We start from the raw sequence: 57671 nt of genomic DNA, 5'->3' as shown, positions 1-57671 counted from the left end.
TTTTTCGAGTGAAATACAACAGCAAGGGAAGCCAAACAAAACTCCAAGTTTCTGCGTAGGCAAAACGAGTGTATAAATCAATTGCCCAGTGATATGGCAAAGCCATATAAAGAATTGCTGCTATGAAAGCTGGAGTTTTATTAGTAATATCTTTTAACCAAATATAGGCAGTGATTCCAGAGGCTATGAGAGCTAAAGCAGCAGATAAACTTAGCTGATGCCAACCATATTGATCGTTAGGGAAAAAAGGATGAAATAAACTACTAAAATAATAAGAAATAGGCCCATAAAAGAAAAAAGTTGGACTTCCTAAACCTGCGTTCATATTTTGTAGCCATCTAGGGTAAAGTTCCCCGGCCCAAAACTGTTCGGTAAAATTTTTCGCCCATTTTAAATGAAAGGCAATTAAGTCATGTGCTTCGTAAACTTGCCCGAAAATTGCTGGAACAGCAAGAATAAATCCAATGATGACTATTCCTAAAATATGAATTCCTATAATCTGTCTTTTTTGACTCAATAACATGGCGATTATCCCCTGTAATTCAATGAAAAATAATTAATTTTTTGTTTGAACTTTCTTTTGTTCAGAGTAGTATTTATGAGCCCCTGTAGCTATACCTAAAAATCCCCACAAAACAACACCAAATAATCCAGCAGTCACCCCATTTAAACCTATTTGAGCGAATACACCAATACTAATTGCACGAGCAGCACTCATAAAAGAATCAAAACGCACTTCAGAATATTGTAATAAGCTAAAAATTAGTAAAATAAGTCCGCCTAAGTAAGGGATAGCACCCACCCAACCAAATGAGTAAAATGTGTCCAAAATTCCACTATCAATATTAGGGCCTAAAGCTGCATTTCCTCCTAATCCATTACCGATAATTTGTGATAGAGCAAGTCCTAAATAAGTCTCGTAACGATCGGCCCTTTCGTTGTAACTTATATCATCGTCAGCATTAGTTAAAGATTGGATTCTTGGTGCAATTACTGAAGCAAAAGGCTCGACATTAGCTAAGGGAAATACGAGAATTAGTATTACTAAAAGCGTAATAACTAAACGCATTTGCAACTTAGCTTTGAGTGATGAAGTTAAGATAAAAACTGCCACTAACCAGCCTAACCAAACAGCCCTTGCTGATGATAAAAGTAGGGAAAGATATCCCACTCCGGCAGATGCAAAACGTAAACTTCCTTTGCCATCAAATAATAGTAATAAACCTGCCATCATCACGACTGCAAAGGGTTGAGGAGAATTCATGGTACTAAATACCCGAATTCCTAAAGGTTCAGGTGTACCAAATGCAACGGCTCCGGTATTGACAATCCAAAATTTATCCCATTCAGGTGCTACTAAATATTGCCATATTCCGTAGCTTCCAGTTACTAATACTCCCCATAAAAAAGTGCGTTGAATATTTTGCTGGATTTGGGGATAATTGCGCCAATTTATAAATAAATGAAACCCGAAAACGATCGGAGTTAACCAGTTAAGACAGGCAAGTATAGCAGATGTAAGCGGGGCTTGAATTAAGCCGATGAAAAAAGCGTAACTAACCCCAAAAAAAGATAAGATAAAAGGCAATCCTCCTTGGGAATAACTTTGGGGAAGATAGCGTAAAAAAGAAGCAAATGTAATGATTGTAACTAAAGGCGGTGCTAACAAAATTGGGCTAGGATCTACCCAGCCACTTTGGATATCTACTAAGCGACGAATCCAAGGTGTGATGAACCACATCCACCAAGTAAAACCTATGTAAAGAAGCGGATATTTTCGATATAAAAATACTCCTACTATAAAAGATACTGCGGGAAATATTAAGCGTAAAATCGCTCCTGCGTGCGCCAGTATACAAAGTGTTGTGAACAGTGCTAAGCCTAAGATTGCTGTCCAAGCTTGGGCAGGTTGTAAACTAATATGAAAGCTTTTTTTTGGCAGGTAATTAGTCATTAGCGATCGCTCTTTCCTTGAAAAGCTTGTTCATACAATGAAAGATTTTTCTGAGCAATTTTTGCCCAACTATAAGATTGTGCAGTTGCATAAGCATTGCGCCGCAATTGTGCTAACAAAGAACGATTTGTAATCAATAGTTCTAATGCTTCTTCAATAACGTGACTGTTTCTTGGCGGAATGACGATCGCATCATAGCCATCCCGGACAATTTCTAATGGCCCAGGAGTGGCTGTAGTTATTGGTGCTAAACCGCAAGCCATTGCCTCAATTAATGCTACGCCAAACCCTTCAGAAATTGTGGAAAAAAGTTTAATTTGATGACCTTTTAAAAGTTCTGGCAGAGTTTCGTTGGTGTAATAGGGAATTACTTTAACGCGATCGCGCAACCCTGGCTCAAAATCTGCATAAACTTGCGCTGGATCGGGACATTCAAAACATTTTGTTCCGAAAAAACTTACCTCAACTTGTGGATAACGAGCCAAAATTTTATTTAATGCCGGAACACTGTAATGAATCCCTTTGCGAGGAATGTAAGTACCAATTTGAGCGATGCGAATTACAGAATTATCTGTTGGTATCGACTCAAACGGCAAGTTTAAAAATCTATCTGCAATTCCATTAGGAACAACAGCTACTCGTTCAGGTTTCACCTTCAAATTTTCCGTTACATACTTAGCATCGCAGCTATTAAGCAACAAAACTAAGTCAGAATAACGCATAGAATTGGTCACTTCCCAAAGTCGTACACTACCCCGATAAAGACCATATTTCCAACTGAATTTTAAATTTCCTTTTTCTGCTTCTTGTAAATATTCTTGATGTTCAATATGTTCTAAACCATGACAACGCGAAACTAAAAGTGGGCGTTTTTTTCTATTGTTTTGTAATAATCCCCATAGCCAACCGTCACCAGTGGAAGCATCTACTATCTCGATTCCTTGCTGTTTACAAAGACTTTCGATTTTGTAAGTGACAAACTCAGGAAAAGTAGCAAATTTCGCTAAACGATGTAACTTTTTTGGCAGGTCATCTAGGGAATAGTAATAAACTTGATGCCCTAGTTTTTCATATTCTTGACCTAGCCGCCAAGTGACTCCAGCAGCACCAGCATTGGTATCAAAATTGTAATGACAAGTGAGCAGAATTTTCATGGGTTTGTTTGCCAATAGATATCTCTCGAAAAATTGATTCTAGGGTTTGAAAATTAGTCTGGGCGTTAAATTTTTGTTCGACAATTTGACGACCTTTTACACCCATTTTTTTGCCTAAATTGCGATTTTCTATCAGTTGTTGAATTCTGTTAGCTAAGTCAGTGCGATCGCCTGGTTGAATTAAAAAGCCTGTTTCTTCATGACTCACAATTTCAGGAATTGCATTAACGCGAGTGGTGATAATCGGTAATCCCGCCGCCATTGCTTCGATAAAAACCCAGCCAAAAGGTTCAGAATAAGTTGGCAAGACAAACACATCGGCTTGATGATAAAGTTCTAACCATTTTGGAGTGTAGGCTTTAATATCTTGGTAAATATAAACATGAGGATGTTCGCATTTAATCGGTGTTTGGGTGACTAAATGTAACTCTGCGCGATCGCCAAATCTTGCGAGAAATACTTCTAATAAATCTTGTCCTCCCTTGCGTTCAAAGTGACCGCCAATAAATAAAATTTTGTAAGGTTTTTGCTCAATTTGTTTGACTTTAGTTGGTAAAGGAATTTTATTGAGATCTACTCCAGGGTAGATAACTTTTACCTTATTTTCGTCAATTTTGTAGTCTTCAATGACAGATTTACGAGTTGCTTCCGAAAAAGTTATTAGTTTTGCCGCCGCCTGAAAAACTTTTTTTTCTAACAAAAAGTTAGGAGTGTAAGTCCAGCGGAAATTCGGGTCAGTTTTTTCGGTAGCTGCTTGAATAGCGGTAAAGTCAATGGTAATCGCCGTAGGTAACTTTTTTAGCAAATCTAATGCTAAAAAAGCCAAAGGTTGAGTATGAAAATGGAGGACTGAGTACTTTCTTTGGCTAAGTTTTCGATCGGTTAACCGCCGACTCATGTAGGCAAATCCCAATTGTACGCGCAAGCGAGTAAAGTCGAGATTTTGTTTCTGAATCCAACGATTAGGAAAGTTGTAACTCAGCAATCTGTTAATTATTCTTGTCGTTAACTCTTTCTCATCGTTGTACCAAAAAAAATCTACTTTGCGATCGCCTCCGGCGCTGCGCGGAGCGCAATCGCCATTTCCGCCAAAATACTCCCGCATCAATTCTCCATAGGTGCGATGTCCTAGATAGCTTTCGATAATGGAAAGAACTTGACCATAGTTATTCATAAAACTCTCATTCTTCCAAAACATTCAAAAGTACTTTTTCTACCCCATCAATCATGCTCTTTAAACTAAATTTGTTTAAAGTATATTCACGAAGTTTTGTACCCAATTGGGGATTTATATCTCGCCAATCAATCATTTTATTTAGAGTATTTGCCAAATCCTCTTTATTACCTGGCTCAAATAATCCAGCTTGAAATTCACCAGTTAAAATTTCTGGAATTCCTCCGATTCGACTACCTACAACAGGCGTTCCACAAGCCATTGATTCAATCACTACTCTGCCAAAAGGTTCTGACCATAAACTAGGTACAACTGTTAGATCGCTAACCTGATAAACTGAGGTAGGGTTACTTAAATGACCGAGGAATTCTACATAATTTTCAACGCCTAGATCGATCGCAATTTGTTTTAAAGATTGCTTATACTCTTCGCCAGCTAAAGGACATTCTTTTCCATCGGCTGAGAAGTGAAGTAGAGGCTTCCCAGCAATAAAAAGTTTGGCTTTCTTGCCATTTTTCAGAAATAAAGCAAAAGCTTCTATTAAAAGTTCTAAACCCTTATCTTTATCTAATCTCCCAACATAAGAAATGACTCTAGTATCTTCGGGAATGTTCCATGAATTTCTTAATTGAGGAAGATTTTCGGCGGGTTTGAATTTCTCGAAGTTAGTCCCGTTATATACCACATCAATTTTTTCCTCTGTTACGCCTAACTCCTGCAACCATTCATTTTTTGTTTGCTGAGAAACAGCGATAAACTGGTTGACTCCCTTGATGCCAATTCGCCTCTGAAGATTTAATTCTTCGCGGTTAACAGGTGGTGGAATTTGTAGATAACAAACGAAGGGTATTTGCTTGAATAAAGCTAACAAATAACCGTAAAAAGCATCTGGGTATTGATTAATAAAGACTACACTATTCTCCTTTGCTGTGACTTTCCAAATATCTGTGAAACTTGGTAAAAAATTAATGATGTCATTAATTTTTCGGCGATCGAAGCCATAACTATTTACCTTAACTACCTGTTCACAAAATTCTTGATACCTCTCAACTAAATCTCCATGCTTAACATAAACCAAGCTGATCTTATGTCCCTTTTCTGACAGAGTGCGGCAAATTTCAAATAGGTTTAATTCTTGTCCACCACGAGCCGAAGATGGTTGCTGCTCTACAACAATAACGTGCATTAGTTGGCAACTATTGGTTATTTCGCTTAACAGTTTCGGTGACTTTAATTTAGTTTCCGTCATTTTCATTAACCCTCTTGAATTGATTTGATTACAGTAAATTTGAAATTAATTCTTTTGCTTGTTTTCCAATTACTTCCCAATTAAAACGGTTTTGATATTCGTTAAATGATGATCGCGCTAAATTTTGGTATTCACCATAGTTATCCATCAAATTATTTATGTAATCGCAATATTCAGAAATACTAGCTGTTATAGCAAAAGTTTTACCATTTAAACCATCACTAATCATGCTAGGAATTCCACCAACATTGGTTGTTAAACAAGGTAAACCGAAGGAGTTTGCTTCACTTAAAACCATAGGAGAACAATCTGCTTTTGAAGGCATAATGAAAAAATGAGATTCACAAAATAATTTATTTACTTGCTCTTTGCCTTCATCTATGGATTTATTAATAAATCCTAAAACTTTTACAAAACTAGGCAAAGGTTCATCGGTTATAGGTTCACATCCGAGTACGAATAATTCTGTTTTTAGTCCTCTTTGATTTAATTCTTTAGCCACTTCCAGAGCAATATCTCCACCTTTCCTGAACCAATCAACGCCAATAAATAGCAATTTGCAGGGAGTTCTCTCTTTTGATTCGACTATGCTATTAATAGTTTCGGTGTTGCGATCGCATTCTATATTGGCTCCCCAAGGAATTACTTTCACTTTTGCCGGATCGATTCCATAAGTTTTAATAGCAGATTCAGCCGCCCAATCAGATAAAAATATCACTAATTTACAGCGATCGAAAGCAGCTTTTTCCATTTCATAAATATGCCTTTTAGTTTCACTGCATAGATTACTAAAAGCTGGATACCAATCAATTAAAGCTGTTTGCGGTGCATCTGTCCAAAGTACAATTGGCTGTTTACATTCAAGATAAGCAACTGGTTGAGCATTTTCAGGACATACTATTATTTCTGCCTGAGAATTAGACAATTTTTGCGAAACTTGTAAGGCATAATCTTTAGTAATAGATGGCACCGCCCAACAATGATAAAACTTGTTGAAAACCTTTCTATATAATTTTCTTTTGGCTCTATTTACTAAGTTATGGTTTTGTTTTAAAGGGCTAATATAATCAATAGGTATTGATTGATTTTCCAGGTATTTGGCTAAGAAAGCTCCTGCTCCTCGAATGCCGAATAAATCTTTTTGCCAACCCGAATTATCGAAAACTTCATAACTAGTCACATAACCCAAACGCATCATTTTAATTCCTCCTTTTCAGTAATTAAAACTTATCCAACCTGACCTAATTCATGCTGCATTTGATGGTATTTCCAAAGTTTGCCACGTTGCTCTAGTAAATCGTTATATCTTCCCTGTTCGACAATTTTTCCTGCTTCTAAAACCACAACTTTGTCGGCTCTAACAATTGTAGAAAGTCGGTGAGCGATCGCAATTACTGTTCTTCCTTGAGACAATTTTTCTAAAGACTGTTGAATCAACCTTTCGGAAACAGAATCTAAAGCACTTGTTGCTTCATCTAAAATCAAAATTTCTGGGTCACGGAGTAACGCACGAGCGATCGCAATTCGTTGACGTTGACCACCAGACAACCTCACACCTCTGTCTCCTAATTGAGTATCAAAACCTTCCGGTAATTCCTGAATAAATTCCAACGCATTAGCTAATTTAGCCGCTGCTAAAATTGCTTTTTCATCAGCATTTTCTGTACCATAAGCAATATTATTTCGCACCGAAGTATTGAAAATAAATGTATCCTGACTCACCACCGCCAACTTGCGACGCAAGGAATTGATCTCAAACTCTCGCAAATCAATCCCATCAATTAAAATTTGTCCTGCTGTCGGATCGTAAAATCTGGGAATCAAATCTGCCAAAGTAGATTTTCCTGCACCCGAAGCTCCTACTAATGCCGTTGTTGTTCCCTTTTTGATTGTCAAGGTAACATTGTGCAGTACCAGATTATTTGCGTCATAACCGAAATCTACTGACACAAACTCAATGCCTCGTTCCAAACCCGAAAATTGTAATTTACCATCGATTAAATATGGTTTATCATCAGTCCTCAGCAATTCCTTAATACTGCTTAAAGGCCCCTGAAAACTGCTTATTTGCGCCCGCGATCCATTCATCTGCCGGATAATTGGCATTAAACGGAATAAAACAAATAAAAATGTTAGTAATCCAGCAGGTTGAAGCTGTCCTTGAGGAATTAAAGTAGCGAAAGCCAGCAACAAAATTCCTACTAAAATTGCCGTTGCTCCCCCTTCCGCTAAAGGTTCAACAGATGCACTTGCAGCTAATCCTTTAATTGCAGCTTTTTTCAACTGGGAACTAGCACCATAAAATCTTTCCCGTTCAAAATCTTGAGTAGCAAAAGCCTGAACAGTGCGAATACCATTAATAAATTCCAGTGCTACTGAAGCATACCACCCACTTGCTTTTGACCAATCAAAACTAGCTTCTCTTACTCTACCTAACAGCATAGTTATTGCTGCTGATAATAGAGCAAACAACATTACTGAAATTACTGTTAGCTGCCAAGAGAGTAAAAGCATTGATATCAGATAAGCTATTAAGGTAGAACTCCTAGTAATTAAAAAAGAAGTAATGCCAAAAGCATAACAAATCTGGTGTACTTCCGAAGTTAAGTTATTAACTAACTCCCCGGAGCGAGTTTTGGCAAAGTACCTTAAGCTTAGGGATTGTAATTGTTCAAAAAGCCTTCTTCGTAAGCGATCGGCTAAATTGTGATTAGCTATTTCGCTGTAAATTTGACCCAAGTAAGTAAAGCCAGTTCGTAACAAAGTTACTAATAAAATTAGTGCGGAAACTCGATAAAGTCGCTCAATACTTGAAGCATTTATTCCCAAAAACCAAACATCAACCCAGTGAATTCCTGTTTGAATTGGCTTAGCTTGAGGATCGGTTAAACTTTGTAAAAAAGCCAAGAGAAACCCTACACCGAATCCCTCAAAAGCTGCTGCTGTAAAAGTAAAAAACAGAGCTATTAATGCGATTTTCCGAAGGTATTTAAACTCTCGCAAAATCACGTAATTTTCTTGCCAAAATTTTGTTGCTTTGAGTAGATTACGAATTGGTCTTAGCTGTTGAAGAGTCATGCAATTTTACCAGGTCAGTTGTGAACTAATAAGCGCCAAAACCAGAAATGACTTTAAGCATTGTTAGTGGTAATATTTTTAAGTCTCGCCACAAAGACCAGCTACGCAAGTATTCTAAATCGCAATGATTTACAGCCTCTAAATCCAACAAGTTCGATCGCGCTGTGACCTGCCAATCTCCAGTTATTCCAGGTAGCGCATTTAATCTTTTTTGTCCTTTTTTATTAATCCTGATAGCATCGTATAAAGCCCAAGGACGAGGCCCTACTAAGCTCATTTCACCCCGCAATACATTAACTAATTGTGGCAATTCATCCACGCTATATTTACGCATCCAACGTCCTAAAGGCGTAACTCGAAAATCATCTTTGCATTTGTGCAAACCTTGCTGATTCGCCATTACTTGATGATGAAACTTTTCTGCATCTACTATCATTGTTCTGAATTTTAAGATGCGGAATAATTTACCTCTTTCTCCCACACGCCATTGGGTGTAGAAAATTGGCCCTGGGGAGTAAGTGCGGATTAGTATTGCCAGTGCGAACATCAGTGGAGTCAGTGCTGTTAGCAGTAAAGCCGCAACGCTCCAGTCAAATAAACGTTTCAAGCCCCAACTGATAGGATTCCGCATTCTCGGTAGTCCGTGAGCAGAAGGCAACCGTAAAAATACTGGTTTATTAGCTTGCTCGCTGGCATCTGCCCAAAGTCTTAGTTGAGCCTCGTTGATATCTGGATCGAGTAAAACAAGGCGTACAGGCGAGTTTTGTAAGCATTTGACGAGTAGTTCTCGGTTCTCCAAGGCTGGTAATTGGGGTTGATTTGTACCTTGGCGGGAACTTACTACTAACTTACCCAGTCTCCACTTAAGTACATACTTAGGTACAGAGTAATCAAGGTTTTGGCGATCGCCTGGTATTAATTCTTTTAAGGTAGAAACTTTCAAACTTGTCATGTTCCATTTCCCTTTTGCAAAATCAGTTTTTAGGCAATTTGTAGCTAATGTTGCCATTAATAAACAGTCCAGTTCTCAAGCTAGATGCACTCGTTTGAATTGTTTAGTATTGAATGACCATCGCTTTCATAGTCTAGTTATGAAGTTTTGTTAAAACGTCTATCTAAAGGATGAAGGATATTTAAGATTAGTTAACTTAAAATGTATCACTCAATAAAGTTTACTGACGTGCTTTTTGGTAGCCGATTTGCGGAATCTACCTAATATTTAATTTGAGGTAATTACATATATGTTTTTACATAACGAGACAGAAGAAACGTAGAGGTTGTTAACTCGATTGGTATTTTAGTTTACCAATTAAATTGCTTTAACTACCGCATTGAAGAGTAGAATAAAGTTATTTATATTTACGGCAGAAGTTAATTTTATATCTATCTAAAAGTAGATATAAAACTGACAAGTCATTGTTAGCTTTATTCTAGCTTGACATTTACATTGAGAGAAGTTTTATATAAATCATGAAAGTTGCTTTAGTACATGATTATTTAACCCAAAGAGGCGGAGCAGAGCGAGTTTTTGAACTCCTTTGTAAACGTTACCCCGATGCAGATATTTTTACATCTTTGTACGACCCTGAAAGAACAATTGATTTAGGCGATCGCACAGTCCACACCAGTTTCTTACAAAAAATTCCCCAAGCATCAAAGTACTTCCGGCTCTTAGCTCCCCTTTATTTCCCAGCATTTCGAGCATTAGATTTACAAGACTACGATTTAATTATTAGTAGTTGTAGTAGCTTTGCCAAAGCAGTAAAAAAATCTCCCCAAGCTAAACATATATGCTTCTGTCACAATGTCACTAGGTTTCTTTGGGATACTCAAACCTATCTCCGAGAGTATGCAGATTATAAATTGTTTGCTCCGGTAATTGAACCAATATTTGACCTTTTGCGACAGGTAGATTTAAACTACGCCCAAGAACCTGATATCTACATTGCTAATTCACACATTGTAGCCAAACGAATTCAAAAACATTATGGTAAACCAGCGATCGTAATTAACTATCCTATTAATACTAATCAGTTCCTATTTTCGGAAGAAAAAGAAAATTTCTATCTCGCTTCAGCGCGTCTACTTAGTTACAAAAGGATTGATGTTATAGTCGAAGCTTTTAATTGGCTAGGATGGCCTATCTATATATTAGGTGATGGCCCAGAACGAGAAAATTTAGAATCCCTAGCTTTAGAAAACGTCAAATTTTTAGGTCATGTTAGTGATGCAGAACGCAGTCAATTAATGGCGAGAGCTTGCTCCGTAATTGTTGCTGCCCTAGAAGATTATGGATTAGTTCCTGTAGAAGCAAATGCCAGTGGAACACCTGTAATTGCTTACGGTGCAGGTGGCGTATTAGACACTCAAGTTCCCGGAAAAACCGGAGTTTTTTTTCATAAACAAACACCAGACGCACTGCAAGCAGCATTACTCGAAGCTCAGAAAATTACTTGGGATTATCACACAATTCGGAATCACGCAGTAAGTCAGTTTTCCGAAACAGCCTTCTTTAGTAAAGTAGATCAAGCGATCGCGCAATTTGTTTAATTATTTTGAGGTTAAATATGGTAAACGTAAACGCAAATAACTTTAATCCTGCTGCTGAAACCGAGCCGGGTTACGGACAACTGCTAGCAATTTTAATGCGTCGTCGTTACTGGTTATTAAGTGTTTTTTCCGTAATTTTAGCCCTTACCACTATCATCACTTTAATCACTAAACCAACTTATAAAAGTTCTATGCAGTTATTGGTAGAACCAAATTATCAAGGAAAACAAGAAAATTCTAAAAATCCCGAAAATGACTTTGCTGATGCCAATGTGGAAATAGATTATGCCACCCAACTTAACTTAATGAGAAGTTCGCAATTAATCCAAAAAGCAGTAGATTTACTCCGTCCTCAGTACCCAAAACTTAAAGTTAAAGACATTAAAGAATCATTGGTAGTTAATCAATTAAAAGAAGATAAAGTTAACACCAAAATATTTGAAGTTACTTATACTGACAACGATCCAATAAAAACTCAAACCGTCCTGCAAACTATTAAGCGTGTTTATCAAGATTATAACCGCGAGCAACAACAACTTCGTTTAACTAAAGGTCTATCTTTTATTGATGCTCAATTACCATCACTACGTCAAAGTACAGCCCAAACAGAAGCCGCTTTAGACAAATTTCGGAAAAGTCAAAACTTGATTCAACCAGAATTGCAAGCAAAAGCATTAATTGAATCATTAAAAGATGTTCAATACGAACTTCGCACAGCCCGCGCTCAATACCAAGAAGCTCTAGCTCGATTTCAAACATTACAACAACAAGTTAAGCGATCGCCACAAGATGCCGTAGTTTCCTCCCGCCTCAGTGAATCTCCACGCTATCAAACATTACTCAATGAAATTCAAAAAATAGAACTAGACTTAGCCAAAGAACGTCAACGTTTCACTGATGATAATCCAGTCATTCAAAACCTACTAGAACAACGTCAAAGACAATTAGCTTTACTCCAAAAAGAACAACAAATAGTTCAAGGCAGTAACAATCAAGTTACCCAAAATTATGCCAATAGTAATTTGCTCGAAAAAGGACAACTAGGCAAACTTGACGTTGACCTTTCTAGTAGACTTTTACAAGAACAAAGCAATACACTTGGATGGCAAGCAAGAGTACAATCATTAACCCAAAAAGCCCAGCAACTCCAAGCAGAATTGCAGCGATTTCCCGGAATGTTATCAGAATACAATCGCCTAGAACCAGAAGTAAAACTGAATCGAGAAACCCTGGAACAACTACTAAAAGCACGACAGGACTTAAGCTTAGAAATTGCCAGAGGTGGCTTCGATTGGCAAATGGTAGAAGAACCACAATTAGGCTTACAAACTGGCCCTAGCATGAAGCGTAACTTGCTGTTAGGTGCAGTAGTTGGATTAATGTTAGGCGGTATTGTTGCCTTTATCCGAGAAATGATTGATGATGCAGTTCACACTTCTGATGAATTGAAGAAGCAAGTTGATTTACCATTACTAGGAATCATCCCGCAATTAACTCCTCAGATTAGAACTGAACCAATTATTCACTTACCTTTCCGTCAACAACCAATATTAACCTCCTCAACTATTGAATTAATCAGTTGGCAACCGTTTCGAGAGTCTTTAGATTTAATTTATCAAAACATTCAACTAGTAAATTCTGCTGGTTCTTTAAAATCTCTAGTTATTACATCCGCCTTAGCTGGAGAAGGTAAATCTGCTATAGCTTTAGGTTTAGCAATTAGCGCCGCTCGTTTGCATCAAAGAGTATTATTAATTGATGCAGATTTACGCCGTCCTAGTTTACATAAAGAACTGAATCTTCCCAACGATCGAGGACTTTCCACATTATTAACCAGTGATGTTTCCCTGCGAGATGAAACTAGTATTCAAGTATCTCGACAACATAATAATATTTCCATTTTAACTGCTGGGCCAACTCCACTCGATCCAGCACAACTTTTAAGTTCGCAAAAAATGCGAGAATTAATGGCAAATTTTGAGCAATCTTACGATTTAGTATTGTTAGATGCGCCTCCAGTTTTAGGAATAGTAGACGCAATTTTAGCCGCATCTTTTTGCAGTGGTGTGGTATTAGTAGGACGCATTGGCAGAGTTACTCGGACTGAACTAACTCAAGCTACAAATATGTTGCATAAGTTAAATGTAATTGGTGTTGTCGCCAATGGTGCTGATGGATTTAGTAACGCTTACTCATCTTACCCGCAGCAAAACCAGGAATTATTACAGGCAAAAGCTGGAGGGTAATCAATAATTATCATCAAATTCATCAAGAAATTCTATACTTTCAATAAATTCATAAAGCTGGTCTTTTAATTCCTCAGCTTCATCCTCAATTTCTCCTGGTTCTTCCTCATGAAGAAAATTGCGCTGACAACTGACTACATACAAATAATCATCCATATCAAAAATGACTATTCCCCGATAAGCATTTAACCTCATGGGAGGCTGATTATTTTGGGAAATAGTCATAAGCTTCCTCTGAACTCAGAGTTTCTGTCAATATATCTGAGTTGAAAATATCATCATATTTGCCCATAAGTTTAACTCTCAATCTTTACAGTTGTGCTATTTATAGCAAATTCTCAATTGAAATCAAGAGTAGAGCATTACATCAAGGCAAATACTTTATCTATTTAACGCAAGTTGCTAGTTATTAAATAGAGATTGGTAGTAGGTAGTAGGTAATGGGTAATGGGATTCCTACTACCTACTACCCACTACCCACTACCTATCACCACGTTAGTAAGTAGCAACTTGAGATATTTATTGATTAAAAGTTAGTTTCTAACAGTAAAATTTAATCTATTTTGTTTCCTCACTGATTTAGTAACAAAAACTACCAAAAAAGTTTTGCTTATACTTTACAAAAACTTTAGCTAGTGATTGATTTTTTTTATCTATTTCTTCATTCAAAAACTAGTTTTTGCCGCTATATTAGTAAAAAAGATGAGTAAAACAAGTAAGCAAAAGAAAAACTTATGAATAGCATATTGATTAGCGATCGCACCACCGTTGCACAACCACAGAACACCAAGAATAAGCAATTCCGCCAACGTCAATTTGACCTACTTCAACCCCTGCGCCAATGGCTAGACCAAATCGAGATTTCCAACCCCAAGTTAGCCAAATTCCTCTACAAAGCCATACCTGCTCAATGTCCCTTTGAGCGTGACATTGTATTGTTCGATCGCAAAATCGCCCACATTCCCCCAATGTGCAAACTCAATCCCCTTTACGATCAACTAGTAGGCTTGCGTTTTCGCGCCCTTTGTTATTTAGTTGATCAGTGTGGAATGGACATCAGCTAAACAAATGCAAAGCACAACAGAAATTAAAGTCATTCATCAACCGAGTCAAGAACAACTCAACCAATTAGGCATATCTAAATGGCCTATTTGGGAAAAAGAAATCTCCGAATTTCCCTGGACTTACGACGAATCAGAAATTTGTTACTTATTAGAAGGCCATGTAATTGTAACACCCGTAAATGGTCAACCAGTGCAAGTAAAGAAAGGCGATTTAGTCACATTTCCCGCCGGAATGTCTTGCACTTGGAACATCAAAAGCGATGTCAAAAAGCATTACAAATTTGGTTGAACTATACTAACTCATCATAATAAAAATAACTGTGCCTCATAAATTGTTTCTCGTTCCCAGGTTCAACCTGGGAACGAGTCAAGGAGGTTCTACCTCCCCTGTTGCAATATCTCAAACCTAAACCTACATCTTTCATTGTTGTTTAACTTTGCCCAGAACACCAACACCAACAGCACCCAACGCCAAAAGGCTCATAGTTAAACTTGGTTCAGGAACAGAAGAATTTTGGGAAACAGGTATTAATAAAAAAGCGTGAGTTTGACCATTAATTATGCCATTCCCTACAATTTGACCTGTTTTATTAATGCCAGTAGCATCGGATAAAAACCAACCGGAATTACTAGGAATTAAACTATTCAAGCTAGTCATAACATCATTTTCCCAAATAACAGCACCACCATTAATCCAATCAGAACCAACTTTCACATTATTTGGGGCAACTACATTATAAACGGAATTACGCCAGTCACTTCCTAAAATACCCAAATCATTAGAAAATTATGATATTTACCATTAGCTGTTGCAGAATTACCAATTACAAGACCTGCGTCATTGATGCCGCTAACTTGGCTCCAGTCGCCGCCAAGAGTGCCTAAGTCAGTAATCGAATAAAAAGATGTTGCCGTTGCAGGTAAAACAGGAACCAAACTAAGTACTGCCGCAGTGGTAAAAGCTGGGATAAATTGACTAATTTTTTTCATTTTTGTTACCTACTTTCCTAAGTAAAAGTTGAGAGTTTAAAGATATTGAAGCATTCTCTTAAGAAGGTTAATGTCACAATTAGATAATAAAATTATTGAATAAATAAGCTGATTTCGTTAATTTGATAATCTTTGGTAAGAGAGCCTTGATAAGAGTAATATGTTAATTCAAATTTGTCATAAGCTTTATGTGAATGCCTAGAGTTAACCATATAATTTTAATGAGTCTACATATTTATTTATTAAATTGCAAAGCTTCGCCAACTACCCTCTGCTTCCTTCAATAAAATTAAACTCATCCCTTGACTTTCCCGTAAGGTTGATAGTCTAAGTTAACAGACTATTTGATTTTGATGTTTTATCTCACATAAGCTTTATCAAATGCGAGCAAAGCTTAGATTAACTTTTTTAGAGAATAAACAATTTTTGCAACGGAATTCCTAAGATTTGAAATTTTGGTAAGTAATGTCAGGTATACTAACTGTTAGGAGAATTTCGTCACTTATATTTAGACTTGAGCAATTGACCGCCTTCAGCTTTGATGATTATAGTTTTCTTCTGTTCAGCTGCAAGTTGTTTTTGATAGCGTAGCTTTTCTGCCTGACTGATTAACTCCATAGTTGCTCGTAGCGTAGTACCACTAATCTTCATGTTTTTGTAGGGTGTTGCTCTACATATTCGCTCAATTGGCCGATCTCTTTTCTGAATAAAATTCTATTTTCCGCCGAAGCGATCGCACTCTCCTTTATATTTTGGAGGAGTTTAACTATGAAACGCTTACTTTTAGGAAGTTTGTCTTTCTTATTTTTATCTCAAGGAATTACATCTGTAGCCCAAGCCCAAATTCAAGCTACACGATCGACAATCCCAAACTATACTTCAAACCTGCTTCAAGAGCTAACTCCTTTTGAGTTAGTAACTATGGCTTACCAAGGGTATTTTCAAGAACAAGGTATCCCCAGTTATGCTCTGTTAGTTTCTGCTCATCAAGTAGGAAGATTGCGTGCAGAAACATTAGTTGAAGCTGCAATTAGAACACAGAAATTATCACCACAAGTATTAAAAGACCAAGGCTACTTAAATGCAGTGGAAGTGCAACTTAGGGAACTCATCGTTCGTTAATGTAGCAGAAGACTTTTATGCAGAGCGCAAGCTTTGTCGGGGCGGGTTTTGACTTCAATCTGATTGCTGGGCATTCAAAGGTTTTGGCTAAACCCGCCCCTACAGATTTGTATCATTCATTTGCGATTTAAAATCCCTTGACTCTCCCCTAAGCTGGATAGTTTACTCTAAGCTTAGAGGTTGAGAAATGCGGGGAACAAAGATGTTATTCCAAGAAAAGGCGAAGCAAATTGGTTTAGTCGCCAAGCAAAGCGGCGTATCAATTAAAACTATTCGCTATTACGAAGAATTGGGTTTACTTAAAGCATCAGGTAGAACAGAGGGCGGATATAGATTATTTGATGCAGATATTTTATCTCGCCTCAGCTTTATCAAACGTGCTCAAAGCTTAGGATTGACTCTCGCAGAGATTAAAGAATTTTTGCATATTCATGACCAAGGAGATTTACCCTGTGAACACGCCAAAGTTAAGCTGCAAGAACAGATTACAGATATTGATGAACAGATTCAGCAATTACTTGTTCTCAAACAAGAGTTACAAAGATTACTTTTAACTCAAGAATCTACTGTCGAAAATATTGAACAAGTAATTTGTCCTTTAATTGAACAAAATTAAATATTTAACATTTTTATCTAGGAAGTATACGACTAAAGTCGTTACAACAGACATAATAATAATGTTCGTTGTAAGGACTTTAGTCCTTTTTTTGTGCAAATTTAACCTCTATAAATCAACGAAAAAGTTTTTCATTTTTACTATTGACTCTCCAGTGTAGGTGAGAATTTAAGCTGATTTTAGTTGAGGAATTGCCTAAAAAGTTTACTCAACAACTAGCAAATACATTGGTGGAGTTGAATTATGAAACGTTTAATTTTGGGAAGTTTGTCTTTCGTATTCTTGTCTCAAGTAATTACGTCTGTAGCTCAAGCTCAAATCCAAGCAACACGATCGACAATAGACTATACCTCAAACTTGGTTCAACAGCTGACTCCTTTTGAATTAGTAAATATGGCTTACCAAGGATATTTTCAAGAACAAGGTATCCCCAGTTATACACTGTTTGTTTCTGCTCATCACACAGGAAGATTGCGTGCAGAAACATTAGTTGAAGCTGCAATTAGAACACAGAAATTATCACCACAAGTATTAAAAGACCAAGGGTACTTAAACGCAGTGGAAGCGCAAATTAGAAGACTCATTGTTCGTTAATAAATTTGCCAATTGAACAATGCCTAATTTTGATTACAAACCCTTGTAGAGACTTTGTATACAACGTCTCTACTTTTTTGGAGATGTCTATTGCTTAACCCTTAAAAGCTTACAATCCTGGGGGCTTGATGATAGCTAGGTTAACCACCATCCAGCCTCCAGGATTGTGAGAAAAAATGTAATATTTCCTGACAAACCCGAAAATTAATGCAAAGCTGCTCTCATTTATTCAGCAGTTGCCAATTCTGTTTCGGTTTCGGTGCTTCCACGAGTGCGTTTGCGGGTTAAGCTGTTGAACAGCATCATACCGATCGCTTTAATCAAATTACCTTCTAATTCGTTGAACATATTCATGTTCATGCCAAAAGCAGCATTAGCTTCGTCTACAATGCGATCGGCAGTTGCTTCATCGATCGGCAATTCATTCAAAGCTTGGCGATAGTTATTTTTAAAAGCCTTCTCATCAGGGATATCCTTGAATTCGTAGAAAGCAGTACCACCATCGGTTAAATTCATTGCACGAACAGCAATACCTTTGAGAATTTGACCACCGGAAAGGTCGCCCAAATAGCGGGTGTAAGATTGAGCAATTAACAATTCTGGCTCATTTTCTGACACTTCGCGAATGCGTTCCACGTAGGCTTGAGCAGCAGGAGAAGGAGCCACTTGTTCGCGCCAGTTTGCGCCAAAGTAATAGCTGAGGTCTTGTTCTAAGCTTTTTTTGCGATTCAGTTCTTTAAAATAGATTTTAGAAAGGATGGGGTGATCTTTGTGCTTTTCCATCTCTTCTTCGATTTGTGAATAGACGAAGTAGAGGTTAGCTACCAATTTCCGATAGGATTGCTTTTCTACTACTCCTTTTAAAAAGCACTTGACAAAACCAACATTTTCTGCCATTGAGTGAGATTTTTTGGTGCCTTCACGCAATTTGGTTGCTAAGTTACTGCTCATACTAAATTATTGTCCCTTAAGTCTTTTGAGGAGCGTTTCATTTTGCCAAGGTTTAAAAAACCCGCCTAAAAGTTAACCTTAGACTGATTTGATGAGAATTTTCATTAAGTTTTTTTACGAAAGTGTGGGGACTGGAGAATTTTAGATTTTAGATTTTCAATTTAATTAGAACTTATGCAAGTGTCGCACTTAGAAAAAGTATTGATACTAAATCACCACCTTTTACTCAAGGGAGATCGGGAGCAAAATAAACTGCTACGCATTTAAATTGAATATTTAGGCTGATGGGGAGATGGGGGGATGGGGAGAGGGATTGACGGTTTTTGCCTAACACCAAAAATATACAATTTAGATGCGATGCAAGCTTACCAATTCTTTAGGTTTTCTTGTAGGCTAATTCTCCCATGACGTAGGTTGCGTGAACTGCCCGATCGTCTCCCACGATCGTCAAGGTAAAAGCAGCATCCGCTAATTCTTCGATCGTACTGAGTTTAGGGGAAGGATTACGGAATGCCATCAAGGGTGTTGCCCGCAGATCCAAAACCACAAAGTCTGCTTCTTTCCCAATCGCAAAATTCCCAATATAATCCTGTAATTCTAAGGCTTTCGCTCCCCCTAACGTAGCTAAGTAAAGTGATTGGAAAGCTGTGACTTTCTGCCCTCTCAGTTGAGCAACCTTATAGGCTTCATTGGCAGTTTGGAGAATCGAAAAACTAGTTCCTCCACCTACATCCGTTCCTAATCCTACTTTCACTGGATATTCAGTAGATTTCGCCTGTTTGAGCTTGAAGAGTCCACTGCCCAAAAATAGGTTAGAAGTGGGGCAGAAAGCGATCGCAGATTTTGCCTGCGATAATCGTTGAAATTCCTCGTCAGTTAAGTGAACACAGTGCGCGAAGATCGATCGTTCTCCCACCAATCCCGCTCGATCGTAGGTGTCTAAATAACCGCTACATTCCGGGAAAAGTTCTTTCACCCAAGCCACTTCATCCACATTTTCCGAGAGATGGGTGTGCAGATAAACGTCAGGGTACTCTTTTAACAGCCTTCCTGCCATCTTCAACTGCGCGTTTGTCGAAGTAATTGAAAACCGAGGAGTTACAGCATAGCGCAATCGCCCTTTCTTGTGCCATCTTTCGATCAATTCTTTGGTTTGGGTGTAGGAAGATTCGGCAGTATCCAGGATAAAATCGGGAGCGTTGCGATCCATCATTACCTTACCCGCGATCGTACACAGATTTCGGCGGTAGGCTTCTTCAAAAAACGCATCAACAGATTCCGGGTAAACAGCGGCAAAAACAAGGGCAGTCGTAGTTCCGTTACGAAGCAATTCATCGAGGAAAAAAGAAGCGACCTTTTTGGCGTATTCTTTATCTTTAAATTTGCCTTCTGTGGGAAATGTGTACTTGTTCAACCACTGCAACAATTGTTCCCCAAAAGCAGCGATCGTTTCCGTTTGCGGGTAATGAATATGGGTGTCGATAAACCCTGGCACGATCAGCATCCCCGGATAGGAGGTAATCGGGATATTTTGATAGCGATCGATCAGTTGTTCGTAAGGTCCGATTTCCTTGACGCGACCATTATCTAACACCAAAAGCCCATCGGCAAAAAACCGGACGCAATCCAATTCTGGCGCGTAGAAAGGATCGTCTACAAAATCCAATAGCGCAGCACGGTAAGCTTTTATACCTGTTTCGGGAAAAGTAGTATCTTCAGTCATCTTTAATGCAGGATTTTAGAGTAGGACTTACGCACCCAGATCCCCCAACCCCCTTCCCAAGGGGGCTTAGAAGGTTCCCCCCTTTTTTAGGGGGGTTAGGGGGGATCAGGGTTTTAGGTTTCGGTGCGTAAGTCCTATAGAGGTTGTTTTTGTTGGGGGACTCCATTCCTCTGGACGAAGGCGCTCATCAATAAAAAATGCTGTTTCCCTTGTCTGTTCCACCTCTCCATGAGCTTTCAGCAAGGCAGCCAGTTTCTTCCGCATAATCAAACCTGGCTTATCAGTGAATATATGTTGTTCGCGATTGGGACTGAGGGGAACGTCAAAATCAGTCGATTCCAGAATCCGTTTATCTTCCAGGGTGACGGCGCGATCGAAGGCGATCGCATCTGCCGTTGGTGTGTCTGCTTCGGTATCGTTGCGGACGCAAAACTGCACCATCTGGGAGGTGGAATCATCGATCGGAGTCATGGTATTAACGATAATATGCACCCGACCGTTGGGATAGGCAATTCGCAGTTTAACGGTAAACGGCATAAACCAAGTCATATCTAATGTTCGCACCGTATCCACCGAGTCCATTTTTAAATTCTGTTGTTGCAGTTCGGGATTGACGACTCCCAAAACTCCACGAACGTGCAATCCCCATTCTGTCTCAGTAAACTCCATGCGATCGGGAGTTGTGTGTTCTTCCGTGCCGAAGGTTCCCTGATGGACAAATGCAGGGTGCGCCAGATCGAATTCATTCTCCATCACCCGCAATCCTGCACATTTCCAAGTCTCGTAAAATTCGGGAATGCTGCGATAGTTCGGATCGCGAGTCTCTTCAATATCAGGAATCCCCACTAATGCCTCATCTGCCAAACACACCCAGGCGTACCCGTAGCGTTCGGTACAGGAATAGCTGTCTATTTTGTAATTTGGCGAGACTGTGCAACCTTTTTGGGGAACCTCTACGCAAGTCCCCTGTGCGTTAAATTGCCATCCATGATAGGCACAGGCGATATTTCCCCTCACGACTTTTCCCAGGGAGAGTTTCGCGGAACGATGGCAACAGCGATCGACAGCCGCGCAGGGGTTTCCCTGTTCGTCCAACCATAACACCAGTGGATGACCAAGGAGTTGAAACGCTTTTGGCCCATTTGCTAATTCCTGTATAGGAATCACGGGATACCAGAAGCGACGCAATACAGGTTGTTTGGTAACTAGCATAGGATTGTCGCAAATAAATAAAGTTACTGTCTATTAACGAAAAGAACCAGCGAGGATAGTTCGAGTTAGAGCATTGATAACATTACTTTTGGGTTCTTGCTGTAAAGACTTGTACCACTGGCGCGTGATTGCGGGATCTTTGCGATCGTAAATGACATCAGCTCGCTTTCGCGCTTTCCACACTGCCAGTTGTATAGAGTATGCAAAAAGAGTATCCAAATAGTTTGTAAATTTAACTACTTTTTACTGAATAAATTTATTTTTCACCTCAAATGAACACAGATGAATTTAGTTATCCCAAATTGGTTGTAAGTTCAACACAAATCCCGGTAACACATCCTCACCCGATAAACTCACAACTCCCTCTAACCTTTCCACTTCTCGATTCGCCCGAAAAACTTCTACCGTCCGACTTTTCGGATTAATCAACCAACCCAAAAGTAACCTATTTTCTAAATATTCCTGCATCTTCAGACGCACATCTGCCAAATCATCCGTCTCCGACACCAATTCCACCACAAAATCAGGACAGATTGGCAAAAATTTCTTTCTTTGATCTGTTGTCAGAGCTTCCCATCGCTCAATTCTAATCCATGCCACATCAGGAGAACGAGTCGCGCCATTTGGTAAGCGAAAACCTGTGGAAGAATCAAAAGCTTTTCCTAATCGAGTTTGGCGATTCCAAATACCCAAATCAATGTAAATCTCAAAATTGCGATTTCCCGTTTCTCCCCCCGTTGGCGGCATAATAATTAATTCTCCTTTAGCTGTCAATTCCAATCGTAAATTGTCATTTGCTGCCGCTAATTCAGCAAACTTTTCATCAGTCAGTTTCACGACATGAGATAAATTTAAAGTGACACTGTTCATTTTGGTTTACTGTGTCGGTTTGTTAACGTAGCAGAATCAAGGTTACTATGTTGTAAACCTTTCCCTGGAATTAACTTTTGATCCCCCATTATCCCCCTTAAAAAGGGGGACTTTGAATCAATCCGGTTGCCCCCGTGATGTTAATAGCGTAGCTTCCTTTGGTTCCCCCCTTAATAAGGGGGGCTCCAGGGGGGATCTAAATATCCAAATCAGTCAGATTCAATTTGGGCCCGTAGGTTTCAATGAATTCGCGTCTGGGTGCAACTCGATCGCCCATTAGAATGGTAAAAATGCGATCGGCTTCCGCTGCATCTTCAATTTCTACCTGTTTCAATGTCCGAGTTTCTGGGTTCATGGTAGTATTCCAAAGTTGTGTAGGCATCATTTCACCTAAACCTTTGAACCGCTGAATTGTGTATTTGGCGTTAGCGGGAAAGGCGCGAATTAATTCTTGCAATTCGCGATCGCTATAACAGTAATCGTGATTCTTGCCGCGCTCAACTTTATACAATGGAGGACAAGCAATATAGATGAAACCTTGTTCAATTAATGCCCGTTGATAGCGGTAGAAAAATGTGAGCAATAGCGTGCGAATGTGCGCCCCATCTACGTCAGCATCAGTCATTATCACTATGCGGTGATAACGCAATTGAGAAGAGTCGAATTCCTCACCTTTAACGCCTAAACCTAAAGCAGTAATTAATGCTTGAATTTCCGTATTTTTGTAGATTTTGGCATCGTCGGTTTTCTCAATGTTGAGGATTTTTCCGCGCAAAGGTAGGATTGCTTGAAAACGTCTATCCCTTCCTTGCTTTGCACTCCCGCCTGCCGAGTCACCTTCCACAATATAAATCTCAGATTCGGCGGCATCTCTTGAGCTACAATCTGCTAATTTACCTGGTAAAGGTGATGATTCTAAAACTGATTTTCGGCGGACTAAATCGCGGGCGCGTCTGGCAGCTTCGGCGGCTTTAAAGGCTTGAATTGCTTTTTCTAAAATTGCATCAGCTACGGGGGGACGAAATTCTAAATACTCGCTTAATGCTTCGCCCACTAAACCTTCAACAATTCCCCGGACTTCTGGGTTGCCTAATTTGGTTTTGGTTTGTCCTTCAAATTCGGGGTCTGGTACTTTTACTGATATTACTGCGGTCAAACCTTCGCGAATGTTTTCTCCGGCGAGGTTAGCATCAGCTTCTTTTAGTTTATTGCGTTTTCTGGCGATCGCATTTAGCGTCCGCGTCAACACCGCTTTCAACCCTTCTAAATGTGTGCCACCGTCAATGGTGCGGATGTTATTCGCAAAGCCTAAAAGATTATCTGAGTAAGCATCAGTACACCATTGCAATGCTACTTCTAATTGCACATTATTCCGCTCTCCTTGCACAAAAATAATCTCTTCATGCAGGGCTTGTTTTTCGCGGTTCATGTAAGTAACATACTCGCGAATTCCACCTTTGTATTCGTAGCTTTCTACTTTAGGAACACCGCTTTTCAGTAATTCTAAACGGTTATCAGTAAAGGTAATTTTTACTCCAGCATTTAGATAAGCTAATTCGCGTATACGGGCGGTTAAAGTTGTATAATCAAACTCTACGCCAGAGGTGAAAATTTGCTCGTCGGGACTGAATGTTACTGAAGTTCCAGTGCGATTTTCTTTGATTGGTTCAGCCTGCAATTCGGTAACTGGAACACCACGTTCAAAGCGTTGTTTATGTACTTTATTTTCCCGCCATACTGTAACTTCTAAATACTCGGATAAAGCGTTAACTACGGAAACACCAACGCCGTGTAGTCCCCCAGAAACTTTGTAACCGCCTCCACCAAACTTGCCTCCGGCGTGGAGAACTGTTAAAACCGTTTCTAACGCTGATTTACCTGTGCGAGGATGGATGTCTGTGGGAATACCCCGCCCGTCGTCTGTCACTGTCACCGAACCATCGGCGTTCAGGTCAATTTCAATATGAGTGCAATAGCCAGCCAGCGCCTCATCGATCGAGTTGTCTACTACCTCGTAAACTAAATGATGGAGTCCCCTTGGCCCCGTTGACCCAATGTACATACCCGGTCTTTTGCGTACCGGTTCCAGACCTTCCAGAACTTGAATCTGCTCGGCGCTGTAACTGCTTGTCATAATCAGGATTTCTCCAATAAAGGCTTTGAGCCGTCTAGTGACCCAAAAGGAAAAAACACTCCAAAATTCTAGCACAAAAGGCTTACTGGCGACTGTAGCCCAAACAGATGAAAAATTTATTTAGGGGATTGACTCCTTTCTAAGGAACTGCTTGGCAGAGGAAATTAAATCTAAAATCTAAAATCTAATGATTGATTACCAACCAGCATTAATTACTATTTGTGGCGCAACGGCGACGGGAAAATCGGGGCTAGCTTTGGCTGTGGCGCAACGGCTGAATTCAGCAATTATAAGTGCAGACTCTCGTCAAGTGTACCGCGATTTTGATATTGGTACGGCGAAACCTTCTTTGTTTGAGCAGAAATTGGTACGACATTATTTAATAGATTTTTGTCACCCTTGGGTGACATTAACGGTGGCGGATTATCAAGAACAAGCTCAAGCATTAATTAGTCAATTGCAAGAAGAAGGAAGTGTGCCATTGTTAGTTGGTGGTACGGGTTTATATATTCGTTCTGTGGTGCAGGGTTTGAAAATTCCGCGTGTTGCGCCGCAGTTGGATTTGCGATCGCAATTAGAAAACCTCGGACAAATTCAACTTTACGCTTTTCTGCAACAAGTCGATCGTGCGGCTGCCGAAAAAATTCACGCTAACGATTTAGTGAGAACTTTAAGAGCATTAGAAGTATTTTATGTCACTGGCAAACCAATTTCCGAACAACAAGGAGAAAACCCACCAAGTTATCCAATTTTGCAGATAGGTTTAGATTGCAATGTTGAAAATTTGCAAAAACGGATTGCGCGACGTACCGAAAAAATGCTCGCTGATGGTTTGGTAGCAGAAGTCAAAAGCCTCTGTGAAAAATATGGTGCAGATTTGCCTTTGTTGAATACTTTAGGATATGCCGAAATTAAGCAATATTTAGCTGGGGAAATTAGCTTGGAACAAGCGAAAGAATTAATCGTTTTGCATACGAGACAATTCGCTAAACGTCAACGCACTTGGTTTAAAGCTTATCCTGAAATTGAATGGTTTAATGCGGATAATTCTGATTTATTAGAAAAGGTTTGGCAGCGAATACAGGAGTTTATTAAAATTAAATAACTGTGAAGTTAAGCATTTTGATCCCCCTAAATCCCCCTTGGTAAGGGGGACTTTGAATTTGGTTTTTCTCTGGTTAATCAGAGTTAGTTTGAATTTTGTTCCCCCCTTATTAAGGGGGGTTAGGGGGGATCTAACTGACAAAGTTTGGCTTTCCTCCTTCCTCTTCCTCTGTGTTCTCTGCACCTGGAGTGGTTCAAAAAATTTCCTCTGTTACTCATCCGAAATATTGGGCATAATAATATGTAAAATTTAAATACCTAAACCCAAGAGTAAATATCGTGGATAGCATTTATCAAGAAGCCTTAAACTTACATCAGCAACAGCAATTTACCGCAGCTGAGTCAAAGTATAGAGAATATTTAGAATTAAATAGCGACCATACTGAAGCTTGGCTAAACTTAGGGATACTTTATTATCAAACCCAAAATTACCCACAAGCACAAGAAGCGATCGCAAAATCTCTACAACTAGATCCGGCAAATTCCCAAACCTATTATGTTCTCGGTTATTGTTTAGAACAAACAAATAATATTACTGAAGCGATCGCAGTTTACCAAGATGCGATCGCGATCGATCCCACCCTAACTGACGCTTACAATAACTTAGGAAATCTCCTTTTACAAACCGGAAAAATTCCCGAAGCAGAAGCAGTTTTTCGTCAATCAATAGCTGTTAATCCTGAACATTTTGGCAGTTATATAAATTTAGGAAATTTGTTAGTCCAACAGAATCAAATTGACTCAGCTATTGAAGTATATCAAACTGCATTAAATTTTAATCCTGAAAATCCCGATATTTTATATAACTTGGAAATAGCCGTAAATTTGCAAAATAGTCCAGCTTATATTCGAGAAACTGCTAACAAGCTTTACCAAGAAGGAAAGTTTGAAGAAGCGATCGCCAAATATCAACAATTTTTAGCCACTCGAACTAGAGATGCAAGCGTTTATCTGCCTATTAGTGAATGTTATAAAAGTCTCGATCGTACTACAGAAGTTATTCATACACTCCAAGAAGGAATTCGGCTTTATCCTACAGCAGATCAACTACATTTTGCCCTAATTACATACTTGCAAACTCAAGGAAAAACTCAAGAAGCAGTTGCTTGTGCATCAGCTGCTTCTCGGCTTTTACCAGAAAATTATACTTTCAAAATTCTTAGTAAATTGATGTTACCTTTAGTCTACGATACAGAAGATGAAATTAAGTATTATCGGCAAAATTTTGTTCAAGGACTAGAAAGTTTAATTCAAGAAACCACCTTAGAAAATACAGAAGATAAACAGAATACTTTGAATAATTTTACTTGCAATACTACCTTTTATCTAGGGCATCAAGGATTAAATGTTTTAGATTTGCAGCGTCAGTGGGGAGATTTAATACATCGAATTGTAGCAGCGAATTATCCCCAGTGGGTGCAACCTTTAGTAATGCCACCACTGAAAGAAAGCAATAAAATTCGCGTTGGTTATGTTTCCAATTATCTCCACTCTTATAGTGGGACTTTATGGTTAACTGGTTGGTTGAAAAATTGTGACAAAGAAAAGTTTGAAATTTACTGTTACTATACAGGAAACGATCCTGATTATGTAACTAAGCAATTTTATGATTATAGCAATAAATTTCATCATATACCGGGTGATTTTACAGCAGTTTGTCAACAGGTAATAGCCGATCGATTACATATTTTGGTATTTCCAGAAATTGGTATGGACTCGCAAACAGTTACTATGGCTGGTTTGCGTTTAGCACCTGTGCAATGTACAGCTTGGGGACATCCTGTTACTTCGGGAATACCGACAATTGACTATTTTTTATCTAGTCAATTGATGGAACCAGAAAATGCTCAAGCTCATTATTCAGAAAATCTAATTTTGTTACCAAATATTGGCGTATCATATCCAAAACCTAGAGATATTCCAGCACTGACAAAAAGCCGGACAGATTTTGGATTATCCGAGCGTGATGTATTATATTTATGTTGTCAAGCACCTTTTAAATATTTGCCACAACACGATTATATTTTCGCAGAAATTGCTCGTCGTGTCCCGCAAGCTAAGTTTATTTTTCTCCGAGGTGAATTGCTGAAAAAACGGCTGGAACGTGCTTTTGCTCAATTAAATTTACATTATGAAGATTATTGTCTATTTCTTAATATTCCGACTCGACCGGATTATTTAATGATAAATTTACTTTCGGATGTTTTTTTAGACACTATAGGTTGGTCGGGGGGAAATACTTCTTTAGAAGCGATCGCCTGCAACTTACCAATTGTCACCCAGCCTGGTGAATTTATGCGGGGTCGTCATGCGGATAGCTTTTTAAAAATGATTGGAGTTACGGAGACGATCGCCAAAACAGATGCAGAATACATCGAAATTGCTGTCCATCTAGGTTTGAATAATCAGTGGCGACAAGAGGTAGCTGAAAAAATTAAAACTAATCACAATCTCCTTTTTGATGACAAAGTTTGTGTTCAAGCATTGGAAAATTTTTATGCTCAAGTTGTACAACAGAATACTGTTCAGATCGGCAAAAATTAGGTATATTATAAAGTTAATAAACTTTAGCAATAAAAAATAAAATTTTTCCAATGCGGAAACTAATTAGAGGTTTGCAAGAATTTCAATCTAACTACTTCACCAGCCATCGAGAATTATTCGAGAAACTCTCAGAAGAACAACGTCCAAGAGCATTATTTATTACCTGCTCTGACTCTCGCATCGATCCAAATTTGCTGACTCAAACCGAGCCAGGTGAGTTATTTATTATTAGAAATGCAGGTAACATTATTCCCCCTTATGGTGCAGCTAATGGTGGGGAAGGAGCAGCCATAGAATATGCGGTAGTAGCTTTAGGAGTTAAACAAATTATCATCTGCGGTCATTCTAATTGTGGAGCCATGAAAGGGTTACTGCAAATAGGCAAACTAACTGAAGAAATGCCATTAGTTTATGATTGGTTAAAACACGCTGAAGCTACTCGGAGGTTGATTAAAGAAAATTATCAGAACTACGAAGGTAAGGAACTTTTGGATGCTACTATTGAGGAAAATGTTTTCACTCAAATAGAAAATTTACGCACCTATCCAGTGATCCATTCCAAACTTCACAGAGGCGAACTGAACATTTACGGTTGGGTTTATAAAATTGAAACTGGAGGGGTTTTTGTTTACAGTATGGAAAGATGTAACATTCAAGCAATACATGATGATATTGAACTTCCCGTACCAGAAAATTCTGTACAAGCAGCTAATTTTAATACTCCGAGAATAAGTACCATTTCATAAAATTAGACCAACAAGCAGTAGCATTAATATTGCTCCATCTAGTTAAGTGCAACATCTGCTCGACTGTACGCAGGGAGAAATTTCTGTGGTGTTCAATTCTTGTTTAGAAAAAAATCGAAGTTAAGCGAGAATCTTGATCTAGATGTGTTTTCATAGATGAGTCTGACCTCACTACCAGCCAAAAAATTTCCTTTCAGAGAGTGGCGCTGAAGATCGTGTCGCTATGTGTCAAAATCAGGGTAAGAAAGCAGTACCAGTGCTACTAGATGACAGTAACCTAATGCTTGGAAAAACGCTGCGTGGACGCTACCAAATTATTCGTCAGTTAGGAAGCGGGGGGTTCTCAACAACATTTGTGGCCAAAGATCTCGATCTCCCTGGTCAACCTCTGTGTGTTGTTAAACAGCTAAAATCCAATGATTCCGATCCCTCGGTTTTACAGACCGTTAGGCGTTTGTTCGACACAGAAGCACAGGTACTCTACCGCTTGGGAAAACACGAGCAAATTCCCCAACTTTTTGCACATTTTGAGGAAAGCCAAGAATTTTATTTAGTTCAGGAATATATTCAAGGAGAAGATTTTGGTCAAGAATTACTTACGGGTAAAACGTTGAATGAATCTCAATTAATTGCTTTTTTACAAGATATTTTGAAAACTTTAGCTTTTGTACATGAACAAGATGTAATTCATCGGGATATTAAACCTTCAAATTTAATTAGGCGACAGAAAGATGGCAAAATAGTTTTAATTGACTTTGGAGCAGTTAAGGAAATCAGAAGCTTGGTATTGCATTCTGGGGAACAAATGACAGGCACTATCTTAATTGGTTCCTCTGGGTATATGCCAAGCGAACAATTAAAAGGGAAACCAAGGTTTAATAGCGATATTTATGCTGTAGGAGTAACGGCGATTCAATTATTAACAGGTGTATCGCCAGACGAGTTTGAAGAAAATGTAGAAACTGGGGAGATGATTTGGCGCGAACACGCATCAATAAGTAATGAATTAGCTGTAATTTTAGAAAAAATGGTGCGATCGCATTTTAGAGACCGCTATCAATCAGTTAAAGAAGTACTTTTCGATATAGATAAATTATACAATTACACAGGTTATGCCACAAAAATATTAATGTCGGCAGAAACTAAACATACTTATTTCAAAAAATACTTCTATTTGTTGATTATTTTGCTCACAGCAGGCTTAAGTTTTGGTGTTGCCAAACTCTGGAATTATCTGCAAAATCAAAATACAGCAACTCCGACACCAGAAGCAATTGCTACACCCCCATTGGTATCGCCAAATAATCAAGCCGCAAAACTCCTAGAACAAGGAAAAACTTTAATAGAGTTGCAGCGTTATGAAGAGGCAATTAATATTTTAGATCAAGCATTGCAAATTGATACTAAATATCCCGATGCTTGGGTAAAACGGGGTCAAGCATTAAGTAAATTGCAGAAGTACGAAGAAGCACAAAAATCTTATGAGGAAGCTTTAAAAATTAAATCAGAATATTCTCAAGCTTGGTATGAACGAGGCTTAGCATTAGAAAAATTAAATCGGGATGAACTGGCACAAGAATCTTTAATTAAAGCTATTGAAATTCAACCTAATTATGCCGAAGCTTGGTATAATTTAGGAGAAATCAGAATTAAAGAAAAAAAATTTCAAGAAGCTTATATATGTCTAACTAAAGCAACCGAAATCAAACCAGACTATAGCGAATTTTGGTATAAATTAGGTGTAGTATTGAATCAACTTAAACAGCCTAAAAAAGCATTGATAGCATTAAATAAAGCCTTAGAAATTGAAAGTAACTATGTAGAAGCTTGGATAGAACATGGGTCAACACTGGCTGAATTAAAGCAAAATGAAGAAGCACTTGTTTCTTTCAATAAAGCTTTAGAAATTAATTCCGAATCAGCAGAAGCTTGGCAAAAAAGAGGCTACATTTTAGGAGAGTTGAAAAGATATGATGAAGCGATCGCATCTTTAGATAAAGCCATCCAAATTAAATCAGATTATGCTGAAGCTTGGTATCAGCGAGGAGTAATTTTGGCAAAGTTGAATAATGATGATGAAGCGATCGCATCTTTAGATAAAGCCACACAAATTAAACCGGATTATGCCGAAGCTTGGTATCATCGGGGACTGATTTTAGAGAAAAAACAGAAACTCCCGGAAGCGATCGAAGCTTATAATAAAACTATCCAAATTTGGCCTGCCAATCAAGAAGCGATCGCCAAACGCAAACGCCTGCAAAAAAAATCGGGAAGTTAAATTTCGGTCATACTTCCCTTTTTCCCATAAATTTTGCACAATATTCTTGAGACTATTTAAAGCTTAATCCATCCACCACTACTTTATCCAGATGATTACCCAAGAAAAACCCCAAATAAATTGGCAACCAATTATCAAACAATTTGCCGCCATTGTCGGTGAAAAAAACGTAGTACAACGTCGAGAAGAACTACTAACTTATGAATGTGATGGACTCACCAGCTATCGCCAAAGACCAGCAGTAGTAGTCTTACCACGCACCACCGAACAAGTAGCAGCATTAGTCAAAATATGCGATCTAAATCAAATTACTTGGGTAGCAAGAGGTGCGGGAACTGGACTTTCAGGCGGCGCATTACCAATAGAAAATTGCGTCTTAATTGTTACCGCCTTAATGAATAAAATATTACAAATAGATTTAGAAAATCAGCGAGTTGTCGTGCAACCAGGAGTAATTAATAACTGGGTAACTCAAGCAGTCAGCGGCGCAGGATTTTATTACGCACCCGACCCTTCAAGTCAAATTGTTTGTTCTATTGGTGGCAATGTTGCTGAAAATTCTGGTGGAGTTCATTGCCTAAAATATGGAGTCACAACCAACCATGTTTTAGGATTAAAACTAGTCCTTCCCGACGGTTCAATAGTTGATACTGGAAGTTTCGTTCCCGAAATGCCAGGTTATGATTTAACAGGCTTATTTGTTGGTTCAGAAGGTACTCTTGGTATTGCCACAGAAATTACTTTAAGAATTCTCAAAACAGCCGAATCAATTTGTGTACTTTTAGCAGATTTTACTAATATAGAAGCCTGCGGTGCAACGGTGTCTGATATTATCAGCGCCGGAATTATTCCTGCTGGCATGGAAATTATGGATAACTTGAGCATTAATGCTGTAGAAGATGTCGTCGCTACGGGATGTTATCCTCGTGATGCAACTGCTATTTTATTAGTAGAAATAGATGGATTAGAAGTGGAAGTTGCAACTAATAAAAAACGCATTGCCGAAATTTGTCAAAAGAATGGCGCACGTAGCACGACCACAGCAAACGACCCAGAAACGAGATTAAAATTCTGGAAAGGTCGTAAAGCAGCATTCGCTGCCGCAGGGCACATGAGTCCTGATTATTACGTCCAAGATGGCGTAATTCCCCGCACTCAATTGCCTTACATTTTGCGCGAAATTGAAGCATTAAGTGATAAATATGGCTATCGAATTGCTAATGTTTTTCATGCCGGAGATGGCAATTTACATCCATTAGTTCTTTATGATAATTCAGTACCGGGAGCATTAGAAAAAGTCGAAGAATTGGGAGGAGATATTCTCAAACTTTGCGTAAAAGTTGGCGGTAGTCTTTCCGGCGAACATGGCATTGGTGCAGATAAAAAATGTTATATGCCACAAATGTTTACGGAAACAGATTTAGAAACTATGCAATGGGTACGAAAAGTTTTTAATCCCAAAGATTTAGCCAATCCTGGAAAAATTTTCCCCACACCTCGCACTTGTGGAGAAGCAGCACGCGCTCAAGCTGAGAAAAAATTTGAGAAAGTCGAGCTATTTTGAGAAAGTGAGGCAGAGCCTCTAAAACTGCGTTACCAGGCTGAGCCTGGTAACAAGAACTTACCCCTAGTGTCCTTGCCCCTTGCGTCTTGTTCCCCCTCGTTCCCAGGTTATACCTGGGAATACCTTTTTTGAGGCTCTGCCTCCCCCCTAAAAATCAATGATTTCCACTTCTAATAAACCTGGCTTACCTATGTAATTGCGGTAACTAGAATAGCGCCAATGAGCAGGATCATCCACATAACCACGACGAACCGGATTACTGTGAATATAATCCAACTTTTGTCTGAACATTTCTTCATTGAAAATAGCTTGAGGATGAAATCCCTCTTGCCAAACTTGATATTGCTGATCCGTTTTGTGTTTGAGCTTATAAAATTCGAGTTGGGCAAGAATATGTTTGGACTGGTTTATTTTAAGTAAATCAATAATAGACCGTGCTGTAAAGGATTTTAAATCTCCTATTTGTTACGTTTGATTATAGTGAGGCAGAGCCTCTAGAACTGCATTACCAGGCTGAGCCTGGTAATGAGGAAATGATAGCTAGGCAGAAAATATTAGAAAACAGTAGATACACTTATGCTATATACTGAGCGAGACTAATATATAGTTGTTTTCAGTTGCATAATGTACATCTGCAAGACTGGGTTCCCTAATTCCGAATTCGCAGCCGTAGACGAATGGTATTATTAATAGATTGGGGAGCTTGCCAAGTTAAAAGCGATCGCCTAATCTCATCAATCACTTTTTGCTCTTTCACCGTCGATGCTTTATCATCGAAAATAATTCGCCTCACCCGTCCATTTTGCAGCGACAATTCTAAGACTATTTCGCCACTAATATTCTGAGGAATATTGACATTTTGCAACTTTTGTGTAATCGATGCGATCGCATTTGCATCCAATCCATCAGCACTAATCACCTCAATCCGCGAAGTATTTTGTGTCACATCTCCATCAAGTCCGCGAACTGGCGGTGGTGGTGGTGGTGGTGGTGGGGGAGATTGTGGGAAAGTTGTCTGTCCTTGCACGCGATTGGTGGTGCTGAAATCCTGACTGAGAACGCCTCCACTAGTGCGACGACTAGGAGATGCAGCTAAAGGCAAGTTACTACCAGGAGAAACGCCTTCTTCTCGACCAAAAATTCCTTCGTAACTGACACCTTCGGGCAATTCTACGGGAACTTCTACTCGCTGACGAGTACCATCAGGATTCACCCTTACCTCTTCGCTGACGGCGACAAAAGCGGTGTATTGCGACAACAAGCGATAACTTAAAGCTGTTTCCGTCACTGCATCCACGCCAGATTTAGTTTCGCCGCCAAACATTTGATTCATCAAATCCTTAATTCTGGCGCGTCCCCAAAGTTGTGCGATCGCCAAATTTCCCGTACTATTAAAATTAACTGGCAGCATTTTTTCATAACGTTTCCCACCAGCAGCAACCCCAACAATCCGCAGATTTCCATTAATTTTATCTCGCTTTTTGCCAAACAAAACTAACGGTTGGTTAGCAAACAAATCCGGTGCAGCTAAAGGGTAAATAGTTGCAGTTTCCCCTCCTCCTTGCCAACTAACCTGAATATTTGTGAGTACCGGATTATTGATTTTACGGAAAAACTTTTCCGCCACTTCTTGAGTCGGTTCATCCTGACGAATCACTTGGGCAGTACCTCTTCCTACTTCTGCCAAGCGATTAATTAAAAACCGATTTATCGAACTGCCAACGCCAAAACCATAAAGACGATTTCCGGGTTTTAAATTTCTTTGAACTTCAGCAATTACTTCATTTTCATTGCCGATATAACCATCAGTTAAAAGTACAACACTTCGCAACCTTCCTGATGATGCAGGAGGGAAATTTAGAACAGCGCGAATCCCATTAAGTAATTCCGTACCGCCTCTGGCATCAAGGCGATCGATATAGGCCATTGCTTTACTACGATTTTCAGCAGTATTCGCTAACGGTGTAGGAGATAATTGTTGCGTAGTATTGGCAAAATCGATAATTGTGAAAGTATCGTTAGGATTTAAACCATTAATAAAACGGCGCATTAACTCCTTTGATTTTGCCAAAGGTTCCCCTGATTGAGAACCAGAAGTATCCATCAAAAAAACTACATCTTTAGGCACAATTTCATCACGGCGATATTGCAAAGCGGGAATTAAATAAACAGCAAAATGACCGCCTTTTTCATCAGATTGAGTTAAAACTGTTGCTTGAGTGTTATTTCCTGCAATGCGATAGCGTAAAATTAAGTCTTTGTTGGGAATAGTATCTTCGTTAGCTAATTGTACTTTTACGACATTGATTTGACGGGAAGTAGTGATTTTATGGGAAGTAGAATTAACTTCAGAAATTGGCACTCCCGCATCTATTTCCACCGTGACATTAATATCATGACCGGAACGAGTACCCGGACGCAAAACGGGTGGAGTAATGCGCGAAGCATCAGGAACTCTGTCAGTATCGATCCCCCCTTCGCCCCCCTTATTAAGGGGGGTGTTCCTCCCTTCGCCCCCCTTATTAAGGGGGGTGTTCCTCCCTTCGCCCCCCTTATTAAGGGGGGTTGGGGGGATCGGATTACCGGGAATATATCTTGGCCCAACTACCATTGGAAAAACAAATTCGTAGTTCCCGCCCTCAAATTTCAGACTATCGGTATAACGAATAGTGACATCAATTTTTTCGCCAGGTTTGATGTTAGCAAGAGATTGGGTAAAGATATTATCTCTTTCTTGTTCTAATAATCCGGCGGTTCTTCCTTCTCGGCGGGCGCGATCGTAAATTTCCTGTGCTTCTTCTCGTTTTTTAATGTTACCTTTGATAATGCGATCGCCAATCTTAATTTCCATATCATCCACCGCCGCCTCATCCGGTAATGGAAATACATAAATCGCTTCCAAAGGGTCTGAAAAAGGATTTTCAAAAGTCTGTGTCACCTCAACTCGTGAGACATTTCCGCTGACTTTTGCTTTCACTTCCGTATGTTTGAGAGGAAAAACTTGTTGCTTTCCGTCTTTAGATTGAACAAACAAACCGCCAGTTGGTTGTTGTTGTTGATTTTGCGGTGTGGGAGAATCACTTCTAGTCCTTTGTGCCAAAATTTGCGGAGATAGAGGCAAAGATAGAACAACCGTGCCCATCGTACCAGAGAGAAGTAAAGTTGCGGGTAAGAGAGAGATAAGTTTCATAACTGAATCATGGGATGATATTTTACAGCGATTTCCCTTTAACATGACATTTATTGCTCAAAAATTGTTGCCAAAACCCGATTTCTTAAAGTAATTACGTATAGGGATAGCTTTAATGGTGTTGACTATTGTCGAAGAATAACAAGCAGCAGAAGAAGGACGATATTTACTGACACGAGCCCAACAAGAAGTCAGCGAATCAGAGGCAAGTCGCGCCATAATAAATACGATCGCCACAATCATAGTTTACAAGTTCACCAATTTAAGTCGCCGGGAGGTGGAAGCAATGCTAGGAATGCGATTGGAAGAAAGTAGAGTTTATCGCGAAGCCAAAGAAGAAGGACAACTTGAAGGAAGACAGCAGGAAGCTGCTAGTCTAGTTCTCCGTCAGTTGTCGCGCCGTTTTAGAGAGTTATCCGACGATCTCAGCGGACGCATTTCTAACTTACCGCTATCTGTACTGGAAGATTTAAGTGAGGCATTGTTGGATTTTAACAGTGTGGATGATTTGTTAGCTTGGTTAGAGGCACATTAAACTGCTGTTGAATCAAGTATTTTAATCGGGTGAAACAATCCCGATGTAGTGATTTTTATAAAAGAAATGCAAGAAATCGCACTTTCTAAATGGCAATCTTTACTAGTACAATTTGCAGTCGATTCAACGATTAGCAAGCAAATTTTTTTTGAATTAATATTTGCTTATTCCAGTCCTTATAGATACTACCATAACCTAGTTCACATTCAGCAAGTTTTAGAAATAATTGAAAAAATGCGATCGCATTCCCAGAATTTCCCTGCACTTCAATTTGCCACTTGGTTTCACGATATCATCTACGATCCAAAAGCCAAAGATAATGAAGAAAAAAGCGCCGCCAAAGCAACCAAGGTATTGACAAATTTAGGTATTCCATCCTCAACCGTAGCTACTATTTGTCAGTTGATTTTGACCACTAAAAGCCATCAAATCTCAGCCGATAGCGATATAGATAGTCAAATTTTTTTGGATGCAGACTTATCAATATTAGGCGCTTCTCAAGCCGAATATCAAGTGTATGCCAAGTCGATCCGAAAAGAGTATGCTTGGTTATCAGAACCAGAGTATCGCACGGGTAGGTTGCAAGTATTAGACAAATTTTGCCAACGAAAAAGGATATATTATACTCAACAAATGTTTGATGCCTTGGAACTTCAGGCTAGACAGAATATGCAAGAAGAAATAAAATTTTTAACAGCAATCAACGATATAAAAATATAATAGTGATTCAGCAAACGAAAGCGATCGCTCCTCAATTAGAAAGTATAGTCGGGTCTGCCAGTATCCGTGCTTGGGAAAATATCGAAGCTGACAAGCAAAAACAGATATCTCAAGCAATTTTTTCCAGCACTTATCCTACTTGTCTTGTATATCCCAACACACAGCAAGAACTTGCCGAAATCATCGCTTGTGCTGACAAAAACCGTTGGCGTGTCTTACCTTGCGGGAACGGGAGCAAACTGAATTGGGGCGGTTTAGCTAAAGAAATTGATGTAATAATTAACACTAGTAAATTGAACTGCATCGTTGAACACGCCGTAGGCGATTTAACCCTCACCGCCGAAGCAGGAGCGAAATTTAGCGATATTCAGGACATTTTAAGCAAAAAAAACCAATTTCTCGCCCTAGACCCAGCATATCCCCAAATGGCAACCCTTGGTGGCATCGTCGCTACAGCTGATGCGGGTTCGTTGCGTCAACGCTACGGCGGCGTGCGAGATATGCTACTCGGAATTTCTTTTGTCCGTTATGATGGCAAAATTGCTAAAGCTGGTGGCAGAGTAGTAAAAAATGTTGCCGGATACGATTTAATGAAGTTATTTACGGGTTCTTTTGGCACTTTGGGAATTATTAGTCAAGTCACTTTTCGACTTTATCCAATGCCAGAAGCTTCCCAAACTGTAGTGTTAATTGGTGCCACAGATGCCATTGCTGAGGTTAACAAAATTCTGCTTGCTTCTGCTTTAACTCCCGTAGCAATTGATTTATTATCCACCCAATTAGTAAATCGTTTGGGATTGGGTAAAGGTATGGGTTTAATTATTCGTTTCCAAAGTGTTGCTGAAAGTGTTCAAGAACAATCAAACCGACTTTTAGAAGTTGGGCAAAAGTTGGGTTTGTCAGGTAGCAGTTTTTTGGCTAATGATGAAACAAATCTATGGCAACGATTACAATATTCTATGTGGGAAGTTGACACGGAATTGGCGATCGCCTGCAAAATAGGAGTATTACCCACTGCTACTGTTAACACCCTGACTCAACTGGATAATCTTGCCCCGGAAAGTATGGGATTGATTCATGCTAGTAGTGGCTTAGGATTGTTAAAATTTGATAGCTCAAAGTTGTCTTCTGACACAATTTTACAAATGAGGAATTTTTGTCAATTAAACAGTGGGTTTCTCACGGTTTTAGAAGCACCTTTGGCTTGGAAAAAACAGTTGGATGTTTGGGGTTACAGTGGCAATGCTTTGGATGTAATGCGAAAAATTAAACAGCAGTTTGATCCTGATAATATTTTTAGTCCTCATCGGTTTGTGGCAGGGATTTAGTTTATTTTGAACCGCAGAGACGCAGAGAACGCAGAGAAGGAAGAGAAGATGCAGATTTCAGAGAAACCAGCAACAAATAATGAGGATTCGCAGGGATTTGATCCGAAGAATCCGCCTAATCCAAAGTTAATTGATACTTGTGTACATTGTGGTTTTTGTCTTTCCACTTGTCCGAGTTATCGGGTGATTGGTAAGGAGATGGATTCTCCGAGAGGGCGCATTTATTTAATGGATGCGATTAATGAGGGTGAAGCGCCACTTGCTGAAGGAACGGTGCAGCATTTTGATAGTTGTTTGGGTTGTTTGGCTTGTGTTACTACTTGTCCTTCCGGGGTACAATATGACAAGTTAATTGCCGCAACTCGTCCGCAAATTGAGAGAAATTATTCGCGGAGTTTACCGGATAATCTTTATAGAAAACTGATTTTTAATTTGTTTCCTTATCCCCAAAGGTTAAGGGTTTTGTTAGCACCTTTGTTGGTGTATCAAAAGTTGGGATTTCCTAAGTTTTTCCGCGCTACTGGATTACTGAAAAAAATATCTCCCCGCTTAGGGGCGATGGAGTCTCTTTTACCCGATGTAACCGCTAAATCTTTTGTCGATACTTTACCGGAAGTTATACCAGCCAAAGGGGAAAAAAGATATCGGGTAGGGGTGATTTTGGGTTGTGTACAAAGACTTTTCTTTTCTAAGGTAAATGAAGCAACTGTGAGAGTTTTAACTGCTAATGGTTGTGAGGTGGTGATTCCTAAATCTCAAGGTTGTTGTGCTGCTTTACCAGAACACCAAGGACAAAGAGAACAAGCCCAAACTTTGGCACGACAAATGATTGATAGTTTTGCAGAAACAGGCGTTGATTATATCATTATTAACGCTGCTGGTTGTGGTCACACTTTGAAAGAATACGGTCATATTTTGGCAGACGATCCTAACTATCGGGAAAAGGCGAAAGCTTTTGCAGCTAAGGTGAAAGATGCCCAAGAATTTTTGGCAGAAGTGGGATTAACCGCGCCACTTTCACCGATAACTGATAATGAGTTGACAATGGTTTATCAAGATGCTTGTCACTTGTTGCATGGACAAAAAATTAGTATCCAACCTCGTCAATTATTAAAGCAAATTCCAGGGGTAAAACTGCGAGAACCAATTGATGCTGCTTTATGTTGTGGTAGCGCAGGTGTTTATAATATGCTGCAACCAGAAGTTGCGGAAGAATTGGGACAACAAAAAGTTACTAATTTGTTGAATACTGGGGCACAGTTAATTGCTTCTGCTAACCCTGGTTGTAGTTTACAAATTAATAAACATTTGCAAATGCAAGAAAAAGAAATTCCGATTATGCACCCGATCGAATTATTAGATTTTTCAATTCGCGGTGTGAAAATCGACGCATAAGTTTGTAAGTAACTCAGGTTGCTAGTTACAAGTCTGGCTGTTTCTTAGCCCCCCTTAATAAGGGGGGTTGGGGGGATCTAAACCTAGTAATCAAAGCCGAAGATCCCCCCTAACCCCCCTTACTCAAGGGGGGAACTCCGAAAGAATTAATAACTAGCAACTTGCGTTAAGTAATGTCCACAGATATAGTAACAAATTCATCTGTGTTCATCTGTGGACATCTGTGGTTTAAATTAAACCTAAATACTTTGATAAAAAGTCTAACTTTCCCATCTTTACAAACAAGGTACAGTCACATAAAATTTAGCTGGCCCTTCGGAAGTTACTCGCAACTTACAATTTACACCAGTTCGATCGCTACACACCCCCGCAAACTCTCCGGCTATTTGCAACTCGTTAAACCAAACTTCCGCCACGCAACCCGAAAAAGATCGATCGCTAATCCTCCAAAAGCATTCTACCGCCCCAGTCGCCTCAGCAAATCTTCTTAATACTTCATAATTCAGAGCTTTTCTATCCTTTGCTAGTAAAATTAGTTTGGGTTTTAATGTATTTAGCGATCGCCTTTTGACAACCATTTTTGTTGACATAGAGAAACTTTTACGGTATTAACATGAAAAGTAAGCGATCGCACATAGTAAAAACACTCACATTTGGACAAGTTCTTCCTTGATTATCAACAAAGAGTATAAACAAATTTATTCTTAAAAAAGAATCATCCAAGAAAATCCATAATAGACTTCAGCTATTAAACTTGATCTTGGTCAAGTTTCCAGTAATTTAAACCCATACAAAACCTGTAACTTAAGCCATTTTTCAGCAGTTTACTTCTTCTAACAATGAACAACAAAATTAACCAATCAATTTTTCTTTTCCTTTGTTTTGCCCTTTTGGGTTTAACATCCTGTAGCCCAAAAACACAACCTGATGAATTAGCCGCCACTGAACAGCAAGCTCAAGCATCTAGTTCTAAATCACAGACAAACCCAAATCAGCAAATACAAAAATCACTTTTTCTCATTAGTAAAAACGGTAAAGAAGGCTTTATCGATCGCACGGGAAAAGTTATTATTCAACCTGAATATGGTTTAGCTTTCAGTTTTTCAGAAGGTTTAGCACCAGTCAATATAAACTCGAAATGGGGTTATATTAATCAGACAGGGAAAATCGTTGTCAAGCCTCAATTTGAGGAAGCAGGCATATTTTCAGAAAATTTAGCTGCTGTTAAAACTGGTTCCAAATGGGGTTATATTAACGACACCGGAAAAATTGCCATTAAAGCTCAGTTTGTTGAAGTAGAAGGCTTTTCTGAAAGATTAGCATCTGTCAAAATAGGTAATAAATGGGGCTATATAAACCCAAAAGGTCAAGTAGTCATTAAGCCAAATTATGATGAAGTTAGTATTTTTTCGGAAGGACTAACATCTGTTAGAATTGGCAAAAAATGGGGTCATATAGATAAAACAGGCAAAGTAGTAATTAAACCAATATTTGATGAAGCTAGCATTTTTTATGAAGGGTTAGCCTCTGTTAAGATTGGCAAAAAATGGGCATTTATTGACAAAACTGGGAAAGTAGTGATTAAGCCTATATTTGATGAAGCTAGCATTTTTTATGAAGGGTTAGCACCAGTGAAAATTGGTAATAAATGGGGATTTACTAATAGAAAAGGCTTAGTAGTAATTAAACCTATATTTGATGAAATTAATGTTTTTTCCGAAGGATTGGCAACAGTTAGAATAGGTAACAAGTGGGGATTTATTAACAAAACTGGAAAAATAGTCATCAAACCTCAATTTGATGAAGTAGATAGTTTTTCTGATGGACTCGCAGCAGTAGGAAGCAAGGATGGGAAAATCGGTTATATCGATAAAACAGGTAAATTTGTTTGGAATCCAACGAAATAATTACTAATTTACACTTAGTTGTGGTATAAACATAAAGAACAAAATGGCGACAAAAACTCAGTTTACCTATGAGCAAACTTCACAAATTTATACCTTTTTTCCTTTACTTAAGTATTTTAGGTTTGGTATCTTGTCGCCCTCTAGAACAAACCCAAGCATCAACTAGCGTAAGTCAGCAAAATCAAACAATCAATAAACTCTTTCTGGTCAAACAAAATGGCAAATATGGCTATATTGACCAATCAGGTAAAATAGTTATTACTGCTCAATTTGATGAAGCTTTTGATTTCTCAGAAGGAATGGCGAAAGTAAAAGTTGGCGATAAGTTTGGTTATATTGATAGCACAGGAAAAACAGTTATTGCAGCACAATTTGATGACGCTGATGACTTTTCAGAAGGACTAGCAGGAGTAATGTCTAATGGAAAAATGGGTTTTCTCGATCGCACAGGACAGATGATTATTTCACCTCAGTTTGATGATGCGGAAGACTTCTCCGAAGGCATGGCAGAAGTAAAAATTGGTGAAAAATGGGGTTATATCAATAAAGTAGGAGAAATAGTCATTGCACCACAGTTTGAAGACTCGCAAAATTTTTTACAAGGATTAGCATCTGTCAAAGTTGGCTCGAAGTGGGGTTACATTGATAAAACCGGAAAATTTATTTGGAACCCTACAGAATGAGCAGTTACTTTTAATACTAAAAACTCACTATAAGCGGCAATTTATCCACCATTTTTTGTCAATTTAAACACCTAGATATTGAAATATTGACAATTATCTGCGATCGACTAAACTATAATCATATTAAAGTAACTTAGGTGTATTAAAATGAAGCGTAATTTAAATAAAATTTTTCTATTAACTCTTTTAGCTGCGTGCTTCAGCACAGTTAGCTATAAATTCCCATCAGCACTGGCTTCAGATACTCATAATATGACCCAAGAAGCCAAACCAGAACCATCAGTTATTCCCACTCCTCAAAACGGTAATAATCAAAATAATAGTGCTTTAGTTCCCATCCAAGAAAATGATAAATATGGTTATGCCGATCACACTGGTAAAATAATCATTTCTCCTCAATTTGACGAAGCCAGGAAATTTTCTGATGGTTTAGGCATGGTAAGAATTAAAAACAAATATGGCTATGTCGCAGAAACAGGTCAAATAGTTATTGCTTTAAAATTTGATGATGCCTTAGAATTTAACGAAGGATTAGCAGCAGTTAAAATTGGCAATAAGTGGGGTTACATCGACAAAACAGGAAATGTAGTAATTCCTCCTCAATATGATGAAGCAAAACATTTTTCTGAAGGGTTGGGATTAGTAGGATTAGATGATAAGTCTGCTAACAGTCAAAAGACTAATAGAAAATATGGTTATATTGACCCCAGTGGAAAAGTAGTTATTCCCATCAATTTAGCTCATGCTTTTACCTTTTCCGAAGGGTTGGTACAAGTAATAATTGATGAAAACCCCGATATTCCTAATAGTGGCAAATATGGCTATATGGATAGAACAGGGAAAATTGTCATTACTCCACAGTTTGCCTGTGCAGATTCATTTTCTGAAGGTTTAGCCAGAGTATCTATTAATAATAAAAATGGTTACATAGATAAAACTGGAAAATTTGTTATTCCACCACAGTTTGATGTTGCTGCCAGTTTTTCTGGAGGGTTAGCAGAAGTGAGACTCGGTGATAAAACGGGATATATTGATAAGACTGGAAATTTTGTAGAAAATATTAAAAAATAAGAATTTGGTTTCGCTGCAAAATATAATATGAGCGGGGGTGCAATGGGAGACGAAGACCATTTGGTTTTGCTGTTGAATATAGCAGTGAGGGTCCGATGGGAGACGAAGACCGCAGCGCCAAACTTAAAGGTAGTGCTAACAGCAGTGCCATTATTACTGGAGATAGTAACACTGCTACTATTACCATCACTAATTACTATTACCGTGAAAATATACCAGTAGTACCTGTTGAATCTACTGTTGCTGATGATGAAAATCTTCCCTGTCCTTATCGCGGTTTGTTTCACTTTGGGCCCGATGATGCCAAATATTTCTTTGGACGCGAGGTATTTGTAGAAGAACTTTTCGCGGCAACTCAAACCCGCAATTTTATCCTCTTATTGGGTGCGTCGGGAAGTGGGAAATCTTCAGTAGTGTTGGCGGGATTAGTGCCAAAACTGCAACAAGAACATCACTGGTTATTTACTCACTTTCGTCCAGGTTCAGAACCTTTTCATGCTTTGGCTGAGGCGCTGGTTCCACTTTACGAGCCTGATAAAAATGCTACCGAACAAATGGCTCAAGCTCGTCAGTTAGCTGAATTTTTTGTTAATGGTTCCGTTCTGCTTCAAGATGTTTTCTCCAAAATTCAACAGAAATATCCCAATCATCGGGTGTTGTTGATTGCCGACCAATTTGAAGAACTTTATACTTTGTGTGCGGAGCAGAAAACTCGCCATAGTTTTTTAGATATCTTATTAGCCAGCTTTCCAACTTTCCCTTCTCAGAGTCAATTTTCCAGGGTGCTAGTTGCAACCATGAGGGCGGATTTTTTGGGAAATGCCCTCTCCTATCCTAAATTTGGGGAAGTGTTACGCAATGCGGATATCAAAATTAGGTCAATGAACCGTGAGGAACTTTCCCAGGTGATTGTCAAACCTGCGAAAAAGTTGGGGGTAACTTTTCAAGATGGACTGGTAAAACGCATTTTGGATGATGTGGAAGACCAACCGGGAAATTTACCTTTGCTAGAGTTTGCATTAACGGAGTTGTGGAACAAGCGCACGGGTAAACAATTAACTCACGAAATCTATGAAGAAATTGGTCAAGTAGAAGGTGCATTAGCTCGCCATGCTGATGAGAAATATTGCAACTTGACAGATGAGGAGAAGGAAAAAGTCCGGCGCATTTTTATTCAGTTGGTGCGTCCAGGGGAGGGAGTAGAAGATACCAGACGCATAGCGATGAAAGCAGAATTGGGAGAGCAAAGCTGGTCTTTGGTAAAACAATTGGCTGATGCTCGGTTAGTAGTGACAAGTCGCAACGCTACCAGCCAAGAAACAGTAGAGGTAGTCCATGAAGCTCTGATTCGCAATTGGGGAGAACTGCGAGAATGGATGAATACAGACCGCGTTTTTCGAGCTTGGCAAGAACGATTACGGGCAGCAAAGGGACAATGGGAAGCAACGAATCGAGATTCGGGTTCATTGTTGCGTGGTGCAGCATTAGCAGAAGCAGAAGAACAACTGAAGCAACGCCCGGAAGACTTAATTGATGAGCAAGAATTTATTGAGCAGAGTATCGAAGAAGGAAATCGCCTCAAACAAGTCGAAGCAGCCCGCCGGAAGCGGGAAATCAGAACCGCCTGGGGAATTGCAGCGGGTTCAGTGGTAGCGGTGGTGATTAGTACAGGATTGGGTTTGATGGCGTGGAATCAGAAGAATCAATCGGAACTCAATCAAGCTGAATCTCTGGGTCGCTATTCCCAGTCCTTATTTAATGAAGGAAAAGATTTAGATGCTTTTGTGGCAGCGATCAATGCCAGAAAAATTCTGCAAAGCCAACACACAACCAACCCAGAAGTGATGAATGCCTTGCTGGAAGGTGTTGCTCAAGGAAGAGAACGCAACAGTTTGGTAGGGCATAGTAACTCTGTCAATAGCGTCAGTTTTAGCCCCGACGGCAAGACATTGGCTTCTGGTAGTTTTGACGGCACGATCAAACTCTGGAATCTAGCCACCGGAAGGGAAATCCGCACCCTCAAAGGGCATAATAGCTATGTCTATAGCGTCAGTTTTAGCCCCGACGGTAATACATTGGCTTCTGGTAGTGATGACAAGACGATCAAACTCTGGAATCTAGCCACCGGAAGGGAAATCCGCACCCTCAAGAGGCATAGTAACCCTGTCATTAGCGTCAGTTTTAGCCCCGACGGCAAGACATTGGCTTCTGGTAGTGCTGACAAGACGATCAAACTCTGGAATCTAGGCACCGGAAGGGAAATTCGCACCCTCAAAGGGCATAATAGCTATGTCTGGAGGGTCAGTTTTAGCCCCGACGGCAAGACATTGGCTTCTGGTAGTGTTGACAAGACGATCAAACTCTGGAATCTAGGCACCGGAAGGGAAATTCGCACCCTCATGGGGCATAGTAACTCTGTTTATAGCGTCAGTTTTAGCCCCGACGGCAAGACATTGGCTTCTGGTAGTGTTGACAAGACGATCAAACTCTGGAATCTAGGCACCGGAAGGGAAATTCGCACCCTCATGGGGCATAGTAACTCTGTTTATAGCGTCAGTTTTAGCCCCGACGGCAAGACATTGGCTTCTGGTAGTGTTGACAAGACGATCAAACTCTGGAATCTAGGCACCGGAAGGGAAATTCGCACCCTCATGGGGCATAGTAACCCTGTTTATAGCGTCAGTTTTAGCCCCGACGGCAAGACATTGGCTTCTGGTAGTGATGACAAGACGATCAAACTCTGGAATCTAGGCACCGGAAGGGAAATTCGCACCCTCATGGGGCATAGTAACTCTGTTATTAGCGTCAGTTTTAGCCCCGACGGCAAGACATTGGCTTCTGGTAGTTTTGACGGCACGATCAAACTCTGGAATCTAGGCACCGGAAGGGAAATCTGCACCCTCATGGGGCATAGTAACCCTGTTTATAGCGTCAGTTTTAGCCCCGACGGCAAGACATTGGCTTCTGGTAGTGATGACAAGACGATCAAACTCTGGAATCTAGGCACCGGAAGGGAAATTCGCACCCTCATGGGGCATAGTAACTCTGTTATTAGCGTCAGTTTTAGCCCCGACGGCAAGACATTGGCTTCTGGTAGTTTTGACGGCACGATCAAACTCTGGAATCTAGGCACCGGAAGGGAAATCTGCACCCTCATGGGGCATAGTAACCCTGTTTATAGCGTCAGTTTTAGCCCCGACGGCAAGACATTGGCTTCTGGTAGTGATGACAAGACGATCAAACTCTGGAATCTAGGCACCGGAAGGGAAATTCGCACCCTCATGGGGCATAGTAACTCTGTTATTAGCGTCAGTTTTAGCCCCGACGGCAAGACATTGGCTTCTGGTAGTTTTGACGGCACGATCAAACTCTGGAATCTAGGCACCGGAAGGGAAATCTGCACCCTCATGGGGCATAGTAACCCTGTTTATAGCGTCAGTTTTAGCCCCGACGGCAAGACATTGGCTTCTGGTAGTGATGACAAGACGATCAAACTCTGGAATCTAGGCACCGGAAGGGAAATTCGCACCCTCAAAGGTCATAGTAACTCTGTTATTAGCGTCAGTTTTAGCCCCGACGGCAAGACATTGGCTTCTGGTAGTGATGACAAGACGATCAAACTCTGGAATCTAGGCACCGGAAGGGAAATCCGCACCCTCAAAGGGCACAGTAACTCTGTTATTAGCGTCAGTTTTAGCCCCGACGGCAAGACATTAGCTTCTGGCAGTGATGACGGCACGATCAAACTCTGGAATCTAGGCACCGGAAGGGAAATCCGCACCCTCAAAGGGCATAGTAACTCTGTCATTAGCGTCAGTTTTAACCCCGACGGCAAGACATTGGCTTCTGGTAGTGATGACAAGACGATCAAACTCTGGAATCTAGGCACCGGAAGGGAAATCCGCACCCTCAAAGGGCATAGTAACTCTGTCAATAGCGTCAGTTTTAGCCCCGACGGCAAGACATTGGCTTCTGGTAGTGATGACAAGACGATCAAACTCTGGAATCTTCCAGAATTGGAGTTAGACCCTTTACTGAGGCGTAATTGCGATTTGGTACGCAGTTATTTAGAGAGTAATCCTCAAGTCAGCGAGAGCGACAGGCACCTCTGCGATGGTGTTCCTAAGTTTGAACCCACCCCGACGAAATAAAAGAGATCCCCCTAAATCCCCCTTAATAAGGGGGACTTTAAAGCAGATTCCCTCCTTGATAAGGGGGACTGAAAACCGAATCTTGTTCCCCCCTTATTAAAGGGGGTTAGGGGGGATAAATCAAAGAGATCCCCCTAAATCCCCCTTAATAAGGGGGACTTTAAAGCAGATTCCCTCCTTGATAAGGGGGACTGAAAACCGAATCTTGTTCCCCCCTTATTAAAGGGGGTTAGGGGGGATAAATCAAAGAGATCCCCCTAAATCCCCCTTAACAAGGGGGACTTTAAAGCAGATTCCCTCCTTGATAAGGGGGACTGAAAATCGAATCTTGTTCCCCCCTTATTAAGGGGGGTTAGGGGGGATCAAACATCTATAGCAAACATTTAAATATTCCATATAAAACCATGAAAAAAATCCTCATCCTCTCCGCCAACCCCAAAAACACAAGTAATCTACGCCTAGATGAAGAAGTACGGGAAATCAAAAATACACTGCAACTATCTGCCAATCGAAACGAATTTCAAATCATCACCGAATCTGCGGTACGAGTCGATGATTTAACCCGCTTCCTGTCTCAACATCAACCAACAATTGTTCACTTTTCGGGACATGGTTCTGGTACTGATGGATTAGTTTTGGAAGATAATTCTGGGCGGATGCAACTTGTAAGTACCCAAGCCTTAGCAAAGCTATTTGATTTGTTTCAAGAACAAGTCGAGTGTGTCTTACTCAACGCCTGCTATAGCAAAGAACAAGCCACCGCAATTCACCAATATATTGATTGCGTAGTGGGAATGAATCAGGCAATTGGGGATAAGGCAGCGATTAACTTTAGCATCGGATTTTATACAGCTTTGTGGGCTGGAAGGAATTATGAAGATTGTTTTCAAATGGGTTGTACTTCTATTGATTTGCAGGCAATTCCAGAGTATTTAACCCCAGAAATTAAATTTAGGCGGCGGCGTTATCAGACAGAACAGCCGACAAATCCAGTAAAATCTAACAACGATAATAATATGAGTAATGATAATAAAGGCGCACAAAACCGCGCAGTTTCTATTGGTTCTATTGGGCGTGATTTTGGTGGCGCAATTCAAACAGGAGACAGCAACACTGCAAACATTAATTTTCAATCCGTTAGTTTACCCGCACCTGCAAGCGTCAACATAGAAACAGAACTCAACGCCTTACGTGAGATAGTGGCGAAGTTAGAAAGCTCAGACCGTCGTAAAATTGACAATGCCTTTGAAGATGCTCAAGATGAGTTAAAGAAGCCACAGCCAGATAAAGATGAGGTGGGTAATGCCTTAGAACGAGCTTTAAAGTATGCCCAGAAAGCAGAAGGGTTTGCTTCTGTAATTGCAAAACTTCGACCACACCTGACTAATACTACTGCTTGGTTAGGCGAAAATTGGCACAAATTGTTAAGTTTGGTGAGTTTAACAATTTGAAGTTGGTAAATTGGTTGAGAAATTGTATACCTCTTGCATAAATCCAAAAAGGGCGAAGCATTCGGGGAGAAAATCTTGGGCTTTGTACAATAAATTGTCGCCCGAATGCTTCGCCCCTACCCTTAACCAAGCAAAGGGAGGAATTTAATCAAGCCTTTTTAAGGGGGTTGGGGGATCTTGCTATATTTCAGCCAATAGATAGAGATAGGGAAATATAACTAAAAAATATGCCCAAAGGTGATTTAGAGAGGCAAGGATAGACTTGTAAATTCAAGGGGCTGCTCTCATTATATTTGCGTCGCTATGGTAGATATCTATATTCTTGACCTGCTAGTTATCGGTTTATTACTACTAATTGTTACTTTAGCCTCTGGTTGGATTGCCCGATTACCCCTATCTTTCGCTTTAATATACTTAATTGTTGGCATATTGTTAGGGCCTTATGGCACAAATTTAATTCAATTGCGTCCTGATGCTAATTTTTTGGAAAAATTGACAGAATTTGTGGTAATTGTTTCCCTCTTCAGTTGTGGATTAAAAATGAATCGTCCGCTGAATCCTATTGCTTGGGGGTCAACAGTTCGGCTAATTGGTCTTTTGATGCCTATCTCTATTTTTGCGATCGCCTTTATCGGACATTTTCTCCTCAAAATGGACTGGGGGCCAGCAATTTTACTAGGCGCAATTCTAGCACCAACCGATCCAGTTTTAGCTTCAGAAGTCCAAATTGCCGACCTAGAAGATCAAGAAGAACTACGTTTTGGTTTAACATCTGAAGGCGGCTTAAACGATGCTTTAGCTTTTCCCTTCGTTTATTTTGGTATCCATTCTTTAAAAGATAGTAATTGGGATAACTGGTTTAAACAGTGGGTAGCAATTGATTTAGTTTGGGCAATTGCTGCTGGTATTATTATGGGTATTCTAGTCCCCAAAGCAATAGTTTGGATTGACAAACGTCTACAAGAATTTCGTCCTGTTGATGTATTAATGGAAGATTTTGTAGCACTTAGCATCATTTTCCTTACATACTCCTTAACAGAAGTTGTCAATGGTTATGGATTTTTAGCTGTGTTTATTGCTGGAATTATTGCCCAACGCAGTTATCATAATCCAGAAAAACGCCTATCCCAATTAGAGTTTACAGAACGAATAGAAAAACTAATGGAAGTCGGCACCATTTTATTACTTGGTTCCATCTTAAGATTACCTCAACTTGTACAATTTGCTGGGCAAGGATTATTAGTAGCAGTACTGTTAATTTTTCTGATTAGACCTGTAGGAGCTTGGCTTAGTACAATAGGAGGAGGTTATCCTCAAATAAGCCGTTATTTATTTGGTTGGTTTGGTATTCGTGGCGTTGGTTCATTGTATTATTTATGCTATGCTTTTGGTGAAGGATTAAAAGATAATTTAGGAGAACAAATTGCTTGGATTACTTATATAGTCATTGTAATTTCTGTAATGTTGCATGGCGTTAGTTCTACTCCTTTAATGAAGTTGTATGAGCATAGTTTGCAAATTCGTCGTGAGAAAATAGTTAGTACGACTGGTGTTGATAAAGCATAATTTTTATGAACCGCCCAAACGCAGAGGACGCAGAGAGAAGAGAAGGAGGGGTTTATAATTCAAATGAGTTCGTTATAGATGTGCTATTGAGTGAAGCTTTAGCATTTTATAATACTGGTAATTTGGTAAAAGCAGCAGAAAAGTATCAGGAAATTTTACACATAAATGGCGATTGTGCTGAAGCTTGGGATGGTTTAGGAATGGTGTATTTTAACCAAGAAAAATATCAAGATGCACTTGAATTTATATCTCAAGCTTTAAGTATTGATACTGTTAACCCTAACTTACATTACAGTTTAGGTTTGGTATTAGAAAAAATTGGTTATCTTGAAGAAGCGATCGCAACTTTTCAAAAGGTTATAGAACTTGCTCCTAACTGGATTGAAGCTTATCATAGTTTAGGTAAACTTTTGGCAGAAACAGGTGATTTCGTTCAATCCGAAACCATTTATCTGCAAGCTATAGAACTAGATAAAAATGATTATCGAAGTTATTTATATCTCGGCAACTTGTTGATGATGCAGCAGCAGATTGAGGAAGCGATTATTGCTTATCAAACTTCTCTGCAAATCAAATCATCTGACTCTGTAATTCTGCATAATCTAGCTATTGCTTACGCTGCTAAAAATGAATCAACCCAAGCATCCCTTTACTTTGGTTATGCTGCTTATTATCAAGGAGATTATCAACAAGCAATCACTAATTTTCAAAATTTCCTCAATACCCAAACAGGAAAAGTTGATCTTTACTTACAATTGTGCCTTGCTTTACAAGAATGTGGACAAACTCAAGAAGCAATTAAAATAATCAATGATTCTTTAAACTTATTTCCTAATAATTTAACTCTAAAGTTGGAAAATGTGCGTATCTTGCCAATCCTATATAAAAATCAGCCAGAAATAGAGTTTTATAGACAAAGATTTACTCAAGGTTTATCAAAATTAACTCAAGCAATAGATTTAGTAACTACAGAATCAAAAGAAAATGCTTTACAAACTATTAGTTGGCGAACTAACTTTTATTTGCAATATCAAGGTTACAACGATTTAGAGTTACAAAAAATTTATGGTAATTTTGTACATCAAGTAATGTCAGCGAACTACCCACAATGGGCGGAAAAGCAACAAATTACACCTTTGAAAAAACCTGAAAAAATCCACATAGGATATGTTTCTGATAGTTTTCATTGGCATACAGTTGGTATGGTGTTTCTTGGTTGGATACAATATTGCCAAAAGCAGGATTTTGAAATTTATTGTTATTACATAAATAATCAAATCGACCAAATTACAGAAGAATATCAAAAATATAGTAACTACTTTCATCATATTCCTCATAACTTAGAAGCAACTTGTCAACAAATTACTGACGATAAATTACATATTCTTGTGTTTCTAGATGTTGGGATGACACCCCAAATGACACAGCTTGCAGCATTGCGACTAGCACCAATCCAATGTGCAGCATGGGGACATCCAGTAACGACAGGATTGCCTACAATTGATTATTATTTATCGGCAGATTCGCTAGAACCAGAAAATGCTCAAGAGCATTATTCCGAGCAATTAATTCGCTTACCTAACATTGGCATTTCCTACAGTAAACCACTAATTCCTGCAATTACGAAAACTCGCGCCGACTTTGAATTGCGGGAAAATGCAGTTATTTACTTATCCTGTCAATCTCTTTTTAAATACTTACCGCAATATGATTATATTTTTCCTACTATTGCTCAAAATGTTGGGCGATCGCAATTTGTTTTTATTGCTCACCCAATAAATGAAATTACCGAACAATTTCGCCAACGCATTCAACAAGAATTTACTAAATTTGACTTAAATTTTGAAGATTATTGCATAATTTTACCTCGCCAAAATCAACAAGATTACCGCCAAATTAACTTATTAGCTGATATTTCCCTCGATACAATTGGATTTACTGGATTTCTCACCACAATAGAGAGTATTGCTTGCAACTTACCAATAGTTACTTGCGTAGGTGAATTTATGCGATCGCGTCAAACTTACGGAATTTTCAAAATGCTGGGAATTACTGAAACAATTGCTAAAAATCCAACCGAATATATCCAAATAGCTGTAAAATTAGGCTGTCAACCAGAGTGGAGACAAAAGATTGTAGAACAAATTAAACATTCTCAAACCTCCCTTTACAACGATCGAACTTCTATAACAGCACTTGAAGAATTTTATCGTAGAGTAATACTTAAATAATATCAATTACCTAAAAGTTTTCTACAGATGGTTGATCCCCCCTAACCCCCTTACCAAAGGGGGAACAAGAGTCTGGTTTAAGTACCCCTTCTTAAGGGGGATTTAGGGGTGATCTCCAATTAGTTACATTCTTCTCATCTCTTCCTCTGCGTCCTCTGCTTCTGGAGTGGTTCAATTAAAAGAACATTTTGCTAAATACTTCGTCTATATCTAAAACAAGACAGGACTTATCATGGATAACAATACTCGGAAAAAACTAATTCTAGCACCCAAAATTGCCTTTATTTGCCTTTCTGTAATTCTGCCATTAATCGGGAGTGTCAAAGCACAAACTGCCATCAACACCGAAATTATTACTAAGGTGGAAAAACTTAGAGATACTGATAAAATAAAACGCTTAGAAACAGTCAGAGAATTGAGAAAAATTGGTGTAACTGCAATTCCCGTACTCACCGCAGCATTACAAGAGAAAGAACAACAAATTCGGGGAGGTGCAGCTTTCGCATTAGGCGCGATCGGTCCAGAAGCAAAAACCGCAATTCCGCAACTAATTGTCATGTTAAAAGATGAAGATGAACAAGTGAGATTAGATGCTGCTGTAGCATTAAGAAGAATTGGTTCGCCTGCGGTTTATGCACTCACAAAAGCATTAAAAGATGACAATGTTTTAGTTCGCAGAGGTGCAACTTTTGCTTTAGCGGGAATTGGTGCACAAGCCAAACAAACTATTCCTATACTAATAGAAATGCTCTCTGATAATGATGAACAAATACGCTTAAATGCCAGCATAGCTTTAAGGGGAATTGGTGCAACAGCTACACCCGCACTTACAGAAGCGTTACAACACAAAAATCCCCTAATTCGCAAAGGTGCAGCCATAGCTTTAGGACAAATTCACACAGAAATTTCCCAAGTCAGGAACAATCAAAATCAACGCGATAACTTGCGTCCAAACCCTTGCATTACTCGTCCCAATTTATGCGCTCCTCGTCCCAATATATGTGAACAAAGACCAAATTTATCTGCTCCTCGTCCCAATATTTGCGCTCCCCGTCCAAGTGCGATTCCTACTCCTATTCCTCGCCAAACTCCACAACCTAAAACTTAAAGAGTTGTTTTAACATAACTTATATCAATTACCTAAAAGTTTGCTACAAATGGTCGATCCCCCCTAACCCCCCTTATCAAGGGGGGAACTATACTGAGTTTTAAGTCCCCCTTAATAAGGGGGATTTAGGGGGATCTCCGATTTTTTGCCTTCTTTTTTCTATTTGATATTACGCAGCAAATATATTTAATGGTGCGTTATTAACGCACCCTACATATTTTACTTTTTTCTATTTGCTATTCTGGCAGAATGGTTTGTCCATCTTGATTAGAACCATTAGCTTTGTTACTTAACAATTTAGTTAAAGACGCTTCTAACTCAGGGGACAGTTCTACTGGTAAATTGCCGGAACGGAGATGTAATTCTTGTCGAGGGTAAGGAATTTCTATGTCGCGTTCTCGGAAAATTTCATCAATGCGGAAATAAATGTCGCTTTTAATTACAACCTGTCTTCTTGGTTCAGTTATCCAAGCCGTTAAATCTAAGTTCAAATAATTTTCGCCATAACTTTTAAAAAGTACGTTTGGAGGTGGATCTGACGCTACTTCAGGATGATCTTTTGCTGCATCAAGCAGAGCTTGGCGCACTTTATTTAAATCTGAGTTGTAGGCAATTCTTACAGGTAGTTTAATTAAAGCAACTGGACTACCTTGACTCCAATTTATTACTTCTTTTTCTAGAAAATAGGAATTAGGGACAATAATGGAAAGTCGTTCTAAAGTGCGAATTTCAGTGCTTCTAACACTAATTCGCTCTACTGTTCCCATAAATTGTCCGACGTTAATAAAGTCTCCGACTTGAATAGGTCGTTCAAAAATAATTACTAGACCACTGACAAATTCTCTGGCAATTCCTTGTAAACCTAAACCAATACCAACGCCTAAAACCCCGGCGAAAATTGTTAATGAACTGAGGTCTAATCCCCAAAGTTGTAACAATAAAACTGTGCCAATGAAAATTAAAGTATAGTTGGCAATAGTGGCGATCGTCTCTTGATCTCCTCGATTCATCCCGGTGAACAAGAGCACGCGCGATCGCAAAACATTTCTGACAACTTTAGTCAGCGACAAAAGCACCAAAAATAACGCTATCAGAATAGCTATTTGAATAACTGAATAGGAATTACTTCCTAAATTAACGATCGGTTCTGCTAAAGTGTAAGTTATAACATCAGATATTTTTTGACCCAGCGCCCTTGTTTGGGGAAACAAATTAGCAATATACACCAAAGCGTATAACCAAACTCCTAACCGCAGAAATCCTAAAATTAGTTTTGCTAACAAATGAACTTTTGGCGGAACAGCAGTTTCCCTCACTCTTTCAGGCGTAGGAAGTAACGGAATTAACCAATATTTCCACAACCAACCTAACAACAAAGTAACCACTATTCCTAACAAAACAGATCCCAAAGAAACCAAGGTCGCATAACGATTATATCCCGGTCTTCTTTCTTTCTGTGCTTGGTTAATAGCAGCTTGTAAAATATTTTGCCAGCGTTCAGCTTGCTCCTGTTTAGTAACTCCAACTGGTACATCTTTATCCGTAACTGTGACTAAATTAGTGCCATTCACCTGAATTACAGGAAAACCATTTATTTCCAGTACCTTTACCTGCGCCCGGTTGCCTGAAGTCACAGCCTGATTTAGGATTTGATTAGCATTATTAGCTCGTAGTTGTGCATCAAACTCATTTAATTGGCTAACCTTAAATAACTGTCGTCCATCAAGAGTAACATGAGCAGTAGAATTTTGTTGTGCTAAAACAGGCATGACAGACAAAACACAACCTAAAATAAAGCTCAGGGTAATTATCTTCAGAGATTTCATTTTTATGGAACCAAAGCGAATTAACCAACTCATAATGTAACTTGTACAAATGTTCATTTAGGGAGCATAACAATTTATGTCATACGATTACGATCTTTTTGTCATTGGTGCTGGTTCTGGAGGACTAGCAGCTTCCAAACGTGCAGCTAGCTACGGCGCAAAAGTAGCGATCGCTGAACGAGATATAGTCGGTGGAACCTGTGTTATTCGCGGTTGTGTACCTAAAAAACTCATGGTTTACGCCTCCAAATTTGCTCATTATTACGAAGATGCAGTAGGTTATGGTTGGAGTGAAGTACAACCTAGTTTTGATTGGAAAAAACTTGTCACCAGTGTGGATAACGAAGTTAAAAGACTGAGTAAGCTACACATTAGTTTCCTGGAAAAAGCTGGGGTTGAATTAATTCAAGGCGATGCTACTTTATTAGATCCTCATACCATAGAAGTAGATGGACGCAAAGTAACAGCTGATAAAATTTTAATTGCTGTGGGCGGAGAAGCAATTAAACCTGATATTCCGGGAGCCGAATATGCGATTACCTCTCGCGAAATCTTTCTTTTGCCAGAACAACCAAAGCGTTTTGCCGCTATTGGAGCAGGTTATATTGCTGTAGAATTTTCCTGTATTATGAATGGACTTGGTAGCGAAGTTACTCAGTTTATTCGTGGCGATCGCTTTTTAAGAGGTTTCGATGAAGATATCCGCAGCGGCGTTCAGGATGCTATGACCAAGCACGGCATTAATATTATCACCAATACTTATGTGTCAAAAATCGAAAAAGTATCAGACGGTTTAGAAGTAACCTATTTAGACAAAGCAAAAAATACGGAAGAGAAAATCACCGTAGATGCAGTTTTAATTGCCATTGGTCGCGCTCCTCATCTCGCCCATCTTGGTTTAGAAAATACTAACGTGGAAATTGTCCAGTGTGACGATCCTGATTTGCCCAATTTGCATGGTTACACCGTCAATTGTGCCATCAAAGTTGATGAATATAGCCGCACCACAGAACCAAACATTTTCGCAGTCGGAGATTGCACAAACCGGATTAATTTAACCCCAGTTGCTATCAATGAAGGTCGGGCTTTTGCTGATACTGAATTTGGCAATAATCCCCGAATTTTTAGCCATGAAACCGTCGCTTCCGCTGTGTTTTCTCAACCAGAAGCAGCTACAGTTGGCTTAAACGAATCTGAAGCTAGAGAAAAATATGGCGATGCCGTAAAAATTTATCGAGCGCAGTTCCGTCCCATGTACCATAGCTTTACTGGGAAAGATGAAAAAGTTATGGTTAAGTTAGTAGTTGATAGCAACACCGACAAAGTTTTAGGCGCTCATATAGTAGGAGAAAATGCCGCCGAAATTATTCAAGGTGTAGCGATCGCAGTTAAAATGGGAGCAACGAAAAAAGACTTCGATGCAACAGTAGGAATTCACCCTTCCACAGCCGAAGAATTCGTCACTTTGCGATAGCTCCAAAAAGGCAGAAGGCAGGGGAGCTCCAGGGGCAGAGGGGCAGAGGAGCTCCAGGGGCAGAGGAGCAGAAGAGGTAGGGAGGTAGGGAGCAGAGGAGGTAGAGAGAGTTGAAGAG

46 protein-coding genes and 1 pseudogene (1 of these 47 running past the window's edge) are annotated in these 57671 nt (G+C 39.4%); 26 read left to right on the top strand and 21 right to left on the bottom strand.

Features of this window, described 5'->3' with window-relative positions; translation table 11 throughout:
* The 8 genes in view from IQ264_RS07220 to hepC are tightly spaced (at most 33 nt apart) and all read right to left on the bottom strand, a layout consistent with a single transcriptional unit that may run on beyond the window.
* Positions 1-523: the start of a 6-pyruvoyl-tetrahydropterin synthase-related protein gene (locus IQ264_RS07220; protein ID WP_193980013.1), read on the bottom strand. It extends 1244 nt beyond the left edge of the window; 523 of the gene's 1767 nt are visible here — the first part of the coding sequence; the start codon lies at positions 521-523; its stop codon lies off the left edge, out of view.
* 33 nt (positions 524-556) lie between these two features.
* Positions 557-1954 carry an O-antigen ligase domain-containing protein gene (locus IQ264_RS07215; RefSeq protein WP_193980011.1) on the bottom strand — a complete coding sequence of 466 codons (1398 nt, stop codon included), beginning with the start codon at positions 1952-1954 and terminating at the stop codon, positions 557-559.
* On the bottom strand, positions 1954-3108 hold the full coding sequence (locus tag IQ264_RS07210; RefSeq protein WP_193980009.1) for a glycosyltransferase family 4 protein: 1155 nt from the start codon (positions 3106-3108) through the stop codon (positions 1954-1956). The genes IQ264_RS07215 and IQ264_RS07210 overlap by 1 nt, the downstream gene beginning before the upstream one ends.
* Entirely contained in the window at positions 3074-4282 is a 1209-nt protein-coding gene (locus tag IQ264_RS07205; RefSeq protein ID WP_193980007.1) for a glycosyltransferase family 4 protein, read from the bottom strand. Before IQ264_RS07205 ends, IQ264_RS07210 begins: the two co-directional genes overlap by 35 nt.
* Before the next feature lie 7 nt (positions 4283-4289).
* Positions 4290-5531 carry a glycosyltransferase family 4 protein gene (locus tag IQ264_RS07200; protein WP_228061341.1) on the bottom strand — a complete coding sequence of 414 codons (1242 nt, stop codon included), beginning with the start codon at positions 5529-5531 and terminating at the stop codon, positions 4290-4292.
* Positions 5532-5559: 28 nt separating this feature from the next.
* The gene (locus tag IQ264_RS07195; protein ID WP_228061340.1) at positions 5560-6729 is read right to left on the bottom strand and encodes a glycosyltransferase family 4 protein; all 1170 of its coding nucleotides are present in this window, start codon (positions 6727-6729) and stop codon (positions 5560-5562) included.
* A 29-nt stretch (positions 6730-6758) separates the two neighbouring features.
* Positions 6759-8609: a heterocyst formation ABC transporter subunit HepA gene (gene hepA / locus IQ264_RS07190; RefSeq protein ID WP_193980005.1), complete on the bottom strand. Its 1851-nt coding sequence runs from the start codon at positions 8607-8609 to the stop codon at positions 6759-6761.
* 25 nt (positions 8610-8634) lie between these two features.
* Complete coding sequence (gene hepC, locus IQ264_RS07185; RefSeq protein ID WP_193980003.1) at positions 8635-9561, bottom strand: heterocyst development glycosyltransferase HepC; 927 nt, start codon at positions 9559-9561, stop codon at positions 8635-8637.
* Positions 9562-10079: 518 nt separating this feature from the next.
* On the opposite strand from hepC, the gene IQ264_RS07180 reads away from it, so the two are divergent.
* Complete coding sequence (locus tag IQ264_RS07180) at positions 10080-11159, top strand: glycosyltransferase (protein WP_193980001.1); 1080 nt, start codon at positions 10080-10082, stop codon at positions 11157-11159.
* Between the two features lie 17 nt (positions 11160-11176).
* Positions 11177-13405: a GumC family protein gene (locus IQ264_RS07175; protein ID WP_193979999.1), complete on the top strand. Its 2229-nt coding sequence runs from the start codon at positions 11177-11179 to the stop codon at positions 13403-13405.
* Here the strand turns inward: IQ264_RS07175 and IQ264_RS07170 are convergent, their stop codons facing one another.
* The gene (locus IQ264_RS07170) at positions 13406-13630 is read right to left on the bottom strand and encodes a hypothetical protein (protein WP_193979997.1); all 225 of its coding nucleotides are present in this window, start codon (positions 13628-13630) and stop codon (positions 13406-13408) included.
* 509 nt (positions 13631-14139) lie between these two features.
* Between IQ264_RS07170 and IQ264_RS07165 the strand changes: the two genes are divergently transcribed.
* Positions 14140-14469 (top strand): Mo-dependent nitrogenase C-terminal domain-containing protein, encoded by a 330-nt coding sequence (locus IQ264_RS07165; protein ID WP_193979995.1) that lies wholly within the window; start codon positions 14140-14142, stop codon positions 14467-14469.
* A 4-nt stretch (positions 14470-14473) separates the two neighbouring features.
* Positions 14474-14758: a cupin domain-containing protein gene (locus IQ264_RS07160; RefSeq protein ID WP_193979993.1), complete on the top strand. Its 285-nt coding sequence runs from the start codon at positions 14474-14476 to the stop codon at positions 14756-14758.
* Between the two features lie 132 nt (positions 14759-14890).
* Here the strand turns inward: IQ264_RS07160 and IQ264_RS07155 are convergent, their stop codons facing one another.
* From IQ264_RS07155 to IQ264_RS07145, 3 genes are all read right to left on the bottom strand, one after another.
* Positions 14891-15244 (bottom strand): hypothetical protein, encoded by a 354-nt coding sequence (locus IQ264_RS07155; RefSeq protein WP_193979991.1) that lies wholly within the window; start codon positions 15242-15244, stop codon positions 14891-14893.
* Positions 15232-15459: a hypothetical protein gene (locus IQ264_RS07150; protein ID WP_193979989.1), complete on the bottom strand. Its 228-nt coding sequence runs from the start codon at positions 15457-15459 to the stop codon at positions 15232-15234. The genes IQ264_RS07155 and IQ264_RS07150 overlap by 13 nt, the downstream gene beginning before the upstream one ends.
* Positions 15460-15957: 498 nt before the next feature.
* Entirely contained in the window at positions 15958-16110 is a 153-nt protein-coding gene (locus IQ264_RS07145; RefSeq protein ID WP_193979987.1) for a hypothetical protein, read from the bottom strand.
* A gap of 117 nt (positions 16111-16227) precedes the next feature.
* Here IQ264_RS07145 and IQ264_RS07140 point away from each other — a divergent pair, with 117 nt between their 5' ends.
* The 3 genes from IQ264_RS07140 (at position 16228) to IQ264_RS07130 (ending at position 17791) form a co-directional block, all read left to right on the top strand.
* Positions 16228-16581, top strand: coding sequence for a hypothetical protein (locus tag IQ264_RS07140; RefSeq protein ID WP_193979985.1), 354 nt, complete (start codon positions 16228-16230; stop codon positions 16579-16581).
* 187 nt (positions 16582-16768) lie between these two features.
* Positions 16769-17197: a heavy metal-responsive transcriptional regulator gene (locus IQ264_RS07135; RefSeq protein WP_228061339.1), complete on the top strand. Its 429-nt coding sequence runs from the start codon at positions 16769-16771 to the stop codon at positions 17195-17197.
* Positions 17198-17440: 243 nt separating this feature from the next.
* Positions 17441-17791, top strand: coding sequence for a hypothetical protein (locus tag IQ264_RS07130; protein ID WP_193979983.1), 351 nt, complete (start codon positions 17441-17443; stop codon positions 17789-17791).
* Between the two features lie 225 nt (positions 17792-18016).
* Here IQ264_RS07130 and IQ264_RS07125 read toward each other — a convergent pair whose 3' ends face one another.
* From IQ264_RS07125 to gyrB, 5 genes are all read right to left on the bottom strand, one after another.
* On the bottom strand, positions 18017-18742 hold the full coding sequence (locus IQ264_RS07125; protein WP_193979981.1) for a heme oxygenase (biliverdin-producing): 726 nt from the start codon (positions 18740-18742) through the stop codon (positions 18017-18019).
* 376 nt (positions 18743-19118) lie between these two features.
* Positions 19119-20465 carry a guanine deaminase gene (gene guaD, locus IQ264_RS07120; RefSeq protein ID WP_193979979.1) on the bottom strand — a complete coding sequence of 449 codons (1347 nt, stop codon included), beginning with the start codon at positions 20463-20465 and terminating at the stop codon, positions 19119-19121.
* Between the two features lie 105 nt (positions 20466-20570).
* Positions 20571-21677 (bottom strand): aromatic ring-hydroxylating oxygenase subunit alpha, encoded by a 1107-nt coding sequence (locus IQ264_RS07115; protein ID WP_193979977.1) that lies wholly within the window; start codon positions 21675-21677, stop codon positions 20571-20573.
* Between the two features lie 288 nt (positions 21678-21965).
* Positions 21966-22547, bottom strand: a complete 582-nt coding sequence (locus IQ264_RS07110) for a Uma2 family endonuclease (protein WP_193979975.1) — start codon at positions 22545-22547, stop codon at positions 21966-21968.
* Between the two features lie 196 nt (positions 22548-22743).
* Positions 22744-24681: a DNA topoisomerase (ATP-hydrolyzing) subunit B gene (gene gyrB / locus IQ264_RS07105; protein WP_193979973.1), complete on the bottom strand. Its 1938-nt coding sequence runs from the start codon at positions 24679-24681 to the stop codon at positions 22744-22746.
* Positions 24682-24868: 187 nt separating this feature from the next.
* Between gyrB and miaA the strand changes: the two genes are divergently transcribed.
* The 5 genes from miaA to glcD all read left to right on the top strand — a co-directional run bounded on the left by miaA (position 24869) and on the right by glcD (position 32917).
* On the top strand, positions 24869-25786 hold the full coding sequence (miaA, locus tag IQ264_RS07100; RefSeq protein ID WP_193979971.1) for a tRNA (adenosine(37)-N6)-dimethylallyltransferase MiaA: 918 nt from the start codon (positions 24869-24871) through the stop codon (positions 25784-25786).
* A gap of 278 nt (positions 25787-26064) precedes the next feature.
* Complete coding sequence (locus IQ264_RS33650) at positions 26065-28329, top strand: tetratricopeptide repeat protein (protein WP_322744624.1); 2265 nt, start codon at positions 26065-26067, stop codon at positions 28327-28329.
* A gap of 50 nt (positions 28330-28379) precedes the next feature.
* Positions 28380-29075 carry a carbonic anhydrase gene (locus tag IQ264_RS07090; RefSeq protein ID WP_193979970.1) on the top strand — a complete coding sequence of 232 codons (696 nt, stop codon included), beginning with the start codon at positions 28380-28382 and terminating at the stop codon, positions 29073-29075.
* 223 nt (positions 29076-29298) lie between these two features.
* Entirely contained in the window at positions 29299-31353 is a 2055-nt protein-coding gene (locus tag IQ264_RS07085; protein WP_193979968.1) for a serine/threonine-protein kinase, read from the top strand.
* Positions 31354-31444: 91 nt separating this feature from the next.
* Entirely contained in the window at positions 31445-32917 is a 1473-nt protein-coding gene (glcD, locus tag IQ264_RS07080) for a glycolate oxidase subunit GlcD (RefSeq protein ID WP_193979966.1), read from the top strand.
* A 147-nt stretch (positions 32918-33064) separates the two neighbouring features.
* On the opposite strand, the gene IQ264_RS32790 is transcribed toward glcD, so the two are convergent.
* Positions 33065-33208 (bottom strand): hypothetical protein, encoded by a 144-nt coding sequence (locus IQ264_RS32790; RefSeq protein WP_228061338.1) that lies wholly within the window; start codon positions 33206-33208, stop codon positions 33065-33067.
* Between the two features lie 358 nt (positions 33209-33566).
* Positions 33567-36107, bottom strand: coding sequence for a VIT domain-containing protein (locus tag IQ264_RS07070; protein WP_193979964.1), 2541 nt, complete (start codon positions 36105-36107; stop codon positions 33567-33569).
* Between the two features lie 154 nt (positions 36108-36261).
* On the opposite strand from IQ264_RS07070, the pseudogene IQ264_RS33840 reads away from it, so the two are divergent.
* From IQ264_RS33840 to IQ264_RS07050, 5 genes and pseudogenes are all read left to right on the top strand, one after another.
* Positions 36262-36387, top strand: a pseudogene (locus IQ264_RS33840) (DUF2887 domain-containing protein); the annotation flags it as partial.
* A gap of 6 nt (positions 36388-36393) precedes the next feature.
* Positions 36394-36642 (top strand): DUF4351 domain-containing protein, encoded by a 249-nt coding sequence (locus tag IQ264_RS07065; protein WP_265583024.1) that lies wholly within the window; start codon positions 36394-36396, stop codon positions 36640-36642.
* Between the two features lie 66 nt (positions 36643-36708).
* Complete coding sequence (locus IQ264_RS07060; RefSeq protein WP_193979962.1) at positions 36709-37362, top strand: hypothetical protein; 654 nt, start codon at positions 36709-36711, stop codon at positions 37360-37362.
* A gap of 2 nt (positions 37363-37364) precedes the next feature.
* Positions 37365-38690, top strand: a complete 1326-nt coding sequence (locus IQ264_RS07055) for an FAD-binding oxidoreductase (protein ID WP_322744623.1) — start codon at positions 37365-37367, stop codon at positions 38688-38690.
* 48 nt (positions 38691-38738) lie between these two features.
* Positions 38739-40085 (top strand): (Fe-S)-binding protein, encoded by a 1347-nt coding sequence (locus IQ264_RS07050; RefSeq protein ID WP_193979960.1) that lies wholly within the window; start codon positions 38739-38741, stop codon positions 40083-40085.
* Between the two features lie 275 nt (positions 40086-40360).
* On the opposite strand, the gene IQ264_RS07045 is transcribed toward IQ264_RS07050, so the two are convergent.
* A complete protein-coding gene (locus IQ264_RS07045) occupies positions 40361-40675 on the bottom strand; it encodes a hypothetical protein (RefSeq protein ID WP_193979958.1) in 315 nt (104 codons plus the stop codon).
* 249 nt (positions 40676-40924) lie between these two features.
* Here IQ264_RS07045 and IQ264_RS07040 point away from each other — a divergent pair, with 249 nt between their 5' ends.
* The 8 genes from IQ264_RS07040 to IQ264_RS07005 all read left to right on the top strand — a co-directional run bounded on the left by IQ264_RS07040 (position 40925) and on the right by IQ264_RS07005 (position 54253).
* On the top strand, positions 40925-41992 hold the full coding sequence (locus IQ264_RS07040; protein WP_193979956.1) for a WG repeat-containing protein: 1068 nt from the start codon (positions 40925-40927) through the stop codon (positions 41990-41992).
* Positions 41993-42060: 68 nt separating this feature from the next.
* Positions 42061-42675, top strand: a complete 615-nt coding sequence (locus tag IQ264_RS07035; RefSeq protein ID WP_193979954.1) for a WG repeat-containing protein — start codon at positions 42061-42063, stop codon at positions 42673-42675.
* 147 nt (positions 42676-42822) lie between these two features.
* The gene (locus IQ264_RS07030) at positions 42823-43746 is read left to right on the top strand and encodes a WG repeat-containing protein (RefSeq protein WP_193979952.1); all 924 of its coding nucleotides are present in this window, start codon (positions 42823-42825) and stop codon (positions 43744-43746) included.
* Between the two features lie 95 nt (positions 43747-43841).
* Positions 43842-47897 (top strand): WD40 repeat domain-containing protein, encoded by a 4056-nt coding sequence (locus tag IQ264_RS07025; protein WP_193979950.1) that lies wholly within the window; start codon positions 43842-43844, stop codon positions 47895-47897.
* Between the two features lie 404 nt (positions 47898-48301).
* Positions 48302-49348 (top strand): CHAT domain-containing protein, encoded by a 1047-nt coding sequence (locus tag IQ264_RS07020; protein WP_193979948.1) that lies wholly within the window; start codon positions 48302-48304, stop codon positions 49346-49348.
* Positions 49349-49651: 303 nt separating this feature from the next.
* On the top strand, positions 49652-50914 hold the full coding sequence (locus IQ264_RS07015; RefSeq protein WP_193979946.1) for a cation:proton antiporter: 1263 nt from the start codon (positions 49652-49654) through the stop codon (positions 50912-50914).
* 5 nt (positions 50915-50919) lie between these two features.
* The gene (locus tag IQ264_RS07010; RefSeq protein ID WP_193979944.1) at positions 50920-53145 is read left to right on the top strand and encodes a tetratricopeptide repeat protein; all 2226 of its coding nucleotides are present in this window, start codon (positions 50920-50922) and stop codon (positions 53143-53145) included.
* A 232-nt stretch (positions 53146-53377) separates the two neighbouring features.
* On the top strand, positions 53378-54253 hold the full coding sequence (locus IQ264_RS07005) for a HEAT repeat domain-containing protein (protein WP_193979942.1): 876 nt from the start codon (positions 53378-53380) through the stop codon (positions 54251-54253).
* Positions 54254-54489: 236 nt separating this feature from the next.
* Here IQ264_RS07005 and IQ264_RS07000 read toward each other — a convergent pair whose 3' ends face one another.
* The gene (locus IQ264_RS07000; RefSeq protein ID WP_228061337.1) at positions 54490-56112 is read right to left on the bottom strand and encodes a mechanosensitive ion channel family protein; all 1623 of its coding nucleotides are present in this window, start codon (positions 56110-56112) and stop codon (positions 54490-54492) included.
* Between the two features lie 43 nt (positions 56113-56155).
* On the opposite strand from IQ264_RS07000, the gene gor reads away from it, so the two are divergent.
* Positions 56156-57553 carry a glutathione-disulfide reductase gene (gor, locus tag IQ264_RS06995; RefSeq protein ID WP_193979940.1) on the top strand — a complete coding sequence of 466 codons (1398 nt, stop codon included), beginning with the start codon at positions 56156-56158 and terminating at the stop codon, positions 57551-57553.
* Positions 57554-57671: the final 118 nt, after the last annotated feature.

Origin of the sequence: [Phormidium] sp. LEGE 05292, assembly GCF_015207735.1 — a bacterium.
Classification (GTDB): Bacteria; Cyanobacteriota; Cyanobacteriia; order Cyanobacteriales; family Aerosakkonemataceae; genus Floridanema.
This window is presented reverse-complemented; position numbering and strand designations above follow the sequence as displayed.

Coding starts and splice junctions, on each gene's coding strand:
- IQ264_RS07215 (WP_193980011.1), bottom strand. CDS start 1,954: ATGACTAATTACCTGCCAAAAAAAAGCTTTCATATTAGTTTACAACCT.
- IQ264_RS07210 (WP_193980009.1), bottom strand. CDS start 3,108: ATGAAAATTCTGCTCACTTGTCATTACAATTTTGATACCAATGCTGGT.
- IQ264_RS07205 (WP_193980007.1), bottom strand. CDS start 4,282: ATGAATAACTATGGTCAAGTTCTTTCCATTATCGAAAGCTATCTAGGA.
- IQ264_RS07200 (WP_228061341.1), bottom strand. CDS start 5,531: ATGACGGAAACTAAATTAAAGTCACCGAAACTGTTAAGCGAAATAACC.
- IQ264_RS07195 (WP_228061340.1), bottom strand. CDS start 6,729: ATGATGCGTTTGGGTTATGTGACTAGTTATGAAGTTTTCGATAATTCG.
- hepA (WP_193980005.1), bottom strand. CDS start 8,609: ATGACTCTTCAACAGCTAAGACCAATTCGTAATCTACTCAAAGCAACA.
- hepC (WP_193980003.1), bottom strand. CDS start 9,561: ATGACAAGTTTGAAAGTTTCTACCTTAAAAGAATTAATACCAGGCGAT.
- IQ264_RS07180 (WP_193980001.1), top strand. CDS start 10,080: ATGAAAGTTGCTTTAGTACATGATTATTTAACCCAAAGAGGCGGAGCA.
- IQ264_RS07175 (WP_193979999.1), top strand. CDS start 11,177: ATGGTAAACGTAAACGCAAATAACTTTAATCCTGCTGCTGAAACCGAG.
- IQ264_RS07170 (WP_193979997.1), bottom strand. CDS start 13,630: ATGACTATTTCCCAAAATAATCAGCCTCCCATGAGGTTAAATGCTTAT.
- IQ264_RS07165 (WP_193979995.1), top strand. CDS start 14,140: ATGAATAGCATATTGATTAGCGATCGCACCACCGTTGCACAACCACAG.
- IQ264_RS07160 (WP_193979993.1), top strand. CDS start 14,474: ATGCAAAGCACAACAGAAATTAAAGTCATTCATCAACCGAGTCAAGAA.
- IQ264_RS07150 (WP_193979989.1), bottom strand. CDS start 15,459: ATGAAAAAAATTAGTCAATTTATCCCAGCTTTTACCACTGCGGCAGTA.
- IQ264_RS07145 (WP_193979987.1), bottom strand. CDS start 16,110: ATGAAGATTAGTGGTACTACGCTACGAGCAACTATGGAGTTAATCAGT.
- IQ264_RS07140 (WP_193979985.1), top strand. CDS start 16,228: ATGAAACGCTTACTTTTAGGAAGTTTGTCTTTCTTATTTTTATCTCAA.
- IQ264_RS07135 (WP_228061339.1), top strand. CDS start 16,769: ATGCGGGGAACAAAGATGTTATTCCAAGAAAAGGCGAAGCAAATTGGT.
- IQ264_RS07130 (WP_193979983.1), top strand. CDS start 17,441: ATGAAACGTTTAATTTTGGGAAGTTTGTCTTTCGTATTCTTGTCTCAA.
- IQ264_RS07125 (WP_193979981.1), bottom strand. CDS start 18,742: ATGAGCAGTAACTTAGCAACCAAATTGCGTGAAGGCACCAAAAAATCT.
- guaD (WP_193979979.1), bottom strand. CDS start 20,465: ATGACTGAAGATACTACTTTTCCCGAAACAGGTATAAAAGCTTACCGT.
- IQ264_RS07115 (WP_193979977.1), bottom strand. CDS start 21,677: ATGCTAGTTACCAAACAACCTGTATTGCGTCGCTTCTGGTATCCCGTG.
- IQ264_RS07110 (WP_193979975.1), bottom strand. CDS start 22,547: ATGAACAGTGTCACTTTAAATTTATCTCATGTCGTGAAACTGACTGAT.
- gyrB (WP_193979973.1), bottom strand. CDS start 24,681: ATGACAAGCAGTTACAGCGCCGAGCAGATTCAAGTTCTGGAAGGTCTG.
- miaA (WP_193979971.1), top strand. CDS start 24,869: ATGATTGATTACCAACCAGCATTAATTACTATTTGTGGCGCAACGGCG.
- IQ264_RS07090 (WP_193979970.1), top strand. CDS start 28,380: ATGCGGAAACTAATTAGAGGTTTGCAAGAATTTCAATCTAACTACTTC.
- IQ264_RS07085 (WP_193979968.1), top strand. CDS start 29,299: ATGTGTCAAAATCAGGGTAAGAAAGCAGTACCAGTGCTACTAGATGAC.
- glcD (WP_193979966.1), top strand. CDS start 31,445: ATGATTACCCAAGAAAAACCCCAAATAAATTGGCAACCAATTATCAAA.
- IQ264_RS32790 (WP_228061338.1), bottom strand. CDS start 33,208: ATGTTCAGACAAAAGTTGGATTATATTCACAGTAATCCGGTTCGTCGT.
- IQ264_RS07070 (WP_193979964.1), bottom strand. CDS start 36,107: ATGAAACTTATCTCTCTCTTACCCGCAACTTTACTTCTCTCTGGTACG.
- IQ264_RS07065 (WP_265583024.1), top strand. CDS start 36,394: ATGCTAGGAATGCGATTGGAAGAAAGTAGAGTTTATCGCGAAGCCAAA.
- IQ264_RS07060 (WP_193979962.1), top strand. CDS start 36,709: ATGCAAGAAATCGCACTTTCTAAATGGCAATCTTTACTAGTACAATTT.
- IQ264_RS07050 (WP_193979960.1), top strand. CDS start 38,739: ATGCAGATTTCAGAGAAACCAGCAACAAATAATGAGGATTCGCAGGGA.
- IQ264_RS07045 (WP_193979958.1), bottom strand. CDS start 40,675: ATGTCAACAAAAATGGTTGTCAAAAGGCGATCGCTAAATACATTAAAA.
- IQ264_RS07040 (WP_193979956.1), top strand. CDS start 40,925: ATGAACAACAAAATTAACCAATCAATTTTTCTTTTCCTTTGTTTTGCC.
- IQ264_RS07035 (WP_193979954.1), top strand. CDS start 42,061: ATGAGCAAACTTCACAAATTTATACCTTTTTTCCTTTACTTAAGTATT.
- IQ264_RS07030 (WP_193979952.1), top strand. CDS start 42,823: ATGAAGCGTAATTTAAATAAAATTTTTCTATTAACTCTTTTAGCTGCG.
- IQ264_RS07025 (WP_193979950.1), top strand. CDS start 43,842: ATGGGAGACGAAGACCGCAGCGCCAAACTTAAAGGTAGTGCTAACAGC.
- IQ264_RS07020 (WP_193979948.1), top strand. CDS start 48,302: ATGAAAAAAATCCTCATCCTCTCCGCCAACCCCAAAAACACAAGTAAT.
- IQ264_RS07015 (WP_193979946.1), top strand. CDS start 49,652: ATGGTAGATATCTATATTCTTGACCTGCTAGTTATCGGTTTATTACTA.
- IQ264_RS07010 (WP_193979944.1), top strand. CDS start 50,920: ATGAACCGCCCAAACGCAGAGGACGCAGAGAGAAGAGAAGGAGGGGTT.
- IQ264_RS07005 (WP_193979942.1), top strand. CDS start 53,378: ATGGATAACAATACTCGGAAAAAACTAATTCTAGCACCCAAAATTGCC.
- IQ264_RS07000 (WP_228061337.1), bottom strand. CDS start 56,112: ATGAGTTGGTTAATTCGCTTTGGTTCCATAAAAATGAAATCTCTGAAG.
- gor (WP_193979940.1), top strand. CDS start 56,156: ATGTCATACGATTACGATCTTTTTGTCATTGGTGCTGGTTCTGGAGGA.